The organism is Dyella kyungheensis, from assembly GCF_016905005.1.
Classification (GTDB): domain Bacteria; phylum Pseudomonadota; class Gammaproteobacteria; order Xanthomonadales; family Rhodanobacteraceae; genus Dyella; species Dyella kyungheensis.
In genome coordinates, this window is the sequence record NZ_JADIKC010000006.1 from 171061 (window position 1) to 228731 (window position 57671).

The following is a 57671-nucleotide window of genomic DNA, read 5'->3' on the forward strand; positions in this document are numbered from 1 at the left end:
GACGGCGAGGCACAATCGTGCTCGTTCTACTACGAGCTGCCGCCGCCGTCGAAGGACAAGTCGGCCAAGGCGCTTCAGCAGATCACGGCGACCTGCACGCGCAGCAACGCCGTCGCACAGGCAACAAGGAGTGGCTCATGAAGGTTGGCTCGGCTTTGCGCAAGCGCCATGCGCAGCTTTTCGGACTGCTGATGCTGCTGCTCATGGCGACCGGCTGGGCGCCAGCGGCACAGGCTGCGGCGAACTGCCAGGCCACTTCGGCCACGCTCAGCATGCCTGCCACCGTCGTCGTTCAGCCCGATGAGGGCTTAGGTCCGATTGACGGCGCGACGGGCACGGCCACGATCATCTTCAACTGCTCGGGGCTGCCCGCGTCCAAAGCCGCCAACGACTACACCGCGACCATCCAGGCCGGTCAGACCCTGGCCCCGCTGGACAACAGCAACAACACCAGCGGCCCCGGCATCACCTTCGCCACCAACTTGAACGGCTGGGCCGTACTGGTCACGGCGACGCCGGTCCAGGCCACCAGCAAGTCCTGTCTTGCCTGTGGCCCCACCAGCACGGCGGGCTATGTGCCTGGCGCGGTCACGGCGCCTTCGAGCGCGGCCGTGGGCTCGTTCTCCGGCACGGTCACTGCCAGTTACACCGCCCAGCTCATCAAGACGAAAACGACGGCCGGCACGGGCACCATCTCGCAGAACAACCTGATTCCCTACTGGTGGTACATCTCCGGCGGAAGCGTCAACTCGACCAGCCAGAGCCTCGGTGCGAACCTGGTCCTGCCCGCCATCATCATCACCAACCCGACGTGCACGGTGACGGGCGGCAACAACCAGACGGTAACCTTGCCGACGGTCGATACGTCGCAGCTGTCTGCGTCGGGCAAAACCGCAGGCGTGACGCCTTTCAACATCGAGATCACCGGTTGCCCCAACGGCTTCACCGTGGCGTCCAACATCTTCAGCGGCGGCACCGTCAGCAACACGACCGGCAATCTCACCAACACCACCACGGGCAATGGCGGCGCCAAGAACGTGCAGGTGCAGCTGCTCAACGGTCCAGGCAGCAGCCTCTCGGGCGCCCTCAATCTCAGCAAGACATCGTCGGCCGCAGCGCAGAATTCGGGTACGTTCAATGTCGTCAACAATGCCGTGACGTTGAACTATTATGCGCAGTACTACGCGACGGCAGCGGCCACGGCGGGCGTCGTCAACGCGACCATCAAATACACGATCACCTACCAGTAATCATTCACTCGTAGGTGCGCGTGACGATCTGCGTCTGCTCGCTGCTGGCGTATCCGGCGAAGTATGCGAGCAGGCGATCATGGTTCACGGCTTCGCTCTCAAGTGAAGCCACATCCTGTCGATAACTGGAAGTAGGCAGCGACGCTTGTCCCGCCGGCATGGCGCAATGCTGATAACCGCGTTGCGGGAAAACTCCGGCCACGTCGGCCGTGTTGCAGGTGGGTACCACGATCGCACCCACGAACGTGATGGTGCCGGTCCCTGCCGCATGTGCCAACGGCACACCCAATGACGCAGCGACAACGCAGCTCACCCAGGTCTTGCGAATCCAGCCCTTCATAAATGCCCCTTCCCGCACCCCCTTTTTGGGGATACCTGATGGGATCTATCGGCGTGGGCCCCTTGCGCTTGATATCGGAAACCCGCGCAGGTCTCCGCAACGTGAACTGCGTCACGTTTTTGACGGGTGTCGGGAAGCTGACCCGTGGAACAGGGGCTGGGAGCCGGCGCAGGGCAACGCCGGGCTGATCCCGTTAGCGGCCGGTCTCAGCCGAACTTGAGCGCCTTGGTGGGCAACGGTTTAGCCACCGTTGCGCGACTCAGCGTGAGGAAATGTATTTCTCGCGGCGGATGTGCATTACCGGCAGGCCGAAATCCTTCAGGGCGGCAAAAGCCGCATCGACCATGTTCGGATTGCCGCATAGGTAGGCGATGTCCCGCTCGGCGCTGGGCGCCAGCTCGGCCAGCACGTTCTGCACGTGGCCCGGGCGGTCGTCCGGACGCGGGACGTCACGCGGCTGGCGGCTCAGGCAACCGTGGAAGGTGAAGCCGGGGTTCGCCTGGGCAAAGGCCTCGAATTCCTCGCCGTACAGCAGCTCGGTTTCGTTGCGCGCGCCGTACAGCAGCACCACTTCGCGGCCCTGCTTCACCAGCTCGCCGATCTTGGGAAGCATGGCGCGATACGGGGTGACGCCCGTGCCGGTGGCCAGCAGCAGGTAGCGGCCGTTGCTGTCGCCCGGTTGCAGGCAGAAGCGGCCGTAGGGGCCGCTGGCGCTGATTTCGCCGCCGATCGGCAGCTCGCCCAGCAGCTTGGTGGCGGCGCCGCCTTCCACATAGCTCACGGCAATTTCGATGCGCTGCACCGGCGAGGAGCCGTCGCCCACCGTACCCACCGAATAGCTGCGCTTGGTGGCGGTGCCGTCGTCGTAATGGAAGTGGATCTGCAGGAACTGCCCCGGCGTGAAGGCCAGCGGCTGGCCGTCGGCCCGCTCGAAGGCCATGTGGCGGACAGTGGGCGCCAGCATGGTGCTGTCGACGAGTCGGAGCTGAAAATGATCGGCCATCGGTCTTCCGGGGGAACTTGAGAGATCGCCGCTCCCAGGGGAGTGGCGAGTGAGATCGTCGCTCCGTAGGGGAGCGCCGGGGCAAGCCACGTATAATAGAAGGCTGGCCCCTTCGGTGCAGCCCATGTCCCCCTCTTCAACACCCGCGCTGGTCGTCGAAAACCTGCGCAAGACCTATAACAATGGCGTCGAAGCCCTCAAAGGCATCAGTCTCACGGTCCAGCCCGGCGATTTCTTCGCCCTGCTCGGCCCCAACGGCGCCGGCAAATCCACCCTGATCGGCATTCTTTCCTCGTTGGTCAACGCCACCAGCGGCGACGCCCACGTGTTCGGCGTGTCGGTCAACAAGCAGCGCGGCAAGGCCATGCAGCTGATTGGCCTGGTGCCGCAGGAAATCAACTTCAACCAGTTCGAGAAGCCGTTCGACATCTGCGTGAACGAGGCCGGCTTCTACGGCATCCCGCGCAAGATCGCCGTCGAGCGCGCGGAGAAGTATTTGAAGGAGCTGCGCCTGTGGGACAAGGCGCACCATCAGGCGCGCATGCTCTCCGGCGGCATGAAGCGGCGCCTGATGATCGCCCGCGCGATGATGAACGAGCCCAAGCTGCTGATCCTCGACGAGCCCACCGCGGGCGTGGACATCGAGATCCGCCGCTCCATGTGGCAGTTCGTCAGCGGCATCAACGCGGCCGGCACCACGGTGATCCTCACCACGCACTATCTGGAAGAAGCGGAAACGCTTTGCCGCAACATCGCCATCATCGACCACGGCACCATCGTGGAAAACACCTCGATGAAGCGCCTGCTGGCCTCGCTCGATGTGGAAACCTTCGTGCTGGACGTGAACAACGTGCCGACCGACCTGCCGGTGATCCCCGGCATTTCGCTGCGCCGCCTGGACGAGCACACCATGGAAGCGGAGATGTCCCGCTCGCACGACCTCAACTCGCTGTTCGCGGGCCTGAGCGAACGCGGCATGACGGTGACCTCGATGCGCAACAAGACCAACCGACTGGAAGAACTGTTCGTGCGACTCGTCGAGAACGGCCGGAAAGACACCACGGAGAAGGCCGCATGAACGGCACGGGCAACCTCGTTGCACTCAATACCATCGTCCGTCGCGAAATCATGCGCATCATGCGCATCTGGACGCAGACGCTGATTCCGCCCGCCATCACGATGACGCTGTACTTCGTCATCTTCGGCAAGCTGATCGGCAGCCGCATCGGCCAGATGCACGGCTTCACCTATATGCAGTACATCGTGCCTGGCCTGGTCATGATGAGCATCATCACCAACAGCTACGGCAACATCTCCAGCTCGTTCTTCGGCGCCAAGTTCAGCCGCGCGGTGGAAGAAATGCTGGTGTCGCCGATGCCGAACTGGGTGATCCTGCTGGGTTACGTCACCGGCGCGGTGGCCCGCGGCCTGGTGGTCGGCGCGCTGGTGCTGCTGATCGCGCTGTTCTTCACCGACCTGCACGTGGCCCACCCGATCATCACCTTCCTCTCGGTGCTGCTGGGTGCCACGGTGTTTTCGCTGGCCGGCTTCGTCAACGCGGTGTTCGCCAAGAAGTTCGACGACATCGCGCTGGTGCCCACCTTCGTGCTCACCCCGCTCACCTATCTCGGCGGCGTGTTCTATTCGGTGGACCTGCTGGGCGAACCGTGGCGCAGCATCTCGATGGTCAACCCCATCCTGTACATGGTCAATGCGTTCCGCTTCGGCGTGCTCGGCGTCAGCGACGTGCAGATCGGCGTGGCGTTCGCGGTGATGCTGGTGTTCGTGGTGGGCCTGACGGCCGTCGCGCTGCACCTGCTCAAGCGCGGCATCGGCCTGCGTTCGTAAGAACGAAAACCCTGTAGGAGCGCACCCTGTGCGCGACCGCAGAACTGCGTTGCACTGCTTCGCCTGGTTGTCGCGCACAGGGTGCGCTCCTACAAAAGAACCAAAGATCCATCCATGCGCGTCAACAAATACATCAGCGAGGCCGGCATCTGCTCCCGCCGCGAGGCGGACGAGCTGCTGCTGGCCGGCCGCGTCACCATCAACGGTGAAGTCGTCAGCACCGGCGCCAAGGCGCTGGAGGGCGACGAGGTGCGCGTGGACGGCGAGATCGTCAAGGCCCGCGTGCTGGCGGCGACGCCCGCGGCCAAGCGCGCCGTGTACATCGCGTTGAACAAGCCGGTGGGCGTGACCTGCACCACCGATCAGACGGTGAAGGACAACATCGTCGGTTTCGTCGACCACCAGGAACGCATCTTCCCGATCGGCCGCCTGGACAAGGATTCGGAAGGCCTGATCCTGCTCACCAGCAACGGCGACATCGTCAACGAGATCCTGCGCGCGGAGAACAACCACGAGAAGGAATATCTCGTGGCGGTGAACAAGGCGGTGACGGACGATTTCCTCAAGGGCATGGCGCGCGGCGTGCGCATCCACGGCCAGATGACCAAGCCGTGCAAGGTACGCAAGATCGCCAAGTTCGGCTTCGCCATCATTCTTACGCAGGGGTTGAATCGACAGATTCGCCTGATGGCGGCGGAATTCGGTTATCGCGTGACGCAGCTGCGGCGGGTGCGCGTGATCAACGTGAAGCTGGGACACTTGAAGGTGGGGCAGTGGCGCAACCTGACCGAGGCGGAATTGAAGGGGTTGTTGCCGGGGCGCACGCAGTGGTGAGCGTTCCCGCTCGCTGAGCATTTAAAAGGCGGGACTCTCTTCGCGATGCACACCACTTTCCCCCTATGCCCGGAGGGGAGAGGGAGAAGTGCGGTGCATCGCCTTACACTCGACGCACTCACACATGCTGCGAAGCAGCAAAATAGCGGATGCATGTACCGCCGGATCGCAAAACACACCCACCGCACGCGCAACATCATCCAAAGCTCGACATTCATCCCCAACCTGATGCATACGTATTCACTTCAATAAACCGGCACCGCCAGCGCAGAATCGCCGGACTCTGGATTGGGGAGAGGCAATGAATCTGAATTCGACACCGGCGGCGAAGAGTGCCGTCGATGACCTTGGTCAGCACGCCACCGCGCGTGTCGTGCTGATCGCAGCCGCTGCGGCGCTTGGCGGCTTCCTGTTTGGCTTCGATACCGCCGTGATCAACGGCGCGGTCGACGCCGTGCGCGGCAACTTCGGGCTCGACGCCGCGCACATCGGTTTCGCCGTGTCTTGCGCGCTGCTCGGCTCCGCTGCCGGCGCCTGGTATGCCGGTCCGCTGGCTGATCGCGTTGGCCGTGTGCGCGCGATGCAGGTGGCCGCGGTACTGCTCGCGCTGAGTGCGCTGGGCTCGGGCCTGGTCACCGGCGTCGGCAGCCTGGTGTTCTGGCGCCTGGTGGGTGGCGTCGGCGTGGGCGTGGCCTCGGTGATCGCACCGACCTATATCGCGGAAATCTCGCCCGCCGCCGTGCGCGGCCGGCTCGGCTCGCTGCAGCAGCTGGCCATCGTGCTCGGCATCTTTGCCGCATTGCTCAGTGATGCGTGGCTGGCCAGCACCGCCGGCGGCGCTTCGCACAAGTTGTGGTTCAACCTGGACGCATGGCGCTGGATGTTCCTGGTCGCCGTGGTGCCCGCGCTGATCTACGGCTCGCTGGTGCTCGGCGTGCCCGAGTCGCCGCGTCACCTGGTGGCCAAGGGTCGCCTCGCCGAAGCGAAGGACGTGCTGCGCCAGGTGCTGGCGATGCACAACGACGCCGCGCTGGATGCCAAGGTGAAGGACATCCAGGAGAGCCTGCATTCGGAATACCGTCCCACCCTGAAGGACCTGCGCGGTCCGCGCCTGGGCCTGCTGCCGGTGGTGTGGATCGGCATCCTGCTGTCGGTGTTCCAGCAGTTCGTGGGCATCAACGTCATCTTCTATTACTCGTCCACGCTGTGGCATTCGGTGGGTTTCAGCGAAGCCGATTCGTTCTCCATCACGGTGGCCACTTCGGTGGTGAACGTGCTGGTGACACTGGTAGCGATCGCGCTGGTGGATCGCATCGGTCGCAAGCCGCTGCTGGTGATCGGCTCCGCCGGCATGGTCGTCACGCTGGGCGCGATGGCCTGGTGCTTCTCGCAGGCCACCGGCAGCGGCGCGAGCCTGAGTCTGCCAGCGCCGTGGAACATGGTGGCGCTGGTGGCCGCCAATGCCTACGTGGTGTTCTTCGGCCTCAGCTGGGGCCCGATGGTGTGGGTGCTGCTGGGCGAAATGTTCCCCAACCGGATCCGCGCGATCGCGCTGGCCGTGGCCGCCGCCGCGCAGTGGCTGGCCAACTTCGCCATCACCAGCACCTTCCCGGCGCTGGCCGAAATGGGCCTCGCCTTCGCCTACGGCCTGTACGCGGCTTTCGCCCTGATTTCGCTGATCTTCGTGCTGAAGGCCGTGCGCGAGACCAAGGGCATCGAGCTGGAAGACATGCAGGGCTGATCAGTCCCGGCGTCATTGAAAAGGGCGCGTTGACAGCGCCCTTTTCTTGTGTAGATAATTAACTAATACTTTAATTGCTTAAAAGCTAATGGCCGTCGATCAAGTATTTGAAGCCCTGGCATCGCGTCCGCGACGCGAAATCCTTGCCTACCTGTCGGCACAGGAGCTGACGGCTGGCGACATCGCCAGCCGCTTCGAGATGACCGCACCCGCCATCTCCCGGCATCTTTCCCTGTTGGAGGCTGCCGGACTGGTCAGCAGCGAACGGCGCGGGCAATACGTGTTCTATCGGCTCAATCAGGACAGCCTGGTAAACACGCTTACTGGTTTTGCGTTCGAGATTTGTCCAGCCGCCGGTCCCCTGAAGCGCGAGTCGCGCAAGCTGGCCACTCGCAAGGGCAAGGCGTAACAGCGCAGAGGGCGCCTGCTGGTAGACGGTTCTTACCGGAGTCACGCGATGCAGTCTCAAGCCCGTGCCGTAGCGACATTTCCCAGTGCGCGTCTTCCATCGCCGTCAGGAGGCGTGCCCATTGAGGTGACTCTCATCTCGCAGTTGGGGCATGGAGCGGGCGACCAGTTGGTGGCAAGTGCCACCGCACGTCAGCGGGCGCATCGGGATTTTATCGATGCGCTGGACGAACCATCGGCCAGGTTGGGCGGGCCCCATTTCGAGAACGGCGATCCTACCTCGCTGTACAGCTTCGTGGTGGGCGCGAAAGGGCATCCTTTCCATCGCCACGCAGGGCATCGCGTATTCACGGCGGTGTCCGGCAGCGGCGGCACCAGGCTTCGCTTCTCCGATGCCTCGTCCGATCAGCTAGCGAGCGATCCTGACAGCTTTCTTCGGGCGCTTCGTCATGTCGACATTCCGCCCGATTGCCTTTTCAGCGTTCGCTTCGGCGGCGCTACCTGGCACCAGTTCGTTTCCTTGCATCCGCGAGGCGGTCATCCCGCACTGTTCGCGCTCTCCTGCCATACCAACGAGCTTGGCGGCGATCTGGCGCCGGATGTGCGGGAACAGGTGCGAGCCAACGCCGCCACGATTCCATCGCTCACCGAGGTGCTGCCGACAATCGTGCAGCAACGGCTCGACGACGGAGCGCGCCGACTGGATGTGCCGACCATTGCCTTGTCGCTGGATGCACCTGCCGGCTCGCTGCACAGCTGGATGTGCCGCCTGGTACGCGGTGCCGCCGGCAAAGTGCGCCGTGCGTGGACCCACTATCGGCGCGCGGGAGGGTTTTCCAGCGAACGCGGCGGCCGTCACACGGTCGTGCGGCTGGCTGAGCCCAACGCCGATTCGCTGCTCCTCGAGCAGTTGCCATCAAGGCACCATCACCAGGACATGTTCGTGCTCACACTCGAGGATGCGCGGGTCAGTGGCACGGGTGCCACTGCACTGCTTGCCAAACTGCTGGAAGCTTTCGTTGCCCACCCGCCGGCTGGAGTGTCTTATTTGATGGCATTCCGCAATGTGCTGGTGAAGCCGTTGGGGCTGCGCACATCGCCGCTCAGCTGCCCGGTATCGTCGCTGCTTGGGTCGTCGGCTGCGCCAAGATTCGCCGGGCGCTTTCCAGTCATCGACCAGCGCATCGACAGCGACGACACCTTCGCACAGGTGATCCTGGGGGCCGACGATAAGCATCTGCGCTTCCGTTCCTGCGTTGCCGTCCGAAAGGTCGGCTCCGGCCGGATCGAGCTCAGCATGGGAACACGCGTGGCGTGTACGAACCTGTTCGGGCATGTCTACATGGCCGCAATCGAACGGTTTCATCGAGGTTACGTCAGCCCCTCCATTCTCCGCGGCGCCGCCGAACATGCCTTCGCTGCACGCTCGACTAAGCCTTTAGACGATTGATGCAGCGCCGTTTTTTGCACGAATCGTGCTTAAAAGATGCGATCATGGCGCATGACTGATTTCCGCACGCTCCCACTCAAGCCCGCGCTGCTCGCCAGCGTGGAAACCCTCGGTTTCACCGAGATGACACCGGTGCAGGCCCAGAGCCTGCCGCCGATCCTGCAAGGGCGCGACGTGATCGCGCAGGCCCGCACCGGCAGCGGCAAGACCGCGGCGTTCGGCCTTGGCCTGCTGCAGCAGATCGAGGTGGACACCATTCGCCTGCAGGCGCTGGTGCTCTGCCCCACGCGCGAGCTGGCCGATCAGGTCAGCAAGGCGATCCGCAAGCTGGCGGCCAATATTCCCAATGTGAAGCTGCTCACCCTGTGCGGCGGTATGCCGCTGGGTCCGCAGCTCGCCTCGCTCACGCACGATCCGCATATCGTGGTGGGCACGCCGGGGCGCATCCAGGAACACTTGAAGCGCGCCAGCCTGCACGGCGGCGGCATCAAGGTGCTAGTGCTGGACGAGGCCGATCGCATGCTCGACATGGGCTTCAGCGAGGCCATCGACGACATCGTCGGACGCATCGCCAAGCATCACCAGACCTTGCTGTTCTCGGCCACCTACGCTGAGGAAATCCGCCAGGTGAGCAAGCGCGTGCAGCGCGACCCGGTGGAAGTGACGATCGAAACGCCGCACGAGGAAACCACCATCGAGCAGCGTTTCCACGAAGTGGAGCCGGCGCAGAAGCTCGACGCGTTGGCGCAACTGCTCGGCAAGGAACATGCGCAACACGCGCTGGTGTTCTGCAACATGCGCAAGGACGTGGACGCCGTCGCCGACGAACTGGACAAGCGCGGCTTCTCGGCACTCGCACTGCACGGCGACATGGAGCAGCGCGACCGCGATGAAGTGCTGGTGCAGTTCGCCAATCGCAGCTGCTCGGTGCTGGTGGCCACCGACGTGGCCGCGCGCGGCCTCGACATCGCGGCACTGCCGCTGGTGGTGAGCTTCGACATCGCGCACGATCCGGACACGCACACGCATCGCGTGGGCCGCACGGGCCGCGCCGGCGAAGACGGCCTCGCCGTCACGCTGGTCACACCGCGCGAGCGTCCCAAGGCGATCAACATCGAAGAACAGCTGGGCCAGCCGCTGCCGTGGCATCCGCTGAAGGTGGCGCCGTCGCGCGGCAAGCAGCTCAACCTGGCGCCGATGAAGACGCTGGTGATCGATGCGGGGCGCCAGGACAAGTTGCGCCCCGGCGACATCCTTGGTGCGCTCACCGGCGATGCGGGCCTCGATGCCAAGGACATCGGCAAGATCGATGTGTTCGCCACCCGCGCCTATGTCGCCATTCGCCGGGATCTTGCGAACAAGGCGCAGGAGCGGCTGCGCGCCGGCAAGATCAAGGGACGCAATTTCCGGGTACGCTCGCTGCACTGACGGTTTGCGCTCTTCGCTAAGGATGTCGTTTCCATGATTCGCCGCTACTGCTTGGCGCTCGCCCTGGGTGCCCTCACCTGCTCCGCCGCCCAGGCGGCCACGCCGGTCTATGGCTATCGCGTCGTGCATGTCTATCCGCACGACACCTCGGCCTATACGGAAGGCCTGTTCTACAAGGACGGCTATCTTTACGAAGGCACCGGCGAAGCGGGCGAATCGACGGTGCGCAAGGTGGAGCTGCAAACCGGCAAGGTGGTGCAGCGCCACGATGTGCCGGACGCTTATTTCGGCGAAGGCATCATCGACTGGAAGCAGCAGCTGATCCAGCTCACCTGGAAAAACCAGATGGGTTTTGTATACGACCTGGCCAGCTTCAAGCAGCTGCGCACGTTCAATTATCCCGGCGAAGGCTGGGCGCTCACGCGCGACAGCAGGCACATCTACATGAGCGATGGTTCGCCGGTGCTGCGCGTGCTCGATCCGGACACGCTCGCCGCCACGGGCAGCATCATGGTGACCGACAATGGCGAACCGGTGGCCAATCTCAACGAGCTGGAATGGGTGAAGGGCGAGATCTACGCCAACGTGTGGATGACCAATCGCATCGCACGCATCGATCCGGCCACGGGCCATGTGACCGGCTGGATCGACCTCAGCGGCCTGCTCGATGTGAGCCGCCTGCCCGATCCGTACAACGACGTGCTCAACGGCATTGCCTATGACGAGCAGCACGATCGCCTGTTCGTCACCGGCAAGCGCTGGCCCAAGCTGTTCGAGATCACGCTGGTCAAGCCGGGCACGCCGTAATTCCCTGCAGGGTTCTGCGGAACGCCGCTGCCGATGTAGAGTGCGGGGCTGACCCCTGGGAGACCCTCATGCGCCTTGCCCCGTCGCTGCTGCCGCTTGCGTTGTGCCTTGCCCTCTCCACCGCCTATGCCGGCGATGCGCCGCCACAGCAGCGCGAGCAATCCTCGCTGCTGGCCCTGTCCACCGCGCCCAGCGAAGCGGCACTGCACGCCACCATCGCCAAGCTGGTGAGCTTCGGCACGCGCCACACGCTGTCCGACACCAAGTCGGACAAGCGCGGCATCGGCGCCGCGCGACGCTGGGTGAAGTCGCAGTTCGAGGACATCTCCAAAGCCTGCGGCGGTTGCATCGAAGTGGTGACACCGTCGCAGATGTTCACCGGCAAGCGCGTGCCGCAATCCACCGAAGTGATGGACGTGGTGGCGATCAAGCGCGGCAAGGGCGATCCCAAGCGGGTGATCGTGATGACCGGCCACCTCGATTCGCGCGTCACCGACGTGATGAATGCCACCTCCGATGCACCGGGTGCCAACGACGACGCCTCCGGCGTTGCCGCGCTGATGGAAGCGGCGCGCCTGCTGTCGAAGGAAGACAACGACGCCACCTTGGTGTTCGCCGCGCTGTCGGGCGAGGAGCAGGGCCTGTACGGCGGCAAGGTGCTGGCCGATTACGCGGTGGCGCAAGGCTGGAACGTGCAGGCCGACCTCAACAACGACATCGTCGGCAACAGCCACGGCCTGAACGGCGTGCTGGACAACACCACGGTGCGTATCTTCTCCGAGGGCACCAAGACCAATGAAACGCCGGAACAGGCGAAGTACCGCGCCTATCACGGCGGCGAAGTGGATTCGCCCTCGCGCAACGTCGCCCGCTACATGGAGCAGATCGCCTCCACGTATCTGCCCGACCTGCGCGTGCACATGGTCTATCGCACCGACCGCTACAGCCGCGGCGGCGACCAGGTGCCGTTCCTGGAAGCGGGCTATCCCGGCGTCCGCGTGACCGAAGGTCATGAGGATTACACGCGCCAGCACCAGGATCTGCGCACGGAGAAGGGCATCAAATACGGCGACACCATCGACGGTGTCGACTTCCGCTATCTCGCCCGCGTCACCGCCCTCAATACAGTGACCATGGCGGCGTTGAGCCGTGCCCCCGCACCGCCGTCCGGCGTGAGCATCGAAGGCGCGCTGGCCAGCGACACCACCGTGCACTGGAAGAAGGTGCCGGGCGCCGCGGGCTACATCGTGCATTGGCGCGACACCACCGCACCGCAGTGGCAGTACAGCCGCGCCGTGGGTGACAGCGACCAGGCGGTGATCAAGGACGTGGTGATCGACGACTGGTTCTTCGGTGTCTCGGCCGTCTCGGCCGATGGCTACGAGAGCCCGGTGGTGTTCCCGGGCGACGCCGGCAGCTTCGAACGGTCGCCTGCTCCGAAGTCGCCTTAAGCAGGGAACATTCCCAGAGCGCAAAAGCTTACGAGGCGATAAGATCGCAGCGCCGCGGGCTCAAGGGCCCGCGGCCGCATCGAGAGGGATGCGTATCAACGGACGATACCAGGGGAATTCCTATGCTTCGCAAGACGCTCCTGCCGGCGATGGCTTTGCTGGCCGCTTTTGTTCTTTCCGCACCGATCGCGGCGATGGCCGACGAGAGTGGCTCGCACACCTCCGCCGAAGCGTTCGTCGCTTCGCTTCACCCGGTCACCGGCGAGGTCTCCCTTCCCGGCGCGCAGGCCACGTTGAAGCTGGCCCATGGCTACAGTTTTCTTTCCGCGGCCGATGCGCAGCGCGTGCTTACCCAGGCCTGGGGCAATCCGCCCGACACCAGCGTGCTGGGCATGATCATTCCCAGCACCGATGCACATGCCGTGCTCGACGAGAAAACCTGGGCGGTGGTGGTCACCTTCGTCGATGAAGGCTATGTATCCGACAAGGATGCCGCGAAGATCGACTACGACGACATGCTCAAGGACCTGAAAAAGGGCACCGACGAGGGCAATGCCGAGCGCCTCAAGGAAGGCTATCCCGCCATCGAGCTGGTGGGCTGGGCCGAGCCGCCGCACTACGACGAAGCGACGCACAAGCTGTACTGGGCGCGCGACCTGAAGTTCAAGAAAGCCGACGGCAGCCCCGACGGGCAGTCGCTGAACTATGCGATCCGCGTGCTCGGCCGCAAGGGCTATCTCTCGCTCAATGCGGTGGCGCCGATCGACCAGCTGGCCCAGGTTCGCGCGGAAATGCCCGACGTGGTGGCCATGGCCGAGTTCAATCCGGGCGAGCGGTATGCCGACTACAACGCGAGTACCGACAAAGCCGCGGCTTACGGCATCGCCGCCCTGGTGGCCGGCGGTATCGCGGCCAAGGCCGGGCTGTTCGCCAAGCTGGGCATCATGCTGCTGGCGTTTAAGAAGGTCGTGGTGATCGGCATTGCCGCCATCGGCGGTCTGTTCGCCAAGCTCTTCAAGAAAAAACAGGCTTGATGCATTCGCGATGCGGCGCTGCCGATGGGTGGCGTGGCATCTGCCGCTCTTTTGCGGGAGCGCACTTGTGCGCGACGGCAGCGTTCCGCTTCGTCAGGTTGTCGCGCACAAGTGCGCTCCCACAGAGGGCACGACGGGACGATCAGCTACCGCTCTCCCACGGCACGCCGAGCGCGATCAAGCGGCGCAATCCGTCATCGCTGGGCTGCAGCGCACGGCTGGTGGCTCGGCGACGCAGCCAACCTGCGTCGAGCAAGGCATCGGTCAGCGATACACCGAGCGGGCCGCCCAGATGCAGGCGGCGTTCTGTCCAATCCAGGCAGCCGCGACCCGCCAGCGGCAACAACGTCTCCACGCGCGCGGCATCGAGACCGGCCTGCACCAACGCCTGTGCACCGTGCTCCTGCAGACGCATGCCCTCGCTCGCTGCAAGCACGTAGCCCTGCTGCAGCAGCGCATCGCACAAACCTACGCCGAGTCGGCCCGCCAGATGGCGGTAACACGTGCGCGCCGTGCGCAGCGGACGATCGCCGCCCGTGGGATCGGGTAGCACCGGCCGGCCGCGCGGCGCAGCCAGCGTTTCGATCATGCCCGCGACGTCGTCGTCGGCAAGACGGTAGTAACGATGGCGTCCCTGTTCGTGCACGGCCAGCAGGCCGCCTTCCAGCAGGCGCTTGAGGTGCGCGCTGGCGGTGGCCGCACCCACGCCCGCCGCACGCGCCAGCTCGCCGGCGGGCCGCGCCGTGCCGTCGATCAACGCCAGCAACATGGCGGCGCGTGCCGGCTCGGCGAGCAGCGCGCCGATCTCGGCCAGTTGGTAACGGCTTGGAGAGACCGCATCGTTCATGCGCCGAGTCTAACGCGGTCGATTCGCCGAACACTTCGTGCCTTGACGAAACGTACGGCGTGCCTCGATCCGGGATGGCGTTTTAAGCGGAAGTTTGATTCCGTCCGCGATGTTCCTGCCGCAAACACCGATGCTAGGATCACGGCTCATCGTCGTTCGGTTGGATCGCGGTCGAGCATGCGCATTCTTGTCACGGGCAGTTCGGGGCACCTGGGGGAAGCGCTGGCGCGCGCCTCGCTGGAGCTCGGTCACGAGGTGATCGGTGTGGACGTGGCCGAAGGGCGTTACACCAACCGCCTCGGCTCGATCTGCGATCGCGCTTTCGTGCGCCGCTGCATGGCTGGCGTGGGCACCGTGTACCACCCGGCCACGCTGCACAAGCCGCACCTCGCCACGCATAGCCGGCAGGACTTCCTCGACGTCAACCTCACCGGCACCTTGAGCCTGCTGGAGGAGGCCGTCGCCAGCGGCGTGGATTCGTTCGTGTACACCAGCACCACCAGCGTGTTCGGCGACGCACTGAGTCCGCCGGCGGGCGAACCGGCCGCATGGATCACCGAAGATGTGATGCCCGTGCCCAAGAACATCTACGGCGTCACCAAGGCCGCCGCCGAAGACCTGTGCCAGCTGTTCGCGCGTAACCAGGGGCTGGCCACCATGGTGCTGCGCACCTCGCGCTTCTTTCCCGAGGAAGACGACGACCGCTCGGTGCGCGGGCGTTACAGCGACGACAACCTCAAGACCAACGAGTACCTGCATCGCCGCGTCGACATCGAAGACGTGGTGGGCGCGCACCTGCTGGCGGCACGACGCGCGCCGATGCTTGGCTTCCGCCGCTACATCATCAGCGCGACCACGCCGTTCCTCCCCGAGGATCTGGACGGCCTGCGGGCGCATGCGCCCCTGGTGGTGGGACGGCGCGTGCCCGGTTACGACGCGATCTATGCGCAACACGGCTGGAAGATGGCCCAAGGCATCGACCGTGTGTATGTGAACCAGCGGGCCCGCAACGAACTGGGCTGGACGCCGCGCCACGATTTCGCCGCACTGATCGCACGCCTGGCGACCGGTGAAGACATCCGCAGTCCATTGGCCCGGTTGATCGGCTCCAAGGGTTACCACGCGGAAACCTTTCGCGACGGACCCTACCCGGTCGACGTCTGACGGCTGCCTAGCCGACCACCGCCAGCATCGCGGCGAGCCAGATCGCCAGCACGCCAAAGGCAAACATGCGGCGCGCGGGTCGAATGCGTTCGGCACTGTCTTCGGCCACCGGCGTGGTGATGATCCATGGCACGGAAGCCAGCAGGCCGAAACCGGCGAAGGCCAGCACGATCACCACCAGGTCGACCGCGCGCCAGGGCACCGGCTCGTGGACGCCCCAGTAGCCGAGGAATGCCATGCCCATCGCGCACAGCGTGGCCGATGCAGAACACAACCCGACGACGGAACCTGTTGGCGCGCGCATGGCGGCTGCCCCTCGGTAGAAGACGGTACCCGCAAAGCGTACCGCAGCCGGACGTAGCCAGTCCGTCCGGCTGTCGAAGCGCCATGTCGAAATCGGCCAGCCTGAATCGTCATGAAGATGAGCGCGCCAGAACGGCGCCCGCCATCCACCCCCAGGAGTCGACGATGCCCCTGCCCCACCGCACCCTCCACGCCCTAGCCGGCACCCTGCTGTGCCTGTCCGCCGCCAGCGCCGCCCATGCCGGTTCGGCCACCTACGTGATCGATCCGGCCCATACCTACCCGAGTTTCGAAGCCGACCATCTCGGCGGCCTTTCCACCTGGCGCGGCAAGTTCGACCGCACGTCGGGCAAGGTCACGCTGGACAAGGCCGCCGGCACCGGCAGCGTGGACGTCGCCGTCGAGATGGCCAGCGCCGACTTCGGCCTGCCCGCCATGAACGACGCCGCCCGCGGCAAGGAGCTGTTCGAGGTGAGCAAGTACCCCACCGCCATCTATCGCGGCCAGCTGGCCGGCTTCGTCAACGGCGCGCCGACCAAGGTCGAGGGTTCGCTCACCCTGCACGGCGTGACGCGTCCGCTCGAGCTTTCCATCAAGAGCTTCAAGTGCATGCCGCATCCGCTCAACAAGCGCGAACTGTGCGGCGCCGATGCCTATGCCGTGTTCAAGCGCGACGACTTCGGCATGGACGCCGGCAAGACCTACGGCTTCAACATGGACGTGACACTGCGCATCCAGGTCGAAGCGCTGATCGACGATGGCAGCGCCGGCAAGGTCGCGCTCGCCTCGCCTGCCCACTGAACTCGGGACACCCCCATGTCACTCACGCTCTACATGCATCCGTTGGCTGCGTATTGCCACAAGGCGCTGATCGCGCTGTACGAGAACGACACGCCGTTCCATCCGCACGTGGTGGACCTGATGGACGAAGCGTCGCGCACCGCGTTCTACAAGCTGTGGCCGATCGGCAAATTCCCGGTGCTCAACGACAACGCGCGCGGCTGCCTGGTGCCCGAATCGAGCATCATCATCGAGTACCTCGCGCAACATTACCCCGGCAAGACCGCGCTGATTCCCACCGATGCCGACGACGCGCGCGAAGTGCGCTTCCGCGATCGCTTCTACGACCACTACGTGAGCGAGCCGATGCAGAAGGTGATCACCGATCGCCTGCGCCCCAAGGCCGAGAGCGACACGCTGGGCGTCGCCCAGGCGCGCGACAAGCTGCGCACGGCGCTGGACCTGATCGAACGCGAGTTCGAACGCGACGCCGGCAACCGGCCTTGGGCCGCAGGTGCCCACTTCAGCATGGCCGATTGCGCTGCCGCGCCTGGGCTGTTCTTCATCAACCTGTCGATCTTGCCGCTGGACGATGCCCACCCGCACACGGCGGCCTATCTGCTGCGCCTGATGCAACGGCCGTCGTTCGCCCGGGTGTTGCGCGAAGCGCAGCCGTATATGCACATGGTTCCCCGCGAAACCGTCGACGCCTGATCGTCCGCATCCATCCCATCGAGGTCACCCGCATGCTTGTTGCGCTCATCGTTATCCTGCTGCTTGTCGCGGTCGTGCTGATCCTGGCCGCCATGCGGCCCGATCAATTTCGCATCGAGCGCTCGGCCACCATCCGCGCGCCCGCCGAGCGCATCTTTCCCTTCATCGACGATTTCCACCGCTGGCAGGCCTGGTCGCCCTACGAGAAGAAAGATCCGGCCATGCAACGCACGTTCGACGGGCCGCCGTCGGGTGTGGGCGCGATCTACGCCTGGAACGGCAACAAGGACATCGGCAGCGGCCGCATGGAGATCGGCCAGTCCACGCCGTCGTCGCGCGTGTTCCTGAAGCTGGAGTTCTTCACCCCGTTCAAGGCCAGCAACACCGCCGAATTCGTGTTGACGCCGGAGGGCGATGCCACCCGCGTGAGCTGGCCATGCAAGGGCGCTCGCCGTTCATGAGCAAGCTGATGGGCCTGGTGTTCAACTTCGACAAGATGGTGGGCAAGGACTTCGAGCAAGGCCTCGCCAATCTGCGCGCCCTGGCCGAGCAACCGGCCTGACGCCCCACCCCCGGATCTTCATCGCAGCGATAGGCAACGGCCCGGGTTCTCCCGGGCCGCTTTCGTTGTGCGGCAGCACACCGTGCTTTTTGGCAAACCCGCCGTCGTTTCGGCAAACCCGCGGGCCGCCCCCGCGCGAACCTATACCTGCCAGCTCAACGACGTATGGCTTGAACGATCCGCCGCTTCCGTCAACCGCCTCACGGTTCCCGCTCCCGGCAGGAGTCATCCATCCCGAAGAAGGCCGCGCTGTCGCCCACGCGACGCCCGCCCAACGATTTGAACCATGAGGACCCCATCATGAAGAACGTACGCTACAGCCTGATCGCCTTCGGCCTGGTGGCCGCCCTGGCCAGCGCCGCCGCCTCGGCCCAGGACGAGCCGATCTATATCCCGGGCCATGGCCGCATCAACCAGGTCGACCAGCGCCTGGCCAACCAGCAGAACCGCATCCAGGCCGGCATTGCCGACGGCCAGATCAACGCCCGGCAGGCCTTCCGCGACGAGCGCCAGGACGCCAACATCGCCGCCCGCGAAACCCGCGACATGGCCGAACACGGCGGTCACCTGACGGCGGCGGAGCAGCAGCACCTCAACCAGTCGCTGAACCACGACAGCAACCGCATCCACTATCAGCGCAACGGCTACTGATCCCTCCGGTCGGCGAGCAGCCAGCGGCCCGGCATGCCCGGGCTGCCGGCCATGGGCGAACCACAACTTCCAGCACTGGCCGGACCCCGCCAGCATGCGAGTATCCGCGTTCACACTCAGCGGGAGCATCGTATGGTCAGCAGGATCCTCGCAGCGGCATGCCTTTGCGCGCTCACCTTCGGCGCGGCCCACGCGGCTGACGCATCCACCGGCAAACCGCAGTACGGCAGCTGGGGCTTCGACGCCGCGGGCGCGGACACCTCGGTGAAGCCGGGCAACGACTTCTTCCGCTACGCCAACGGCACCTGGCTCGACCACACGCCGATTCCCGCCGACAAACCCGCCGTCAGCCTTCGACTGGCGATGACCGACCTCACCGAACAGCGCCTGCACGAGCTGATGGAGGCGGCCGCGCGCAACCCGGCCAGCGACACGGCGATTGCCGGCAAGGTCGGCGCGTTCTATCAGTCGTTCATGGATCAGGCCCACGTCGATGCGCTGGGCGCCAAACCCATCACGCCGCAACTCGACGCCGTGAAACAGGCGACCACGCGCGATGCGCAGGCCGCCTTGATGGGCCGCACAGGCATCGATTTCGAAGGCTCGCTGTTCAACCTCTACTTCGACGTGGACCTGAAGGACACCAACCGCTACGCCGTGTATGTCTCGCAGGCCGGCCTGGGCCTGCCCGATCGCGACTACTACCTCAAGCCCGAATTCGCCAAGCAGAAGGCCGCTTACCAAGCCTATGTGACCAAACTGCTCACCCTGGTCGGTTGGGCGCAGCCGGACGCCGCGGCGAAGGACGTGGTGGCCTTCGAGACGGCGATCGCGCAGGCCAGCATCAGCAAGGTCGAGCAACGCGATCCGGTCGCCATGTACAACCCGATGAGCGTGAGCGATCTCGAGAAGCTCGCGCCCGGCTTTGCATGGAACGATTTCCTGAAATCCGCGCAGCTGGGCCAGCTCAAGCATGTGGTGGCGATGGAGAAGACCGCGTTCCCGAGGCTGGCGGCGCTGTATGCCAAGACACCGGTCGGCACCATCCAGGCATGGCAGGCGGCACGCATCGCCGACAATGCCGCGTACTACCTCTCCACGCCGTTCCAGCAGGCGTACTTCGATCTGCACGAGAAGACGCTGGCGGGCCAGCAACAGATGGAAGCGTCGTGGAAGCGCGGCGTGCACGCGGTGTCCGGCGGCGACTGTGGCACCGGCGAGCGCCTGTACTGCTTCGGCAACCTCGGCTGGGCCGTGGGCCAGCTCTATACCGACAAGTATTTCCCCGCCTCGTCGAAGGCCAAGATCGAAGAGCTCGTCGCGAACCTGAAAGCGGCCTATCGCGTGCGCATCGAACACCTGGACTGGATGGGTCCGGAAACGCGCAAGGAAGCGCTGAAGAAACTCGACACCTACACCATCAAGGTGGGCTATCCCGATCATCCGCGCGACTATTCGAAGGTCACCATGCGCAACGACGATCTGGCCGGCAATGTGCTGCGCGCCGCGCAGGCCGACTGGTCGTTCAACGTCGACCGCCTGGACAAGCCGGTCGACCGCAGCGATTGGAGCATGACGCCGCAGACCAACGACGCGTATAACGGCTCGCTGCGCGACATCGTGTTTCCCGCCGCCATCCTGCAGCCGCCGATCTTCGATCCCAACGCCGATCCGGCCATCAACTACGGCGCCATCGGCGGCGTGATCGGCCACGAACTCACCCACGGCTTCGACGACCAGGGTCGCAAGATCGACGCCAGCGGCGCCCTGCGCGACTGGTGGACCGCCGCCGACGCGAAGGCCTTCGACGAACGCGCCAAGAAACTCGGCGCGCAATACGACGCCTTCGAGCCGCTGCCCGGCGTGCACATCAACGGCAACCTCACCATGGGCGAGAACATCGCCGACCTCGGCGGCCTCACCCTGGCGCTCGACGCTTATCACGCCTCGCTGCACGGCAAGCCCGCGCCGGTGATCGACGGTCTCAGCGGCGACCAGCGCGTCTTCATCGGCTGGGCCCAGGCGTGGCGCGGCAAGCTCACCGACGACGCCATCCGCCGCCAGGTCACCAGCGATCCGCACTCGCCGCGCAAGTTCCGCGTGAATGGGCCGGTGCACAACATCGATGGCTGGTATCAGGCGTTCGGGGTGAAACCGGGGGATGCGTTGTATCTGGATCCGAAGGATCGGGTGAGGATCTGGTGACAGCGGCCAGCGGGCCACTGGCCTGACCTCATCGCGGCCCATACACTCGCACCTTCTTCCGAGGGGGACATGCATGAATGTTCTGTCGCGCGCCAAAGCGGCGTGTATGTGTCTTTGCCTTGCGTCAATGCCGGTGTTCGCCGCAGGCAGGCAGCCCGTTTCCGAGGCCAGCATGTTGGTCAAGGGCAGCATTGTCATCGGCCCGGACGGCAAGGTGGTCAGCTACACGGTCGACCGACCCGAGCGCATTCCTCCCGCGGTGATCGATGTCGTCAAAACGAATGTTCCCCATTGGGTATTCGAGTTCGACGATCAGGTAGCCGAGCCGGTGAAAGAGACCATGAGTATTCGCGTGGTGGCCCGCGCCATCGATGAAACGCATGCCAGGCTGATCGTCGCCGGCGCTTCATTTGCCGACGGCAGCGGCGAATCCACTCGTTACATCCATCGCAAGGCGACGACACCCGTCCGCTACCCTCGCATCTCACTGGCGGATCGGGTGTCGGGCACGGTGTATTTGTTGCTCCAGATCGGAGAAGACGGTCACGTGCAACAGGCGTTTGCCGAACAGGTAAACCTTCGGCAGTACTTGGCACAGACCCGAAACGAAATCTATGCACACGACTTGGCCGAGGCGGCGATTGAGGGCACCAAGAATTGGACCTTCGAGCCACCGTCGACCGGTCCGAGTGCGAAGGACAATTCCTGGCTCATCCGAGTTCCGGTCGACTTCACCTTGCATGAAATGGGCACTCCCGACCCTGATGCCTACGGCAAATGGGACGAATACATGCCAGGCGTGGTTCAAAAAGCTCCCTGGATCGGTAACCGCAGGCTGGTATCCGGCCGACCGGACTCACTAGCTCAGAGCATGCTGGAGCAATTGGGTACGGGCCCTCACCTTGCGACGTCCCTCGACTCCAATTGAATCTTGCTGTCATGCGCCACCGTGCCCCGAGGGAAAGCTAGTAGCTGGCGCGCTTATCGCTTCATCGTGAGCACTGCGTTGCCGTGCTAACGACGAACCAAGCTAACCATCGGCGTCGTCATCATCGTGGTGACGATCGCCATCACCAGCAGAATGGTGAACATCGCGCTGTTGATGACGCCGGCATCGAGGCCCACCTTGATGACGATGAGCTCCATCATGCCGCGTGCATTCATCAGCGATCCGATGGTGAAGCTTTCGCGCCAGTTTTGACCGGAAAGGCGCGCGCCGGCGGTGCCGCCCAGCAACTTGCCGGCGACCGAAACGGCCAGCACCAGCAGCAGCGCGATGCCGGCGCCACCGGTCAGCAGCTTGGAACTGGTGCTCAATCCCGCCAGCACGAAGAACACCGGCAGCAACGCCGCGACGGTCACGCGCTCCACGCGGTCGATCAGGTTTTCCAGCAGCCGGTCGTCGCGTGGCAGGCAGGCGCCGAACAGGAACGCGCCGAACACCGCGTGCAGGTTGAGCCACTCGGTGATCGCCGCACAGCCGAATGCACCGGCCAACAGGAACGCAAGCACCGGGCCATCGGCGTTGCCGTCCGGCGCGTGACGCGCCAGCAGACGCGCGCATAGCGGGCGCAGCACGAACCAGGTCAGCGCCAGCAGCACGACCAGGCCGATCATGGTGCGCCAGAACGGCGCCCAATCGCCGTGTGCGCTGATCAGCGCCACTACGAAGGCGAGCATGATCCACGCCAGCACATCGGCCACCGCCGCCGCTGCGATGCCGAGTCGGCCGGGCAAGCTATCGGTGATGCCGCGTTCCTTCACGATGCGCGCCATCACCGGCAACGCCGTGATCGCGCAAGCCGTGGCGAAGAACAGCGTGAAGCCGAGCCGGGTGATGCCGGGCGGTGCGTAGTCGGCATACAGCCAGGGCGCGACACTGAGCGCCAACACCACCGGAATGACGATGGCGAGTCCGCCGATCCACGCGGCCGGACGCAGCAGGCCGCCTTGCGCATTCGCCGGCACGCGCAACTCCGCGCCCACCACCGTCATGAACAACACCAGGCCCAGCGTGCTCAGGCTCTGCAGATTGCCGAGGCTGTCCGCAGGAAACAGCTGCTGCTGCCACTCGGGCGCGATGGCACCGAAAGCGATGGGCCCCAGCGCGAGACCCGCCAGCATTTCGCCCACCACTGCGGGTTGGCCGATGCGACGCGCGAGCCAGGCGATCAATCGCGACACCACGATGATCACCAGCAATTGAACGAGCAGCAGCGGATGCCCCATGGATGTCCCGATGAATTTGGATGGCCGAATGGCCACGCCCGAGCTTGCCTTGTCTGTGTACCGGCCCGCAACATGGGCCGAACACGCGATCCGCCAGGATGCGCACACACCGAAGGACGCACGCCGTGGCCCACGTATTGGTTCCGCTTCCCCATCAGGACTTCGATCCCAGCGAAGTCGCGGTGCCGTGGCGCATTCTCACGCAGGCGGGACACCATGTGACGTTCGCCACGCCCGACGGCCGGGTCGCGCAGGCCGATCCGATCATGCTCAGCGGCGAAGGACTGGACCCATGGGGCTTCGTGCCCGGTTTGCGCAAGCTGCGCCTGGTCGGCTTGCTGTTGCGCGCCAACGCCGATGCACGGCGCGACTATGCGGCGCTTGAGAAGGCCGTGGCGTTCAACGCGCCGATCGCCTGGGATGCCATCGATCCGGACCGGTTTGACGGCCTGCTGTTGCCGGGCGGCCATTGCGCGCGCGGCGTACGCGACTATCTGGAAAGCGCGCAGCTGCAGCGCACGGTGAGCGCTTTCTTCGCGTCGGACAAGCCCGTGGCCGCGATCTGCCACGGCGTGGTGCTGGCCGCGCGCAGTCGTGGCTCGGACGGCCGCTCCGTGCTGCATGGCCGTCGCACGACGGCGCTCACCTGGGCGCTGGAAAAGTCCGCGTGGTCGCTGGCCCGCATCACGCGCTTCTGGGATCCGCACTACTACCGCACCTACCCGGACGGCGCGGGCCAGCCGGCAGGCCGTATGTCGGTACAGCAGGAAGTGACGCGTGCGCTCGCCAATCCGGACGATTTCCTCGACGTGCCCGACGAGGCCCCGCAGCGTCGCCGTCAGACCTCCGGCCTGGTGCGCGACAGTGACCACGATGACACGCCGGCTTTCGTCATCCGCGACCGCAATTACCTCTCCGCTCGCTGGCCGGGCGACGTGCACCGCTTCGCCCGCGAATTCGCAGCGATGCTTGAGACGACCACCGCTATTCGCCCGTGAGACGCCGATCGAGTGCGCGGCACTTGCATCTCGCGCGACCCGATACAACCCCCTCCCCCCGCGAAAATTTCCTAGCATTTCCTAACTCCGCCCCCATCTTGGAGTTTTCGGGCTTATCCACGGGCAATCCACAATCTATTGGGTTGACCGACCCGGTGCAGCCCGATATGTTGTGCCTCGTCGGTGCCACTCTCAGACCTACGGTCGGAATGGCTTAATAGGGAACTCCGGTGCAAATCCGGGACTGCCCCGCAGCGGTAAGTGGAAACGAAAGCCCCCATCGCACTGGCCCTCCGCGGCTGGGAAGCGGGGGCAACTAGGCCGGGCCTCACTGCCCATGTCCACGAGTCCGAAGACCTGCCGGCACATCAGGGCCCAACGCCCTGGTGCGTAGTGACGGCTTCCGCGGGGAAGCGCGTCGATGCGCGGGGCGGCTGCCCTGCTGCTCGACCGTCCGCGAAAACCTCATTTTTTTCAGCCCTGCGCGCGGGAGCAGGCGGTTGATGACCAAGCTTGGAGCGAAGTCGCGATGCAACCTATCGATACCACCGGGCGCGAACGTGCAGACGATCGTGCCGACACTGCTTTTTCCACCGACACCGCCGTGGCCGATGCGCCGCGCACGGACGCGCCGTTCGCGCTGACCCCGCCGCACAACCCCGGCCAGATGCGCGTGACCAAGCGCAGCGGCCGCCAGGAAGTGGTGGACGTGAACAAGATCGTCCGCGCCGTCACCCGCAGCAGCGAAGGCCTGCATGGGGTCGATCCCATGCGCGTGGCGCTCAAGACCATCGGTGGCCTGTATGACGGCGCCACCACGCAGGAGCTGGATCAGCTGTCGATCCGCACGGCCGCTGCGCTCACTGCCGAAGAACCGGAATACGGCCAGCTCGCCGCGCGCCTGCTGGGCGCCTTCATCGACAAGGAAGTGAGCGGCCAGGAAATCCAGAGCTTCTCGCAGTCCATCGCGCGCGGCGCGGAACTGGGCATCCTCAACGAGCGCCTGCGCGACTTCGTGCAGATCAATGCGCGCAAGCTCAACGACGCGATCGATCCGCTGGCCACGCGCCGCTTCGAATACTTCGGCCTACGCACGGTGTACGACCGCTACCTGCTGCGCCATCCGCAGCTGCGCAAGGTGATCGAGACGCCGCAGCACTTCTTCATGCGTATCGCCTGCGCGCTCGGTGGGAATGACATCGGCGAGACGCTGGAGCTGTATCGCCTGCTCTCCTCGCTCGAATACATCGCCAGCTCGCCGACGCTGTTCAATGCAGGTACGGCGCATGAGCAGCTCAGCTCGTGCTTCCTGCTCGACTCGCCGCTGGATTCGCTTGAATCCATCTACGAGAAGTACGGCGACGTGGCCAAGCTCAGCAAGTTTGCCGGCGGCATCGGCCTGGCCTACTCGCGCGTGCGTTCGCGCGGTTCGCTGATCAAGGGCACCAACGGCCATTCCAACGGCCTGGTGCCGTGGTTGAAGACGCTGGATGCTTCGGTTGCCGCGGTGAACCAGGGCGGCAAGCGCAAGGGCGCGGCCTGCGTATACCTGGAGCCGTGGCACGGCGATATCGAGGAATTCCTCGAGCTGCGCGACAACACCGGCGACGACGCGCGCCGCACGCACAACCTCAACCTGGCCAACTGGATTCCCGACGAATTCATGCGCCGCGTGGAGAGCGATGGCGACTGGTCGCTGTTCGATCCCAAGGTGGTGCCGCACTTCGTCGACAGCTGGGGCGAGACGTTCGAAAAGGCGTATCGCGAGGCCGAAGCCGCCGGCCTGGCCGTGAAAACGGTGAAGGCGCGCGAGCTGTATGCCCGCATGCTGCGCACGCTGGCGCAGACCGGCAACGGCTGGATGACCTTCAAGGATCGCAGCAACGCCACCAGCAACCAGACAGCGAAGGCGGAAAACGTCATCCACCTGTCGAACTTGTGCACCGAAATCCTGGAAGTGACCAACGCCGACGAAACGGCGGTGTGCAACCTGGGCTCGGTGAACCTGTCGCGCCACGTGGTCGACGGCCGCTTCGATTTCGACAAGCTCGCCGGCACGGTGCGTACCGCCGTGCGTCAGCTCGATCGCGTGATTGACCTGAACTTCTACCCGATCGCTACCGCCAAGGTCGCCAACAACAAGTGGCGTCCGGTGGGTCTGGGCGTGATGGGCTTGCAGGACGTGTTCTTCAAGCTGCGCCTGCCGTTCGATTCGGCCGAAGCGCTGGCGCTGTCAACGCGCATCGCGGAAGAGATCTACTTCAACGCGTTGTCGCAGTCGAACGAGCTGGCGATGGAGCACGGCGCTCACCCGGGCTTCGCGGAAACGCGTGCGGCCAATGGCGAGCTGCAGTTCGACTACTGGACCAACGCCCAGCCGAACGATGTGGCACGCTGGGATGCGTTGCGCGAGTCGATCAAGGCCAAGGGTCTGCGCAACTCGCTGCTGATCGCCATTGCGCCGACCGCGACCATCGCCTCGATCGCCGGTTGCTATGAGTGCATCGAGCCGCAGGTGAGCAACCTGTTCAAGCGCGAGACGCTGTCGGGCGACTTCCTGGTGGTGAACCGCTACCTGGTGGAAGAACTGAAGACGCTGGGCCTGTGGACCAGCGAGATCCGCGACGCCATCAAGCTGGCGGAAGGCTCAATCCAGGGCATCGCCGCCATTCCGGAGCGTCTGCGCCTGATCTACCGCACGGTGTGGGAGCTGCCGCAGAAGGCCTTGATCGACCTGGGTGCCGCTCGCGGTGCGTATATCGACCAGAGCCAGTCGCTGAACCTGTTCATGGAAAATCCGAACATCGGCCAGCTCAGCTCCATGTACATGTACGCATGGAAATCCGGCATCAAGACCACCTACTACCTGCGCTCGCGTCCGGCCACCAAGATCACCAAGACCACGGTCTCGGCCGCACCGGTGGCGAAGCCCGCACCGGTCGAGGAGCAGGAACAGGCGACGGCAGCAGTGTTCTGCTCGCTGGAGAATCCGGAGTACTGCGAGGCGTGTCAGTAAGACGGCGCCACGATGAAGCCCTACCGGAACCTCAGCGGCAAATCCGGGGTCGCCGGCTACGAAGCTGGCAAGGGCTTTATCCGAGTTCGTTTCGTGAAGGACGGACTCTACGAATACACCGACGCAACACCCGGGCGCCTGCATGTGAGGAACATGCAGGCGCTCGCCGAGGCAGGCATCGGCCTGTCCACCTATATCAGCCGCTTCGTGCGCGATCGCTATGCGCGCAAGCTGGATTGAGCAGCACGTTTACCGAGGAACACCATGTCGAACATTCTTGATCCAGGCTTTGAACTCACCCTGCGCCCGATGCGCTACCCCGAGTTCTACGAGATGTATCGCAACGCGATCAAGAACACGTGGACGGTGGAGGAAGTGGATTTCTCGCTGGACGTGACTGACCTCAAATCCAAGATGTCCGATGCGGATCGTCATCTGATCCATCGCCTGGTGGCGTTCTTCGCCACCGGCGACACCATCGTGTCGAACAACCTGGTGCTGAACCTGTACCAGCACATCAATGCGCCCGAAGCGCGCATGTATCTGTCGCGCCAGCTGTACGAAGAAGCGCTGCATGTGCAGTTCTACCTCACGCTGCTCGACACCTATATTCCCGACCCGACCGAGCGCAACAAGGCGTTCGACGCGATCGAGAACATTCCGTCGATCCGCCAGAAGGGCGAGTTCTGCTTCAAGTGGATCGACTCCATCCAGGGCCTGCAGCGCCTGGAGACGCGCGAACATCGCCGCCAGTTCCTGCTCAACCTGATTTGTTTCGCGGCTTGCATCGAAGGTCTGTTCTTCTACGCTGCGTTCGCCTACGTCTACTTCCTGCGCTCGCGTGGCCTGCTGCATGGCCTGGCCTCGGGCACCAACTGGGTGTTCCGCGACGAGTCGGGCCATATGGCGTTTGCATTCGACGTCGTTCGCACGGTTCGCTCCGAAGAGCCCGAGCTGTTCGACGAAGAGATGCGCGCGCAGGTCGAAGCCATGCTGGAAGAAGCCATCGCCTGCGAAACGCAGTTTGCCGAAGACGTGCTGTCCGGCGGCGTGGCCGGTCTTTCGCCGAAGGAGATGCGCCAGTACCTGGAGTACTGCGCCGACCAGCGCCTGGTGCAGTTGGATATGCCCAAGAAGTACGGCTCGAAGAACCCGTTCGACTTCATGGACCTGCAGGACGTGCAGGAAGTGACCAACTTCTTCGAACGCCGCGTGTCGGCGTATCAGGTGGGTGTGCAGGGTGATGTGGCGTTTGATATGGCGTTTTGACCGAGCGTGCCGCGCCCTTACTCCCTCTGCCCTGAGGGGTGAGGGTGGCTGCTCGCGGGAACGTTGAGCAGCAGCTACCGATCTACTGTAGGAGCGCACCCTGTGCGCGACCATCCTACGGCGCGGTACATCCCAGCGTAGCGGTCGCGCACAGGGTGCGCTCCTACAGAAAAGCGCAAACGTTCCCGCGAGCACCCTCCCCTCACCCCAGCCCTCTCCCCGGCGGGGAGAGGGCGCAAGCGCTTACTTGCCCGGCACACTTCCCAAACTCACGAACGGGAGCGCACTACTCCCGGTGTAAGTGGGCAGATGCCCGTCCCACTTCTCGATCGCCGACATCTGCACGATGTTGGGATTCTCGCGCAGCGCATTGCCTTTCAACTCAATCGCCTTGGCCTCCGCCGTGGCAATCGTGATCTGCGCCTGGGCACGTCCCTGTGCTTCGGCTTCCACCTTCTCCGCTTCGGCCCGTGCCTGCGCAACCTCGTTCTGGCGTTGCTCGGCCATCTGCGTCGCCTGGATCTTGGCGTTGATCGACTGCACCACGTTTTCGGGCAGGCGCAATTCGCCGATCCAGTAGATCTTCTCCACGTTGATGCCGACCGCGGCAACCTCTTCGCTCACGTCCTTCTGCACCGACTCGATCAGGTTGGCTTTGCCTTTGCCGTAGACCGACTCGATATCGAGGCTGGCCGATTCCTTGACCAGCGCGTCGCGGATCATGTTGCGCAGGTACACGTCCGTGATCTCGTCGATGCCCTTGCGGTACTTCTGGAAGATCAGCGTCACTTTCGACGGATCGATGTGATACGTGATGCCCACGTCCGCGTTCACGGTGAGGCCTTGCGCGGTCTGGAAGCTGATCGACTCGTCCACCGCACGGCCTTCCAGGGTGGAGCGCGTGAAGGTGTAGGTCTGCGTGAAGGTCGGGAACGTGTACATCTCGTAGCCCCAGCCCACCCAATAGCGGCCGGGCGGCAGTTCCTGCAGCGAACCCTTGTCATCGCCGTACATCTGGAACTTCACGCCGACATTGCCCGCCGGCACCTTCGAGCAGGCGGCCAGTAGCAGGGCGGAGAGCGACAACGACAACGTCAATACACGTTTCATGATGGTCATTCCTTGTGAGTGAAACCGCGGCGCAGCAGCAGATAGCCCCACGCCAACAGCACGGCCAGCAGGGCCAGCCCCACCAGTACGGCGAGCGTGCTGGCGGCGGAGATCAGCTCCGGCCCGATGACAGCGACGTACAACAGCAAGCAAAAGACGAACGGCCAAAGCCGATGCGCCAGCCAGTCGACAAGCGTTCTCATGATTTTCCCCGTGGATAATGTTTCGTCGGCGTATGCCGTATGGACGTCCATTCGCACGCGCCCGATCCGGCTGTCGCCGAGCGGGCATACGAGGGACGAAAGTTGTGGCTAACCCGTGGGTGCGATGACTCGCCGTGTGCGGCGGGATGGGTCGACCAAATGAAGCGTTTGGGCCTTCATATAAGCGCACTCCAGGCGCGCTGCAGGATGAGGACGGGGCGCACTCTACTCCGATTTTGGTGCGTTGCAACAAGTCAGCGCTGACGCATATCCCGCTCGATCGACCTATTGACTACAGCTGTAGTCACGGGGTAGCTTGACTACAGTTGTAGTCACCAGGACCGTGGACGTGGGCAAGCCAACCATTGGCGATCAGGAGCTGGCGCTCCTGCAGTATCTCGCCGAACACAACAACGCATCCGTGGGCGAGGTGGCCAGCGGCTTCGGCGAACCGCGCGGACTCGCGCGCTCAACCGTGCTGACCATGATGGATCGCCTGCGCGGCAAGGCTTACCTGCGCCGCAAGCAGGTGCAGGGCGTCTACCGCTACAGCACCGCCACCGGTCCCGGCGAAGTGATGCGCAGCGCGGTAGGCCAGTTCGTGGAGAAGACCCTCAGCGGTTCGGTATCGCCGTTCGTCGCGTGGATGTCCGAACGCGCGGAGGTGAGCGACAACGAATTGGCCGAGCTCGAAGCCCTCGTGCATCAACTGCAGTCGCGCCGCAAGGAGACCTGAGATGAGCGCCGTTGCCTCTTTCGCGCAGGAAGTGATCGCCCGCCTCGCCTGGACCTCGCTGCAGGCGGTGCTCCTGGTGGGCACCGTGTGGCTGCTCAACCGCTATCTGCCGCGGCTTTCCGCCGCCACGCGTTCGCTGCTGTGGTGGCTGCTCGGCGTGCAGTTGCTGCTGGGCGTGCTGCTGCCCACACCGGTAGGGCTGCCCTTGCTGTCGCCCTCCCACGCCACCGCAACCACGGTGGTCACCACCACGACGGTGACACCGAGCGAGCACCATATCGCCGGCTTCGGGCAGCGCTCGTACACACCGGAGTCGGACAAGGACACTTCGACGGTGATCGTGCAATCCAGCTCTTCTTCATCGGCGACACCGCATGCATGGACGTCGTGGCTGCCATCGGTGTTCGCGTTGTGGCTGGCCGGCGTGATCGTGCAGATGATCATGGCGCTGCGTCATTGGCGTGAAGCGCGCAAGGTGGTTCGCGCATCGCGGCCGCTCGACGATGCGGCGTTGCAGACGTTATGCGCCGAGCAAGCACAGGCGATGGGCCTGCGCCGTTGTCCGTCGCTGCGCGTTTCCGATGCAATCCGCTCGCCGCAGGTAAGCGGTCTATGGCGTCCGGTGGTGCTGCTGCCCGCGGACCAGAATCTGTCATCCGGCGAAAGCGCACTGGCGCTGGCCCACGAACTCACCCATCTGCGCCGCGGCGACCTGTGGATGGGCTGGATTCCCGCCATCGCCCAACGCTTGTTCTTCTTCCATCCGATGGTGTCGTGGGCGATGCGCGAGTACGCGCTGAACCGCGAAGCGGCGTGCGACGCGCAAGTGGTTCACCAGCACGACGCTGCGCCGCAGGACTACGGTCGCCTGCTGCTGCGCCTGGGCGTGGCGCATCCGCTGCATGCGGGTCTCGCTGGCGCCTCGCCGACGTTCCACAACTTGAAAAGGCGACTGACCATGCTTCAACTGAGCGATCAGGACACCACGTCGCGTGTACGCAGCTGGCTGCTGGTTTCGTTGGTCGCCGCCATCGGCGTGCTGCCGTATCGCGTGACCGAGGCCAAGGGCGATAACGCGGCCGCACCGGCCAGCACGTCGAGCGTCATGACGGTGCCCGCCACTCCTCCCACGCCGGCGACACCCGCCACGCCAGCGACGCCACCGACACCGGCGACGCCGCTGACACCCGCCACGCCGCACACGAAACCCTCGCCGCGCGGCAGCGTGACGCCACCGCCCGTTCCTCCCGTACCGCCGGCCCCGCCCGCGCCCAAGGCACCGGTGCCCCCACCGCCGCCGCCTCCCCCGCCGCCGCCGGCACCGGCACCGCCTGCGCCGCCAGAATCGTCTGCCTCCGGTTTCTCGGCGCACAACGTGGACATCGAAACGCACAACGACGCCAAGTACGGCTTCGCCCTGCTCGACCATGACTCGGTGATCGTCACCGGCGGTGAGCAGGATCTCGCCGCGGCCAAGCGCATGCGCAATGAGAAGGCGCCGCTGGTGCTGTTCCGCCGGGGCAACGAGTCGTATGTCATCCGCGACCAGGCTTACGTCACCCGCGCCAAGACCTTCTACGCGCCGCTCACCGATCTTGCGGAACAGCAAGGCAAGCTGTCTGGTCAGCAAGGCCAGCTCAGCGGCGAGCAAGGTGGCATCGGTGCTCGCCAGGGCGACCTGGGCGCACGCATGGCGCGCATCGCCTCGCGTGAGGCGGCGCTGGCACAACGCCAGGCGCAGCGTGGAACGCCCGATGCCGGCGAAGGGGAACGCGCCGGGTTCGAGGCGGAACGCAACGAGATAGAACGGGAGACCCGCGAGCTCGAGCATCAGCAGCAAGGGCTTGAGAAGCGTCAGGAAGCGCTCGCCAAGCAGGAGGAAGCACTCGCTCATCGCGAAGAACAGGTCTCTGCACAAGCGGAGCAGCAGATGAGTCGGCTGATTGACGAGGCGCTGGCCAAGGGCGCTGCGCAGCGGGTGAGCGACCGCTAAGCGATACGCGGTGGCTCGCCCAGGCGACGCCACCGCTCGGGGTTCATCGATTTCCAACACATACGCCCGGCTCGCGCTGGGCGGCGGGTAGTTGCGCGCCGCGCACACCCGCTTCACGCATGCAGAAGGAGGCGACATGCTCGGCTATTACGCGACAACCGCGATCAGCAGTCTTCGCCGAAGCAAGGCGCTGGCGGTGCTGATGGTGCTGGTCATCGGGCTGGGCATAGGCGCCAGCATGACGATGATCACCATCTTCCACGTGCTGTCGGGCGACCCGCTGCCGGGGCGCAGCGATCAACTGTACGCACCGGTGATCGATCCGCGTCCGCTGGCGCGCGATCACAGCGAACCGGCCGAGCCCGATGGCAACTTCACCTGGCCCGACGCCATGAACCTGTTGCACGCGCAGCGGGCCGATCGGCAAGCCGTGATGGCGGGCGGCGCGGTGCCCGTGCGACCCCAGCAGAGCGGCGAGTTGCCGTTCTATGAAACAGGCCGCTATGTCACCGCCGATTTCTTCGGCATGTTCAAGGTCCCGTTCGCGACCGGCAGTGCCTGGCGCAGCGAGGACGATGAAAGCCACGCGCGCATCGTGGTGCTCAACAGCGAGCTCAATCGCAAGTTGTTCGGCAACACGCCCAGCATCGGACGCACGGTACGGCTGAAGAACGCCGATTTCCGCGTGGTGGGCGTGCTCGACGACTGGCGCCCGCAGCCCCAGTTCTATGCGCAGCTCAACGGCCGTGTGTTCGGCAAGACCGATCAGTTCTTCCTGCCGCTGCAGACCGCGCAGGATCTGAACCTGGACTTCAACGGCCGCATGTCCTGCTGGGACAGCGGCGGTCGCACCAGCGAGCACTGCGCGTGGTTGCAGTTCTGGGTGCAACTGGACAGCACCGCCAAGGCCGAGGCATATCGGCAATTTCTGGGCAGTTATTGGCGCGAACAGCAGGCGCATGGACGCATGCCACGACCGGCTCATGCGCACCTGTTTGGCCTGATGGATTGGCTGACGAGGCAACACGCGATTCCCGATGACTTGCGTCTGCAGCTCTCGCTATCGCTGGGCTTCCTCGCCGTCTGCATGATCAACGTGGTGGGACTGCTGCTGGCCACCTTCCTGCGACGCGGCGGCGAGATCAGCGTGCGGCGCGCGCTGGGTGCGCGGCGCTGGGACATCTTCCTGCAGTTGGGCGTGGAGTCGTGCGTGATCGGCTTGGCAGGCGGCCTGCTTGGACTCGGCATCGCCTGCCTCGGCTTGTGGAGCGTCCGCCAGCGACCCGACGGCTACGCGCAACTCGCGCAGATGGACGCCAGCATGTTGTTCGGTACGTTCGTGCTCGCCCTCGTGGCCAGCGTCGTCGCCGGGCTGCTGCCCGCATGGCGCGCGTGCCGTATTCCTCCCGCCCTGCAATTGAAGACGCAGTGAGGCCAGTCATGTCGCATTCGCCGTTGATCGCCAGTCTCTCGCGCCACAAACTCACCGTCTGCCTGTTGGTGCTGCAGGTGGCGCTCACCTGCGCCATCGTGTGCAACGTGGCTTCCATCATCGGCCATCGCATGGCGCAGATGCGCTTGCCCAGCGGCGTTGCGGAGAACGAACTGGCCCTGATCGAAAGCATCAGCGTGGACGAAACCGCCAATCAGCTCGCCCGGCACGACGCCGACCTGGCCGCCCTGCGCGCGATGCCCGGCGTGAGCATGGTAGCCGCGGTGGATGCACTGCCCTTCAGCGGCAACAACTGGAGCAATGGCATCGCGCTCGTGCCCAACGGTCCCGCGCTCACCACCGCCACGGCCTACAACGGGACGCAGGACGCGATGCACGTGCTCGGCATGCATCTGGTGGCGGGCCGGTTGTTCCTGCCGGAGGAATACATTCCGTTGGATGCCGCGCACGACTGGTCGGGCATCAACCATGTGCCGTCCACCATCGTCACCCGCGCGCTGGCCGCCAAGCTGTTTCCGGGACAGGAACCGCTGGGCAAGGTGATCTATCCCGGCGACGGCCCGGTGCGCATTGTCGGCGTGGTGGATCACCTGTTGCGCCCCACGCTGGACGAGTCCGAGGGTAGCGACTACTCCACGCTGTTCCCCATGCTGCCCGACACGGCCGACGTGACGTATGTGATGCGCACGGCGCCGCAGGATCGCGAGCGGGTGCTGAAGCAGGCGCAGAAGGTGCTCGCCGGACTCGACAGCAATCGCGTGTTGCGGCGTCCGCAGAGTTTCACGCAGATGCGCGAGGACTATTTTCGCCGCGACCGGACGATGATCACGCTGCTGCTGTCGGCGGCGCTTTCGCTATTGCTGGTGACGGCGGCCGGCATCGCGGGACTGGCGAGTTTCTGGGTGCAGCAGCGGCGCCGCTCCATCGGCATACGTCGCGCGGTGGGGGCGACGCGGCGGGACATCCTGCGTTATTTCCAGACGGAGAATGGAGTGATCGTGGGCGCGGGCGTGGTCCTCGGGGTGGTACTGGCGTATGCGTTGAACATGCTGTTGATGCAGCATTACGCGTTGCAGCGGCTGCCCTGGTTGTATGTGCCGGTGGGCGGCCTGGCGCTTTGCCTGCTGGGGCAGTTGGCGGTGCTGGGGCCGGCAATGCGCGCGAGCGGGGTGCCGCCGGTGGTGGCGACGAGGGGATAGATCTCAGCCAGCTGCGCGCGATTGTCTGTGGGAGCGCACCCTGTGCGCGACGGCCACGCCGGGGTGTATCGCTCCGTCGGTTTGTCGCGCACAGGGTGCGCTCCCACAGTCGTCTTTCAGTGCTTGTCCAGGCAGGCCGCCCCTCACTCCTTCGGCGGCTTCATCTCATATTCCTTCGGCGGCGTATCGCCGGCGAGGTTGCGCACGAAGTAGTCCCAGCGTTTGCGCATCATGTAGTTGGCGGCAGCGCCGTAGGCGTGGTGGGCGTTGGGGATCAGCAGCAGGTCGAAGTCCTTGTTGGCCTTGATCAGCGCGTCGACGACCAGCAGTGTTTCGTACGGCGGGACGTTGTCGTCCATGGTGCCGTGGGCGAGCAGCAGGTGGCCCTTGAGGCCGGCGACGTGGTTCTGGTTCGCCTGGTCGTCGTAATTGCTCTTGCCGTTCTTGTCGGTCACCAGCAGGCCCTGCCACTTTTCGGCCCAGTCGTCTTCGTAGTTGCGATTGTCGTGGTTGCCGCTTTCGGCGATGCCGACCTTGAACAGATCCGCATAACGGAACATCGCCGTCGCGGTGGCGTTGCCGCCGCCGGAATGGCCCCAGATGCCGACGCGATCCATGTCGATCCACGCGTAGCGCCTGCCCAGTTCCTTCAGGCCGGCCACCTGGTCGGGCATGGTGTTGTCGCCGATATTGCCGAAATACGCATCGTGGAAGGCCTTGGAGCGCCACGGCGTGCCCATGCCGTCGATGGCGACCACGATGAAACCCAGCTCCGCCAGCGCCTGATGGTCGACGCGTGCGGGATTGAAACTGCGCGAACCCACCGAGCCGGTCTGGGGGCCGGGATAGACGTAGTCGACGACCGGATACTTCTTCGCCGGGTCGAAATGGGTGGGCTTGAACATCAGGCCGTACAACTCGGTCTTGCCGTCGCGAGCCTTGACCGTGAATGGCTCGGGCGCCTTCCAGCCGGAGGCCAGCAGGCGCGAGATGTCGGCCTTGGCAATGGCGTTCACCACATGGCCGTCCTGCGCGCTGCGCAACACGGTGACGGATGGCGTGGTCGGCGTCGAATAGGCGTCGGCAAACAGACGTCCATCCGGTGAGAGGGTGATCGTGTGGTCAGCGGGCTCGGGCGCCAGCAGCACCGGCGCGCCGCCATCCAGGCTCACCTTGTAGAACTGCTGGTAGTACGGATTGACGCCCTGCTCGCGGCCCACGCCGCGGAACCACAGCGTGCGCGAGGCGGCATCGAGCTTGAGCACCTCGGTGACGTTGCCTTCGCCGGTGGTGATGGCGTGCTTGAGCTTGCCGCTGTCAAGGTCGTACAGGTACAGGTTGCCCCAGTTGTTGCGCTCGCTGAACCACACCACTTCGTGGCTCGCCGGCAGGTACTGCCAGTTGACCTTGCCCGCGCCGCTTTCGTAATACGTCGGCACGCTTTCGTTGAACACCGTGCGCACGTCGCCGCTGTGGATGTCGGCCACGCGGAACCATGCCTGCTTGTGGTCGCGCGAGGACGAAACGAAGGCCAGCGAGCTGGCGTCCGGCGCCCACTGCACGTCGTCCCAGCCGCCGTCGCGGCCGCAGCTGATGTCGTCGCACAAGCTGGAGCGATGCTGGTCGGGCTCCATCTTCAGGCGCAGCACCTTGCGCGCGTCGACATCGACGATGACGCGCTCGATCATGGTCACGTCCTTGTCGCCGACCAGCGGGTACTTCCACTTCTCGACTTTCGGATGGCCCACGTTGGTGCCCACGATCACCATGTCGCCGGTCTTGCGCTGATCCTGCTGGAAGGTGGCGATGCGCCTGGAATCGGGCGACCACACCAGGATGGCCTTGTTGGTGTGCTTCCAGCCGGCGTTGTCGGTGGCGTAGCCGTAGTTCTCCACGCCGTCGAGGGTGAGCTGGGTTTCCTTGCCGGTGGCGACGTCGCGAATCCACAGATTCCAGTTGCGCACGAACGCTTCGCTGCGCTTGTCCGGCGAGAGCACGCCCGGCTCGTTGCCGATGCCATCGACGGCTTCGTCGCGCCCCGCCACGCACACGATGTTGCCCTTCATGTCGCACAGGTAGTGCTTGCCATGCAGATTCAGGTCGAGGCGACCGTCCGCTGCCGTGGCGAAGGTGGTGATGCCCAACTTGCCTGCGCTGGTGGTCTTGCCCGACGCCTTGCCCAGCGCCGTGGCGAGACGCGCATGATCGAACGCGGGTTCGGCCTTGCCCGTGCCGGCATCGAAGCGCATGAAACGATCGCCGGAGGCGTCGTGATCGCGATACCAGAAGTGTCCATCGTCAAGCCACGTCACCGTCTGAACCGCGTGGTCGACCAGCGGGGTGACGTTGTAACCCACGTAGCGCTCGGCACGCGCGTAGTCATCGCTGGTGAGCGTACGTCCCTCTGCGGCGACGCCGGTGGAAAGAACGATGAGTGCCGCCGCGCCCATCAGGCACGCGCTACGTGTGTTCACTGCCATGCTTGCTCCCCCGTCGATCACGAATGTGGCCGCAGCTGTTCGGGCGGCCTAAAAGTTCATTCTAGTGCGACTTGGGGGGAGGGACACTGCCATAGGTACAGTGCCGGATAGTTCTTACCGGCAACGCTCAAGCAGGTACGACCGAGGCAAGATTGGCCCCTCACCCCAACCCTCTCCCCGGCGGGGAGAGAGAGAAGTGGCGCACTCAACGCAGATGCAGCCAATGCAGATGGACCCCGTTCTCGCGGTCCTCCGCGCGAAACCCTTCGCGTCCTTCCACCACGATGCCCCACACCGTGCGCATCTTCTCGCCCTGCGGCTCATCCACCCGTACCTGTTCGCCCAGGGCGATCGCGTAGCGGGTCTCCAGCATCATGACCTGGTCGCGTTCCCACACCAGGATGGCCGGGCGTCCGGTATTGGCGCCCCAACCCAGGTGGATCTGCACGTCCTTGGGGGTGTAGGTGCCGCGGTTGTCGAGCTTCCAGTTCTCGGACCGACGCAGTAACGCCTGCAGGCGCGGGTCGCTCCAATCCACGCGATTTCCCTTCGCTTGCGGCTTATGTGCATTCATGCGGCTGACACATCCCATCGAACGATATGACTGCGCCGCGGCGCTGGTCGCCACGACGGGACACCGCGCCATCGCCCTGGACGGTTGACGCGTATAGCCGGTTATCGGCGGTGCCGCGATGAACTTAAGGACGCGTTTTCAGCGGATGATCGAGGCCGCCGGCCGTGCGCATCATCAGGTTGCGCGCGAACGAAAGATGGCCGATCACCGGCACCACCTCGTCGCGGATCCAGCGCAGCCACAGCGGTCGACCGTGCACCATGCGCGTGATAGCGCCGATGCGGCGTACCACCGACTTGTGCACGGCGTGGCGCAAGCTGGCGTAGTCGTTCATGCGGCCCATGTCGCCGGCCAGCGCATCGGCGGCACAGGCGGCATAGACGTAGGCATCTTCGATCCCCAGGTTCATGCCGCGCGCGCCGATCGGCGAATGGATATGCGCCGCATCGCCTGCCAGGGCCACGCGCCCCATGCCGGTGCGCGCGGCGACGCGGTGGCCGATGTGGAACTGCGATTCCCACGACACCGCACCCAGCGTGCCGTAGCGGCGCAAGGTCGCCAGCGGATCGCGGGTATTGCCGATCACCCGCCAGCAGTCACCGGCAAGACGCAGCACGAAGATGAAACCGTCGGGTTCGAACAGGATGTGCGCGCGATAGGCATCCAGCGAGCAGGCCATGGCGATGTCCCACAGTTGCCAGGGTTCCGGCAGGCTGCTGCCCTCGAAGTCCAATGCCAGGGCAGCGCGCGTGGCGCTGCGTGCACCGTCGGCGCCCAGCAGCAGGCGGCTGGTGACCTGTTCGCTGCGGCCGTCGGCATGCGCCAGCGTTGCCTTCACTTCGGCAAGGTCCTGCGCCAGCGACTGGAACGTCACGCCGCGCTCCACCGTGACGCCCCGCGCGGCCAACGCCTTGGTGAGCAGCGCTTCGGTGCGTGCCTGTGGCAGCACGGTCATGGCGGGATGTGCACCCGTCGCGGGCGGCAGGTCGAACGCCAGCACGTCGTGGCCGCCCTCGTGCAAGGTGGCGCCATGCACGGGCCAGCCTTCGGCCACGATCTGTTCGGCGACGCCGGTGCCCTGCAAGACCTCCAGCGTGCGGCTGTTCACCGCCAGCGCTTTCGATGTGGTGGACGGCGCCTCGGCCGTATCGATGATGCGTACCGCGACGCGCCGATGCGCGAGCATCAAGGCGGCGGCCAGTCCGGTAGGGCCGGCGCCCACTACGAGTACGTCGGGTTGCATCGATGCCACGGCGGCCCTCCCCAGGCTAATTCCCTGAGTTTGCCGCCAGGCAGCGTGGTGTCCGCGTCAAGAGCCTGCGCGCCCGTCCATCCGGCATTCGCTCAGCACTATGGCGCGGCGTGCGCGGCACGTCATACTGCGCCGCGAATCCTTCGGAGGAGCAAGCCATGGCCCACTTGCTGATCTTCCTGCTGATTTTCGCCGGCGTGTTCGGTTGTGCGCTGCTGGGCATGTATGCGCGCACGCGCCTGCCCGATCATCATCTGGATGATGACTCCTCTTCCTCCATCAAACTGGCCGCCGGCCTGATCGCCACCATCGCTGCGCTGGTGCTCGGCTTGCTGATCTCCTCGGCCAAGACCGCTTACGACTCGGTGAACGGCGATCTGCAACGCAACGCCGTGAATATCCTGCGTCTCGACCGTGCGCTGGGGCAGTACGGACCCGAGGCGAAACCATTGCGCGACGTGCTCAAGCGCAGTTACAGCAACTGGGTGGATCGGCTGGCCTCCGGCGACCGCAAATGGATTGCCCAGCTCGACAGTCCGCAGATCCTCAGCCATCTCAGCGAGTTCCAGCGCCGCATCGCAGCACTGACGCCCACTACGCCGGCACAAAAACAGTTGCAGGAGCGTGCGCTCGATATTTCCGACGACGTCTTCACCGCCCGCTGGCTGGCGCTGATGCAGAAGAACGGCAGCATCCCGATGACGCTGTTGCTGGTGCTGGCGGCATGGCTGTGCGTCATCTTCGGCACCTTCGGCTTGTTCGCGCCGCGCAATCACACGGTGCTGTTCTTTTTCCTGGTGTGCGCATTGTCCGCTTCGGGCGCGATCTTCGTGATCCTTGAAATGGATACGCCGCTCACCGGCGTGTTGCGCGTGTCGGTGGAGCCGATGCGCGAGGCGATCAGCCAGATGGGCCAGTAGCGCTCAGCGCACGCCATCCATCAGCTCGACGATCCAGTCGATGAACACGCGCAGTCGCAGCGGCAGTTGTCGCTGCGACTGGTACACCACGCTGATCGGAAACGCCGGCGGCGGCGTGGCGGGAAGCAATTCGACCAGGCTGCCGCGCGCCAGTTGTTCCTGCACCCGATAGCGCGGGAACTGCGCAATGCCCAGCCCGGCCTCGCAACAGGCCATATACGCCTCGGTGCCGCTCACCGACACCGGCGCCGGCAGCGGCACTTCGCGCATGCGCTTGCCCACCATGAACTCCAGCGGCGAGGCGCGGCGCGTGGTGGGCGAGGTCCAGTTGACGGCGACGTGTCCGTCCTTCAGGTCGGCCAGGGTCTGCGGCAGGCCATGGCGCTGCACATAGGCGAGGCTGGCCACGGTGGCCTGCGACAGCGTGGCCACGCGCCGTCCCACCATCATGGAGTCGGGCAGGTCGCCGCCGCGCAGCACGCAGTCCACGCCTTCCTGCACCAGGTCGATGAAGCGGTCACTGGTACCGATGTCCAGTTCGATCTGCGGATAGCGCGCAAGGAAGGCCGGGAGTGCCGGAATCACCACCTTGCGTGCCAGCGACGAGGCCAGGTCGATGCGCAGGCGCCCCTTGGGCACCACGGCGGCTTCGCGGAAATCCGCCTCCACCGCGTCGAGGTCCGCCAGCAGGCGCACGCAATGGTTGTAATACACCTCGCCGTCGCGGGTGGGACGCACGCGGCGCGTGGTGCGCTGGAGCAGGTGCGCGCCCACCCGTTCCTCCAGCCGCTTGATGGTGTGGGTGAGCGTGGCGCGCGGCAGGCTGAGGTCGTCGGCAGCCCGCGTGAAGCTGCCCAGTTCAACGATGCGCGTGAACACCCGCATGGCTTGGAGGCGATCCATGATTGTTGGCCATTTCGACAACAGACATGGCGATTATTGTGCATTTATCGCAAGCCCGTCATGGCCAAGAATGCCTGGTCAGCTTTCCCACCCTCCCCTGACCCAAGGAACGCCCATGCACATGCGACAGCTCGGCAAGAATGGCCCCTCCGTCTCCGCCCTCGGCCTCGGCTGCATGGGCATGAGCGAGTTCTACGGCACCCACGGGAACGATGCCGAATCCATCGCCACCATCCACCACGCGCTGGAGCGCGGCTTCAATTTCCTCGACACCGCCGACGTCTACGGCCCGCACACCAATGAAGTGCTGGTCGGCAAGGCCCTCCGCGATCGCCGCGAGCAGGCCTTCCTGGCCACCAAGTTCGGCATCGTGCGCGATCCGAACGACCCGGCCAAGCGCGGCATCAGCGGCAGCCCCGAGTACGTGCGCGCCGCCTGCGATGCCAGCCTCAAGCGGCTGGGCGTCGAGTACATCGACCTGTACTACCAGCATCGCGTGGACACCAACGTGCCGATCGAGGAAACCGTAGGCGCCATGGCCGAGCTGGTGAAGGCGGGCAAGGTGCGCTACCTGGGTCTTTCCGAAGCGTCCGGCGCCACCCTGGAGCGCGCTGCCAAGGTGCATCCGATCGCGGCGCTGCAGGTGGAGTTCTCGCTGTGGACGCGCGATCCGCAGGAGAACGGCATGGTGACGTCCTGCGCCAGGACGGGTACCAGCATCGTGGCGTATTCGCCGCTGGGTCGTGGCTTCCTCACCGGCGCCTTCCGCAGCCCGGAAGATTTCGACGCCGACGATTACCGTCGCCAGAGCCCGCGCTTCCAGGGCGAGAATTTCTTCCGCAACCTGGAACTGGTGGACAAGGTCAACGCGATCGCCGCCGAGAAGGGCTGCACGCCCGCACAGCTGGCGCTGGCCTGGGTGCTGGCGCAGGGCAAGGACGTGTTCGCCATCCCCGGCACCACCAAGCGCACGCGCCTGGACGAGAACCTTGGCGCCCTCGACATCTCGCTCAGCGCGGAAGAACTGAAAGCCATCGATGCGGTGTTCCCGCCCGATGTCGCCGCCGGCGAGCGTTACGCGGGGCCGATGATGCAGATGGTGAATCGCTGAGCCAGGCCCTGGATCCGGTACCTGACAGTTGGCGATCCACATCCTGACTGAATGTGTAGGAGTTGGCCTACTTCAGTTTTCGGAGGCCTGAGGCAATCTAGCCATGTCGGAGTTTCCACGAACTACGACGACCCCGGACCAGTCGCCCCCCTAGAACTGGTCCAGGAGGCCCCCGAAAGGGGGCCTTTTTTTTGCGCCCGCCGTGGCCCGCCGCGCTCAGTTCGACGCCGACTGCCAGGCCAGGCGTTCGTCGGCATCCAATGCCAGCGACACCGCCCGTCCGTCGGCCGCCGAAGCGATGGCTGCCTCGATCACCGCCATCACCGTGATCGCCTGTTGCGGCGTGACGGGATTGGCGCCTCGTCCCAGCACGGCGTCGCGAAAGGCCGCGTAGTAACGGCTCTGGTCGCCGCGGGGCGCAGTGAGCTGGGTGACCTGGCCGTTGCCGTCGTACAGCAGCAGCTCATCGGGATCGACGCCCCAGTCGGCATCGCCGGGACGCGTGCCGGCAATCAGCTGCGCTTCCTGCTGATCGATGTGCCGCTTGACCAGGCTGGCCTGCGTGCCGTGCACGGTGAAGCGCGCGCTGCCGCCGGCCACCAGCATACCGGCATGCAGGATCACGCGGCGCGCGCCATATTCGAGCACCACATGCGCCCAGTCGGTGGCCTCGCCTCCTTCGCGCTGCGTGGCCAGGCTGGCCCATACGCGCTCGGGCAGACCGAACAGGCACAAGGCCTGGTCCACCAGGTGCGGACCCAGGTCGTACCACAGGCCGCTGCCCGCGCCCGCCTGCTCGCGCCAGCGCGCGCGTACCTGCGGACGGAAGCGGTCGATATGCGACTCGAAGTGGGTCACCTGGCCCAGTGAGCCCAGCGACATGAGCTGCCGGACGCCGAGGAAATCGCTGTCCCAACGGCGGTTCTGGAACACCGACAGCACGCGCTGCTGCCGTGCGGCGACCGCGGCCAGTTCGCGCGCTTGCGCAAGATCGAGTGCAAACGGCTTGTCCACCACCACGTGCTTGCCTGCTTCCAGCGCGGCGCGCGCCAGCGGGGCATGCGTATCGTTCGGCGAAGCGATCACCACCACATCCAAGCGGGGATCGGCAAAGACCTCCTCGGCCCGGCCCCGCACATCCACGTCGGGCAGATCGGCATGCACCTTGCCGGCGTCCCGCGACACCACCGTGCCCAACGCAAGACCCGGCACGCTGCGGATCAACGGCGCGTGGAACGTCTTGCCGGCGAAACCGTAGCCAATCAGCGCCACGCGCAACGGAGCGGAAACATCAGTCATGGGCAACTCGGGTGGATAACAGGTCTCCATGATAGGCCACGCCCGTCGACGGCCCGTCGGAAACGGCTTCGCATGGCGATAACGTTTTCGCGCGCACCATGCGGTGCCTTTCCGCCAGCGCCGAGGATGCCGACATGTCACTCCGTCCCGTGTTGATCGCCGCCCTGCTTGCGGCGGCTGGTGCGAGCAGCCCCATCGCCGCACAGGATGCACCCGCCGCCAATGCACCGCAGGCCAAGCGCACCATCCTCGACCAGCACGAACAAAGCGGCGTGCCGGGCACGGAGATCGTGCTCGGTACCGCCGACGTTCCCGCGGGTGGCGCGGTGGGTTGGCACGTGCACAACGGCGACGAATCGGGTTATGTGCTGAAGGGCAATCTCGTGCTCAAGACGCGCGGCAAACCCGACCAGGTGTTGAAGGCGGGCGATCACTTCTTCAATCCGCGCGGCGCGGTGCACAGCCTCGCTGCGGCGCCGGGCAGCGACGGTGGCGTGGCGCTGTCGACATGGATCGTCGACAAGGGCAAGCCGCTCGGCGAGCCGGTGAAGTAGCCGGTTGCGTGCGAGCAAGAGCGATATCGTGAACTGAGCACTTGGACCACACGCCACTCGTTTGCGCACTGCAGATCACCCGCGAATGCAGCGAATGATCTTGCGCGACTTCACGAACAAGTCACCGGCGCAGTGCTACTGAAGGTCCCCGTCTAGTCTGGCACCCCAGGACGGGGACATGAGCAAACGCACGCAGCGAGCACCGGCTCCATCGGCAAACTCCAGCCTTTACGGCGCGCCTCGACACCTTCTTCCGCTTCCTTCCCCTCGATTGCTTTTCGCCTGTGTGATGACTGCGCTGTCATCACCGGTCTTCGCCAATTGCGTATTGCAATCCGATGGCCTGACCGTGTTGTGCGATGGCAGCGCGCCCAACCCCTTCACCCGCAGCATCAACGCGATCACGGTGGGAACCGGAACGTTGGTCATTCCATCCAGCGGAGCCAAGGTGATCGTGAACGCCGGTGCCGGCGTCTCCACCACGGGTGCCGCCATCCAGGTCGGCAACAACAGCAGCGTGAGCAATGCGGGCGCCATCAGCACGACCTTCATCAACGCCTACGGCATATGGGCGGGCGACCCGAACAACGCATCGAGCACCACGGTGGGTTACGGCAATACGCTGGAGAACGACGGCAGCATCCGGACCACCGGCAGCAATTCGGTGGGTATGTTCGCGCGCACGGCCAACCGCACGGCGGGCAACACGCTGATCAATCGCGGACGCATCGATACCTTCGGCTCGATCTCCGGTGCCAGCACGCGTTCGTCCTCGGCAGGCATACGTTCGGAGAGCGTGGTGGCCAGCACCATCCTCAACTACGGCATCGTCGCCGCACATGGTGCCTACGCCACCATCGGCACCGGCCCAAGCATCGCCATCGCCGGCAATGGCGTGGAAATGGCCGGGCCCGGCAGCTTCACCAACGCGGCGGGCGCGAGCGTTTCCAGCGACAACGCCTATGGCTTCTACGCGAACGGACCCAACGCCAACGGCATCACGGTGACCAATGCCGGCAGCCTGAGCGGCAGCCGCGGCGCGATCCTGTTCGGCGCGGGACAGTCCAACAACACCGTCATACTGCAGGCCGGCTCCAGCACCGGCGGATCGATCGATGGCGGTACCGGCGGCAGCAACAACACACTGGCCTTCGACGGCTTCACCTCGACGGCGTTCGCCAATGCGATACCGAACTGGCAATTCGTGGCTCTGCGCAACGCCGCCAACGTGACGTTCTCCGCAGCGAACTACGCGCTCACCAATCTCTCGCTGGATGCAGGCACCACCGCGACCTTCGCCACGCCCGCGCTGAGCATCGCCGGCCAGATCACCGACAACGGCGCGCTGGTGTTCGACAGCCCCAACAACCTCGCCATCGCTGCGCCGATCCTGGGCAGTGGCACGCTGACGCAGGCAGGCGACGGCACGCTGCTGCTGAACGGTGCGAGCACCTATACGGGCGCCACCACGGTCGCCAGCGGCACGCTGCAGGCGGGCGGCGCCAACATGTTGGCACCCGCTAGCGCTTTCAGCGTGAACAGCGGCGCCACGCTCGACCTGGGCAACGCCGACCAGACCATTGGCAGTCTCGCCGGTGCGGGCAGCGTGACATTGGGCGCGGGAACGCTCACCACCGGTGGACTGGGCAGCTCCACGTCGTTTGGCGGTGTGATCGCCGGAAGCGGTGCGCTGGTGAAGACGGGCGCCGGCAGCATGGCGCTCACGGGCGCCAACACCTATACCGGCGGCACCACGATTGCGGCCGGAACACTGCAACTGGGCGATGGCGGCAGCGGCGGAAGCATTGCGGGCGATGTAACCGACAATGGATCGCTGGTGTTCGATCGCAGCGACACTTCGACGTTTGCCGGCACGATCTCGGGCACCGGATCGGTGACCCAGCAAGGCACGGGCGTCACCGTTCTCACCGGCAACAGCAACTACAGCGGCGGCACCACCATCAGCGCCGGAACGCTGCAGCTGGGCAATGGCGGGAGCAGTGGCAGCATCGTCGGCGACGTGACCGACAACGCAGCGCTGGTGTTCAACCGCAGCGATGCGTCGACGTTCGACGGCACGATCTCCGGCACCGGCAGCGTGGCGCAGCAAGGCACGGGCACCACCATCCTCACGGCCGACAACCTCTACAGCGGCGGCACCACGATCCAGGCCGGTGCGTTGCAGCTCGGCAATGGCGGCACCAGCGGAAGCATCCTGGGTGACGTGACGGACAACGGACGCCTGATTTTCGATCGCTCGGACACGGTCACCATCCCTGGCGTGATTTCCGGCAGCGGCAGCGTGAAGCAGCTCGGCAGCGGCACCACGATCTTCACCGGCAACCACAGCTATACCGGCGGCACGGTGATCGCCAACGGCGCACTGCAACTGGGTAACGGCGGCACCAGCGGCAGCATCGTGGGCGACGTGCAGGACGGCGGCACGCTGATCTTCAACCGCTCGGACACGGTTACCTTCAACGGCGTGATCAGCGACTGGACCACCACCACGCCCGATCCGATCGGCGCCGTGCAGCAGAACGGCACCGGCGCCACCGTACTCACCGCGCTCAACACCTACAGCGGCACGACCATGGTCAATGCCGGCACGCTGGCGGTGGGCAATGTGCCGATCAGCACCGCGGCGATTGGCGGCGGCGGTGCGGTGAACGTGGCCAACGGCGCCACCCTGGGCGGCTACGGCATGATCGGCAACTACGACGGCTCGGGTGGCCCCGTGAACAACGACGGCACCATCGCCGTTGCCGATGCCGTGCCGTTGTTCCAGGGCGGCAGCAAGGGCGACTTCGCCATCAACGGCACGCTGACCAACAACAACCTGATCCAGCTGGCGGGCGCAGGCGTGGGCAATAGTTTGTTCGTCGGCAATCTGGTCGGTCATGGCAATTCGCGTATTGCCATGAACACCGTGCTGGGCGATGACGCATCCAACTCGGATCTGCTGGTGGTCAGCAAGGGTGTTACCAGCGGACATACGGTGATCAACGTCAGCAATGTCGGCGGCCAGGGCGCCGCAACGCCCGGCAATGGCATCCTGGTGGTGGCCGCCTCCGGCCAGGCCGCCACCACGCCGGATGCGTTCGAACTCAGCACGCCGCTCGAGGCGGGCCCGTATCAGTACGCGCTGTTCAAGGGATCGCGTGACACCTCCTCGCCGGAATCCTGGTACCTGCGCTCGGAAGACCCGACGCCTCCCACCGATGTGCTCGATGCCCTGGGCATCACCATCCCCGCGCCCGGTACGCCGGCAGCGACGCGACCCTATGTGGCCTACTACCGGCCGGAAGTCTCGTTGTATACCGCGCTGCCCTCGATGGCGCTCAACTACGGCAAGGCGTTGATCGGCACCCTGCACGAACGCGTGGGCGAGGAAGCGCAGCTGCGCGATATGTCGGGCGACGGCTTCGGCGCCAGCGGCGTGTGGGCGCGCGTGATCGGCCAGGATGGCCAATGGGATGCGAAGAGCGGCGGCATCTATCGCGACGGCCCCTCGTTCGACGACAACATGGTCGCGGTGCAAGCCGGCCTGGATCTCTATCGCGATGAACGCGACGGCGGTGCCCGCGACTTTGCCGGCGTGCTTGCCTCGGTGGGTCATGGTCATGGCGGCGTGACCAACTACGACGACACTTCGGCGGGCAACGACCGTTTTGATGCGACCTCGGTCGGCGTCTACTGGACGCGCTTTGGCGCGAAGGACTGGTATCTCGACGGTGTGGTTCAAGGCACCTGGTACGACGCCAAGTCCACCTCGAACGAACAGCGGAGTCTTTCCACGCAGGGATTTGCCACGACGTTGTCGCTGGAGGGCGGCTACCCGTTCGCCTTTGCCAACGGCTGGTCGCTGGAGCCGCAGAGCCAGCTGATCTATCAGTCGCTGCAGCTCGACAACGCCACCGATAGCTCGGCGCGTGTGCAGTTCCGCGACAGCGATTCGCTTGCCGCGCGCGTGGGCGGCCGGGCATCGCATACCTGGGCGTGGGATCAGGCGGGCAAGCCCCGGCTGCTGTCGGGCTGGTTCTTCGCCAACATCTGGCATGAGTTCAAGGCGGATGCGGTGACCGCGTTTTCCTCGCAGACCGGCGATGTTCCATTCCACTCTGATCTGGGCGGCAGCTGGTGGGAATTGGGGACGGGTCTGAGCACGCAATTGAGCAAGAGCGCGTCGCTGTACGCCACGATCAGCTACGACAAAGGTTTCAACGAAGGCGTGAAGGCTGTCAACGGAAACCTGGGTATGCGCATTAACTGGTAGGTACTCGCGCCCGTCGCGTTGGCGAGGCCTTCCTGGGCCTGTCTAAGTCCGCGCTAAGCAAACCGCCGCTGCGCATCACCCCTGTGCAACAGAACTGTCAAACGGCGAACCCACGCTAGTGCCCTGAATCCAGCCACTACTCGGGCCGCCATGTCTTCCTCTTTCCGTCGGCGCTGCGACGCGCCGCAGCTTGTCCTGCGTCCTATTTCCGGTGCGATCGCGCTGGCCTTGCTGGTCAGCCTGTCGCTGAGCCAGCCCGCGCATGCCACCGATGCCGATACGGCGGCCAGCACCCCAGCCGATGCGTCGTCCAAGCCCGGCGCCAGCGCACTGAAGGCGCCGAAGGAACTGGAAGAAGTCGAAGTGCAGGGCTCGGCTGCCACCTCGGCCATCACCCAGGCGCCCGCGCAGGCCGACCTCAACATCACCCAGCCGCAGTCGGTGATCGGGCTGGACTGGATCAGCAACCATGTGGCGCCCACCGCCGATTACGCGGCGATTGCCGCCATTGCGCCGGGCGTGACCAATGTCAGCACGGCTGGCCCGGGTCTGGGCGAATCCAAGCAGATGACGTTGCGCGGCTTCAACGACAACTCCTACAACGTCACCTACGACGGCATTCCGTTTGGCGACACCAACGATTTCAGCCATCACACCAGCAGTTACTTCCCGGCCAAGATGATCGGCCAGGTGGTGGTGGACCGCGGCCCCGGCAGCGCCAGCACGATCGGCGAGGCGACGTTCGGCGGCACCGTGGCGCTGAGTTCGAAGGACCCGACCGATTCGTTCTCGTTCATCCCGACGCAGAGTTTCGGCAGCTACGACACCTCGCTGACCCACCTGGAACTCAACACGGGCAAGCTCGACGACCTCGACGGCGGCAAGCTGATCGCCAGCGCGCAGTACATCAGCACCGATACGGCCAAGACCGACGGCGACACCTCGCGCAAGACGGGCTATATCAAGTACGTGCAGCCGGTGGGCTCCAACACCGAGATCACCTTCCTCAGCAACTACAACTACATCCGCTTCAACAACCCGAACCTCAGCTCGTTGACGCTGCAGCAGATCGACCAGCTGGGCCGCAACTTCGGCCTCAACAACGATCCCACCAGTACCAACTGCGCCTGCTACAACTTCCAGACCAAGCAGACCGACCTGGAATACCTCGGCGTCCACAGCCTGCTGTCGGACACCTGGTCGCTGGACAACAAGGTCTATACCTACGCCTACGACAACACCAGCCATGAGAGCCCTTACGTGGGCACCAAGGCATCGCCCACCAACATGGGCGGCTACGTGAAGATCAACAACTACCGCGCCTGGGGCGATGTGTTCCAGCTGGTGCATGCGGACGACCATGGCCAGTTCCGCACCGGCGGCTGGTACGAGTACACCAACAACGAGCGCAGCAGCATCGCCATCGACTACGGCCGCGACGGCGCCATCGACGTGAAGCCGGGCGCGTCGACGTTCGGCACGTTCAACAGCAAGGGCGTGTACAGCGGGCCGTACAAGTACACGATGAAGGACCAGCTGCATACCGGCCAGCTCTACGCCGAGTATGAGTGGTACGCGTCCGACGGCCTGAGCATCACGCCGGGCGTGAAGTACTTCAACGTCAGCCGCGACATCGAGGCGCCGATCAACCAGACCACCAAGACGCCGCTGTATTACAGCCAGACTTGGGACAAGACGCTGGGCTACCTCACCGCGAACTATCTGCTGCGCGATGACTGGAGCATCTACGCCACCGCGGCGCAGGGCATGCTCACGCCGAACCTCAACGAGTTCTACGTGCCCAATCCGGCGCTCGACAACACCAAACCCGAGCAGACCATGAACTACCAGTTCGGCACGGTCTACAAGACCGAGCGCTTCAATGCCGATGCCGACGTGTACTTCATCAACTTCAAGAACTACCAGTTCTCCACCACCGTGCCCGGCACCACCGATGCGGTGTACTACCTGGCCAAGGGTGCGTACATCAAGGGTATCGAAGGCGAGCTCACCTACTACGTGGGTTCGGGCACCAGCGTGTTCGCCAACGGCTCGCTGCAGGATGCGACGTTCAAGGGCTCCAAGCTCGACATCCCCAACGTGCCGGACCGCACCGCCGCGCTGGGCGTGATGTATGAGAACGACGGCTTCTTCGCCTCGCTCTACGACAAGTACTCGGGCAGCCAGAAGGCGTACAACTCCAGCTTCAATCCGGACGTCGCCTCGTCGGTGACCTCGACCATCGGCACCGGCGGTTACTGGCAGGCGGCGATGAGCGTGGGCTACGGCCAGAACCTCACCGGCTCGGTGATCAAGAGCTACAAGTTGCGCCTGCAGGTGGACAACCTATTCGATGCGCACAACCTGGTGATCAACTCGGTGAGCGGCAACGTGGGCTCGTACTACGTGCTGCCGGGCCGCAGCTGGTTCGCTTCCGTGTCGCTGGCCCTGTGACGGAGGAGATCAGCATGATGTTCAAGCGCACCCTCCTTGCACTGCTGTTGATCGCGCCGTCCCTGGCTGCTGCCAAGGACTCGCATGCGAATGCGTACCTCAGCGACGCGCAGGTCGATGCCGTGATGTCTGCCCTGCCCCCACCGAGCCCACCGGGCACCGCGGAAGACCAGGCCGACCGCGCCACCACCGATCGCGCGTTCGCCGCGCGCTCTTCGGCCGATTTCGCCCAGGCGAAACAGGAGGAGAAGTTCAATGCGTTCGACTTTGCCCCGGTAATCGGCACGGACTTCCGTGCGGACAAGCTTCCCCACGTGGCCGCGCTGTTCAAGGAAGCCGAGCACGAGACGAAGGAAGCGGTGGATCTGTCCAAGAACCACTGGAAGCGCGTGCGCCCCTGCCCGCCGGCATCGGACTGCGCGATGCATCCCGAGGCGTTGGCGAAGAAGAGCTTCGGCTACCCCAGCGGTCATTCCAGCCGCGCCACGGTCGACGCCATCCTGCTCGCGCAACTGTTTCCGCAGGACGCCGATGCGCTGATGCAGCACGCACGCGATATCGGCTGGCGCCGCGTAGTGAAGGGCGTGCACACGCTGCAGGACATCTATGCGGGCCGTCAGTTCGGCCAGGCACTGGCGACCGACATGCTCGCTTCGCCGGCCCTGCAGCACGATCTCGCGGCCGCCCGCGAGGAATTGCGTGCCGCCGGCCTGGTGTCCAGCCCTTCCAAGGCCCCCTAGTACCTGTCCGCGGGCTCCGCATGGCCCGCAGGCAAGTGCGATTGCCCAGGGATGGGCAGCTTTACCCAGGACGGTAACAAAACGGTAAGACAATCGGACGCTGACCCGGCGGGCCCCTCGGCCCGCCGTTCTCGTAGCGAGAGGACGTGATGCACATCATCCTGGTGGAAGACGATCTGGAACTGGGCGCGGCCATCCAGCGCGTGCTCGACCGCTTGTCGTACACGGTGACGTGGATCACCGACGGCACCGAGGCCGTTGCCGCGATGCAGGAACAGACGGCCGATCTCGTGCTGCTCGACCTTGGCCTGCCGGGCAAGGACGGCCTGGACATACTGACCGAGGCACGCCGCAACGGCATTCGCACACCCGTACTGATCCTCACCGCGCGCGATGCGGTGCAAGCGCGCGTGCATGGTCTCGATGCCGGTGCCGACGACTACCTCACCAAGCCGTTCCATCTCGATGAACTGGGCGCGCGCATCCGTTCGCTCACCCGCCGCATGCAGGGCCTGGCTGCCAACCGCATCGAGGCCGGTGCGCTGTGCCTGGACCTGGGCACGCTGGAAGTCACCTTTCGCGGCGACAGGGTGGATCTGACCCGCCGCGAGATGTCGCTGTTGCAGACCTTGATGGAACGCAGCGGCCGGGTCGTGCGCCGCGACACGCTGGAGAGTTCGCTCTACGGCAGCGAGCGCCAGGTGACCGACGGCGCGCTCGATGTGCTGGTGCATTCGCTGCGCCGCAAACTGAGCTTCGAGACCATCCAGAACGTGCGCGCGTTCGGCTACATGATTCCGCGGGACCCGCGGTGAAACCCACCAGCCTGCGCGGCCGTTTGCGCTGGATGATCATCGCGCTGTTGCTGCTGTTCCTGCTGCCGCTGGCGTTCTACAGCTTTCGCCGCACCAGCTCCGAGATGGCGGTGCTGTCCGATGCGCGACTGGCCGAAGCGGCGCACACCATCGCCACGCTGATCCAGCAGGCCGGTATCCAGACCTTTGCCGGCCACGAGGGCCTGCTGGTTCCCGTGCAGAAGAAAGGCGTGCTGGCCGCGCAGGGCCAGGTGGCCACGCACGAATCGGAAGTGGGCTTCCAGGTGTTCGACCGCCAGGGCAAGCTGGTGCTGGGCACGATCAACCTGATGACCCTGCCGGCGACGCCGGACGATCGCTCTGCCTATCACGATCTGAAGAAGCAACATCACGTGTGGCGCGTGTTCAACTACGTCGATCCGAACAGCGCTTACGTGATCCGCGTCGCCGACCGTTACGACAGTCGCGAGGACATCGTGCACACGCTGTGGCTGGATCACGGCCTGCCGTTCCTGTTCGGCCTGCCCGTGCTGGCGTTGCTGGTCGGCTGGGCCGTGGGTCGTGGGCTGCGCCCCCTGGCCAGCTTGACCACGGCGCTGTCCGCGCGCGAGCCCGGCAGCCGCGCACGCATCGTGCTGTCGGATGCGCCCAGCGAGCTTCGCCCGGTGCTCAATGCACTCAACGAACAGCTCGACCGCCAGGAAGATGCTTTGGAACGCGAGCGCCGCTTCAGCGCCGACGTGGCGCACGAACTGCGCACGCCGCTGGCGTCGATCCTGCTCAACCTGGAGAGCGCCATGGAGACCGTCGATCCCGACGAGATCCAGGACAGTCTCGCCGGTGCGCACGGCAGCGTCGCCACGCTCGGCCGTCGCATCGAACAATTGCTCGCGCTGGCCAAGCTCGAGGCAGGTGCGGCGTCCAGCCCGTTCGAAGCGGTGGACCTGATCGATCTGGCCGGCGGCGTGGTCAAGGAGCTGGCGCCCAGTCTCCAGCGCCGCGGCGTGGAATTGGGTTTCGTGCTGCAGGACAGCCGCGTGGTGGTGCAGGGCTACGCACCGGCACTGGTGGCCTTGCTGCGCAACCTGTTGGAGAACTCGCTGCGCCAGGTATCCGCCGGTGGACGCATCCAGCTCGCCGTGGCGAGAAATCAGCAGGAAGCCACGCTCGAAGTGATCGACAACGGGCCCGGCATCCCGCTCGAACGGCGCCATGCGGTATTCGCCCGCTTCCATCGCGAAGCCGGCAGCCGCGGCGAAGGCTACGGCCTGGGCCTTTCGATCGTGGCCCGCGCCGCCAGCCTGCACCGCGCCACCATCGAATTGCTCGACTCGCCGTTCGGGCGGGGATTGCGCGTGCGCGTCTCCATTCCGTTGCTGTGCCCTTGAGGGCTTCTTTCGTCGCTGCGTAACGATTTCCTAGCGATAAGCACAACGGCAGGCAACCGAATGTTGACTGCCGGACGGATCGCAGGAAATTTCAGTACTCATTAAGCCCCGCGACCCGAGCATCGACTCCAGTTCAACGGAGTACGCCATGAAGAAGTTCGCCCTTGCTCAACGTGTCGTGTTTGGCCTGGCGGTCGCCGCGACCGTTGCTGCACCGATGGCTGCGTCCGCACGCGATGGCTGGGGCCATGGCAACGGCGATCGCCGGGGTTACGACCGCGGTCATGACCGCGGCTATGGCAATCGCGGCTACGGCTACCGCGATCATGGCAACTGGCATCGGGACGACCGTTACCGCGGCGGACACAACAATGCCGGCAACTGGATTGCCGGGGCCATCGCGGTGGCTGCGGTGGCGAGCATCGTGCAACAGGCCGTGGCGCCGCCGCCGACCTACTATCAACCGGCCCCGGTCTATTACCCGCAGGCACAGGCGCCGAGCGTGGTCTATCGCCAACCCGGGACGGTGGTCTATCAGCAACAGCAGCCGGTCGACGGGCAAGTCATCTATGAGCAGCCCAACGATGGCTACCAGGGTGACTATCAGGACGGCTACTGAGTCGACATGGCACTCCGTGTTTGAGAAAAGCCCGGCAGCTGCCGGGCTTTTCGTCATGGCGCCTGCCCTTCGCCAGACGACGAAGCAGCAATCTGCGGAACGTCAGTGCGGTGGGCTCTTCTCGAGCAAGTCGGCGAGAACGTCGGCCAGCTCGACCTGGCGAAACGGTTTGGACAGGCGCGGCAAGTCGACCACGGTGTGATCGTTGAGCGACGCGAAGCCGGTAATCACCAGCACCGGCAGTGCCGGGCGCAATTGGGCCGCTTCGCTCGCGAGTTGTGCGCCGGTCATGCCCGGCATGGCGTAGTCGGTGATCAGGATGGCCACGTCCAGGCCGTCACGCAGCAAGGCGAGCGCCTGATGGCCGGACGATGCCTGGCGCACGACGTAGCCGGCATCGATCAGCATCTCCGCCGTGCCGGAGCGCACGAGTTCCTCGTCGTCCACCAGCAGCACCGCCGCGCCTTGCCCGCGTCGCAGCGGCGCCTTGCCGACCGCCTGCGTCGCGCCGTCATCCAGGCTTTCGGTCGACGCCGGTAGCCACAGCGTGGCGGTGGTTCCGCGGCCGTGCACGCTGGACAGCGCGAAGTCGCCACCCGACTGCGCGGCCAGGCCATGCACCATCGACAGGCCCAGGCCAGTACCCTGCCCCTTGGCCTTGGTGGTGAAGAACGGTTCGACCGCACGCTTGATGGTGACCTCGTCCATCCCCGATCCCGTATCGGACACGGACAAACGGATATAGCGTCCTTCGGGCAGGCGCGCATGGTGCGTCATGCTTTCCTGGCCTACGGCGATGGTCAGCGTGCCACCGCCGGGCATCGCGTCGCGCGCGTTCACCGCGAGATTCAACAACGCCAGTTCGAACTGGTTCGGGTCCATCATCGCAGGCGGCAAGCTCGCCTCGCCTTCGATCTTCAAGACGACCTGCGGGCCGAGCGAGCGCGTCAGCAGGTCTTCCATGCCGTTCACGAGCTGCCTCACGTTGACCGGCCGCGCCTGCAGATGCTGGCGCCGCGCAAAGGCCAGCAGCCGTTGCACCAGCGTGCGCGCGCGCTCGGCCGCCTGCAGGCCGGCGCCGGTCAGCTTGCGTGTCCGCTCGTCGTCTTCGTGCAGGCGGGCGACCATGTCGAGCGCACCGACAATCGGCGTGAGCAGGTTGTTGAAGTCGTGCGCCACGCCACCGGTGAGCTGGCCGATGGTTTCCAGCTTCTGCATCTCATGCACGCGCGCCAGCGCTGCTTCGCGCTGCGCCACCACCTGCGCCACGCGCTCGCCGAGTTCGCGATTGAGCAGGTGCAGTTCGTCCTCGGCACGCGCGCGCTCGGACGCGGACCAGGTGCGCTCGGCTACCGAGCGTGCGAACTGGCGGTCTTCGTCGTCCCAGCGCCGGGTCGCCGGATATTGCACGACGAACGCGCCCACCTGCTGGTTGTTACGCGAGACGGGAATGGCCAGCACGCAGGCATCGGCCGCCGACGGGGCATCGTCGTCAACCGCCAGCGTCTCGCCCGGCGACGGCTGGTCGGCATAGCGCACGGTGTCGGCACCCAGCTCCTGGCGCAACAGATCGACCGCGAACTGCCTTGCCGCCGGTGCATCCGTGATACTGCGCAACGAGTCTTCCAGCTGCAGCAACGATGCCTGCCTGCGCGCACTCACCACGCGACGCGTGGTCTCGGAGACGATGCAAAGCACGCCGCCCACGGAACCGTCCGCCTCCGGCACGGCGGAATAGGAGACGTCGAAGTAGGCGGTCTCGCCGTAGCCGTGGCGTTCGATATAGAACGGGCGATCGGATGCGGCAAAGGTGCGTCCGGTTTCGCGCACGCCTTTGAGCAACGGCTCCAGGTCGTCCCATAGTTCGGCCCAGTTCTCACAGGCGGGCCGACCCAGGGCGCGAGGGTGTTTGTCGCCGATGGTCGGAGCGTACGCGTCGTTGTAGAGCGCGACGAAATGCACGCCCCAGAACAACACGACCTGTGCCCGCGCAGCCAGCAACATCCCCACCGTGGTGCGCAGGCTGGATGACCAGGTGTCGGGCAAGCCGAGCGGCGATTGCGACCAATCCAGATCGCGCATCAAGGTATCCAAGCCGCCGCCTGACGAGGGGTCCAGCTGCATGTTGTCGGCGGCGACGATTTCAGCCATGCGTCATGTCACTCCAGAATCTATACCAAGGCTGCCATACGACCTGGGACGGAATGCGCGGTGAAGTCCGCCATGGCCGTCACTGCATCCATCGTCCGGCGGTTTCTGGATATCGCGTCCCATGTGTAGAGCCTGACAAAGTTTTCATCCGCTGATCGTGCCTGTTCAGGGCAAGGTGATGATCGCCTGCAGGCCGCCGCCTTCGCGATGGGCCAGGCGCAGCTCGCCGCCGATGGAAACGATCAGCTGCGAGGCAATCGCCAACCCGAGCCCCGCGCCGCCGGTGTCGCGGTTGCGTGACGATTCCCGCCGATAGAACGGCTGCAGCACCTGCTCCCACTCATCCTCGGGAATGCCGGGACCACGGTCGGATACGGTCACGCTGAGCGTGTCGGACATCGTGCGCAGCACCTCGACTTCGGCCCCGCCGCCGTACTTGATGGCGTTGTCGATCAGGTTGGCCAGCACGCGGCGCAGTGCCTGTGCGCGAACGGTCGTGGTCGCCGTCACGCTGGCGGTGAGGGTGACCGGCCGGCCCATGTCCTGGTAGTCGAACACCAGGCTTTCCACGAAGGCGCCCAGGTCGAGCCGCACCGGCGCTTCCGATCCGCCATGCGCGCTGCGCGCGTAGGCCACGCCTTCGCGCACCAGGTGTTCGAGTTCGTGCAGGTCGTCGATGATGCGCTGCTGTTCCGGCGATGCATCCAGTGCTTCCACGCGCAGGCGCATGCGTGTGATCGGTGTCTGCAGATCGTGCGAGATGGCCGCCAGGATGTGCAGGCGCTCCTTCAGATGGCGCGCGATGCGATCCTGCATGGTGTTGAACGCCTTCGCTGCACGCGCCACCTCGGTGGGTCCTTCCTGCGATACGCGCGGACCATCGGCCGTGGGAGTCATTGCGTCGGCCGCCGCGGCCAGCGTGCTCAACGGACTCGTGGCCAGGCGCACCGCCAGCCAGGTGCAGATCAACAGCAGGATCACCTGCAGCATGAACACGAACGGCAGCCACGAGGCCAGCGGCTTCATGTGCGGCGTGACCTGCAAGGTGAGCGGCGAGCCGTCGTGCAGGGTGAAATGCACCTGGTACCGCTCCGGCGACATCGAAATGG

Annotated in this window: 50 protein-coding genes and 1 riboswitch (2 of these 51 only partly in view); of the genes, 36 read left to right on the top strand and 14 right to left on the bottom strand. The window is 65.1% G+C overall.

Going from position 1 to position 57671, the window contains the following annotated elements; translation table 11 throughout:
* A protein-coding gene (locus ISP20_RS14310; protein ID WP_204636788.1) for a fimbria/pilus outer membrane usher protein crosses the window boundary here: on the top strand, nucleotides 1–141 show its 3' portion. Its footprint begins 2667 nt before the window's first position; the window shows 141 of its 2808 coding nt (coding positions 2668–2808); the start codon falls outside the window, past its left edge; its stop codon occupies nucleotides 139–141.
* Nucleotides 138–1250, top strand: coding sequence for a fimbrial protein (locus ISP20_RS14315; RefSeq protein ID WP_204636789.1), 1113 nt, complete (start codon nucleotides 138–140; stop codon nucleotides 1248–1250). The genes ISP20_RS14310 and ISP20_RS14315 overlap by 4 nt, the downstream gene beginning before the upstream one ends.
* Nucleotides 1251–1254: 4 nt before the next feature.
* Here the strand turns inward: ISP20_RS14315 and ISP20_RS14320 are convergent, their stop codons facing one another.
* Both ISP20_RS14320 and ISP20_RS14325 read right to left on the bottom strand, forming a co-directional pair.
* Nucleotides 1255–1590: a hypothetical protein gene (locus tag ISP20_RS14320; protein WP_204636790.1), complete on the bottom strand. Its 336-nt coding sequence runs from the start codon at nucleotides 1588–1590 to the stop codon at nucleotides 1255–1257.
* A 259-nt stretch (nucleotides 1591–1849) separates the two neighbouring features.
* Nucleotides 1850–2593 carry an FAD-binding oxidoreductase gene (locus ISP20_RS14325; RefSeq protein ID WP_204636791.1) on the bottom strand — a complete coding sequence of 248 codons (744 nt, stop codon included), beginning with the start codon at nucleotides 2591–2593 and terminating at the stop codon, nucleotides 1850–1852.
* A gap of 124 nt (nucleotides 2594–2717) precedes the next feature.
* On the opposite strand from ISP20_RS14325, the gene ISP20_RS14330 reads away from it, so the two are divergent.
* The 10 genes from ISP20_RS14330 to ISP20_RS14375 all read left to right on the top strand — a co-directional run bounded on the left by ISP20_RS14330 (nucleotide 2718) and on the right by ISP20_RS14375 (nucleotide 13594).
* Nucleotides 2718–3671: an ABC transporter ATP-binding protein gene (locus tag ISP20_RS14330; RefSeq protein WP_204636792.1), complete on the top strand. Its 954-nt coding sequence runs from the start codon at nucleotides 2718–2720 to the stop codon at nucleotides 3669–3671.
* Complete coding sequence (locus ISP20_RS14335; RefSeq protein WP_204636793.1) at nucleotides 3668–4441, top strand: ABC transporter permease; 774 nt, start codon at nucleotides 3668–3670, stop codon at nucleotides 4439–4441. The genes ISP20_RS14330 and ISP20_RS14335 overlap by 4 nt, the downstream gene beginning before the upstream one ends.
* A 114-nt stretch (nucleotides 4442–4555) precedes the next feature.
* Nucleotides 4556–5275, top strand: a complete 720-nt coding sequence (rluF, locus tag ISP20_RS14340) for a 23S rRNA pseudouridine(2604) synthase RluF (RefSeq protein ID WP_204636794.1) — start codon at nucleotides 4556–4558, stop codon at nucleotides 5273–5275.
* 301 nt (nucleotides 5276–5576) lie between these two features.
* Entirely contained in the window at nucleotides 5577–7016 is a 1440-nt protein-coding gene (locus tag ISP20_RS14345) for a sugar porter family MFS transporter (RefSeq protein ID WP_204636795.1), read from the top strand.
* An 88-nt stretch (nucleotides 7017–7104) separates the two neighbouring features.
* Complete coding sequence (locus ISP20_RS14350) at nucleotides 7105–7425, top strand: metalloregulator ArsR/SmtB family transcription factor (RefSeq protein WP_204636796.1); 321 nt, start codon at nucleotides 7105–7107, stop codon at nucleotides 7423–7425.
* A 114-nt stretch (nucleotides 7426–7539) separates the two neighbouring features.
* Entirely contained in the window at nucleotides 7540–8874 is a 1335-nt protein-coding gene (locus tag ISP20_RS14355; RefSeq protein WP_338031013.1) for a DUF2867 domain-containing protein, read from the top strand.
* Nucleotides 8875–8925: 51 nt separating this feature from the next.
* Nucleotides 8926–10302 carry an ATP-dependent RNA helicase DbpA gene (dbpA, locus tag ISP20_RS14360; protein ID WP_204636798.1) on the top strand — a complete coding sequence of 459 codons (1377 nt, stop codon included), beginning with the start codon at nucleotides 8926–8928 and terminating at the stop codon, nucleotides 10300–10302.
* A gap of 33 nt (nucleotides 10303–10335) precedes the next feature.
* Entirely contained in the window at nucleotides 10336–11109 is a 774-nt protein-coding gene (locus ISP20_RS14365; protein ID WP_204636799.1) for a glutaminyl-peptide cyclotransferase, read from the top strand.
* Between the two features lie 68 nt (nucleotides 11110–11177).
* Nucleotides 11178–12560, top strand: a complete 1383-nt coding sequence (locus ISP20_RS14370) for a M28 family metallopeptidase (protein WP_204636800.1) — start codon at nucleotides 11178–11180, stop codon at nucleotides 12558–12560.
* A 122-nt stretch (nucleotides 12561–12682) separates the two neighbouring features.
* Complete coding sequence (locus ISP20_RS14375) at nucleotides 12683–13594, top strand: DUF2167 domain-containing protein (RefSeq protein ID WP_204636801.1); 912 nt, start codon at nucleotides 12683–12685, stop codon at nucleotides 13592–13594.
* Between the two features lie 142 nt (nucleotides 13595–13736).
* Here the strand turns inward: ISP20_RS14375 and ISP20_RS14380 are convergent, their stop codons facing one another.
* A complete protein-coding gene (locus ISP20_RS14380) occupies nucleotides 13737–14441 on the bottom strand; it encodes an ArsR/SmtB family transcription factor (RefSeq protein WP_204636802.1) in 705 nt (234 codons plus the stop codon).
* 177 nt (nucleotides 14442–14618) lie between these two features.
* On the opposite strand from ISP20_RS14380, the gene ISP20_RS14385 reads away from it, so the two are divergent.
* Nucleotides 14619–15605 carry an NAD-dependent epimerase/dehydratase family protein gene (locus ISP20_RS14385; protein ID WP_204636803.1) on the top strand — a complete coding sequence of 329 codons (987 nt, stop codon included), beginning with the start codon at nucleotides 14619–14621 and terminating at the stop codon, nucleotides 15603–15605.
* A gap of 7 nt (nucleotides 15606–15612) precedes the next feature.
* On the opposite strand, the gene ISP20_RS14390 is transcribed toward ISP20_RS14385, so the two are convergent.
* Nucleotides 15613–15909 carry a hypothetical protein gene (locus ISP20_RS14390; RefSeq protein WP_239535895.1) on the bottom strand — a complete coding sequence of 99 codons (297 nt, stop codon included), beginning with the start codon at nucleotides 15907–15909 and terminating at the stop codon, nucleotides 15613–15615.
* Between the two features lie 164 nt (nucleotides 15910–16073).
* Between ISP20_RS14390 and ISP20_RS14395 the strand changes: the two genes are divergently transcribed.
* The 6 genes from ISP20_RS14395 (at nucleotide 16074) to ISP20_RS14420 (ending at nucleotide 21748) form a co-directional block, all read left to right on the top strand.
* Complete coding sequence (locus ISP20_RS14395; protein WP_204636804.1) at nucleotides 16074–16709, top strand: YceI family protein; 636 nt, start codon at nucleotides 16074–16076, stop codon at nucleotides 16707–16709.
* A gap of 15 nt (nucleotides 16710–16724) precedes the next feature.
* Nucleotides 16725–17402 (top strand): glutathione S-transferase family protein, encoded by a 678-nt coding sequence (locus ISP20_RS14400; RefSeq protein ID WP_204636805.1) that lies wholly within the window; start codon nucleotides 16725–16727, stop codon nucleotides 17400–17402.
* A gap of 32 nt (nucleotides 17403–17434) precedes the next feature.
* A complete protein-coding gene (locus ISP20_RS14405) occupies nucleotides 17435–17863 on the top strand; it encodes an SRPBCC family protein (protein WP_204636806.1) in 429 nt (142 codons plus the stop codon).
* 401 nt (nucleotides 17864–18264) lie between these two features.
* Nucleotides 18265–18615 carry a hypothetical protein gene (locus ISP20_RS14410; protein WP_204636807.1) on the top strand — a complete coding sequence of 117 codons (351 nt, stop codon included), beginning with the start codon at nucleotides 18265–18267 and terminating at the stop codon, nucleotides 18613–18615.
* Nucleotides 18616–18747: 132 nt separating this feature from the next.
* Nucleotides 18748–20820 (top strand): M13 family metallopeptidase, encoded by a 2073-nt coding sequence (locus tag ISP20_RS14415; RefSeq protein WP_204636808.1) that lies wholly within the window; start codon nucleotides 18748–18750, stop codon nucleotides 20818–20820.
* A 73-nt stretch (nucleotides 20821–20893) separates the two neighbouring features.
* Nucleotides 20894–21748, top strand: a complete 855-nt coding sequence (locus ISP20_RS14420; RefSeq protein WP_204636809.1) for an energy transducer TonB — start codon at nucleotides 20894–20896, stop codon at nucleotides 21746–21748.
* An 86-nt stretch (nucleotides 21749–21834) separates the two neighbouring features.
* Here ISP20_RS14420 and ISP20_RS14425 read toward each other — a convergent pair whose 3' ends face one another.
* Nucleotides 21835–23049 carry a cation:proton antiporter gene (locus ISP20_RS14425; RefSeq protein ID WP_204636810.1) on the bottom strand — a complete coding sequence of 405 codons (1215 nt, stop codon included), beginning with the start codon at nucleotides 23047–23049 and terminating at the stop codon, nucleotides 21835–21837.
* 125 nt (nucleotides 23050–23174) lie between these two features.
* Between ISP20_RS14425 and ISP20_RS14430 the strand changes: the two genes are divergently transcribed.
* The 4 genes from ISP20_RS14430 to ISP20_RS14445 all read left to right on the top strand — a co-directional run bounded on the left by ISP20_RS14430 (nucleotide 23175) and on the right by ISP20_RS14445 (nucleotide 28332).
* Nucleotides 23175–24047, top strand: coding sequence for a type 1 glutamine amidotransferase domain-containing protein (locus ISP20_RS14430; RefSeq protein WP_204636811.1), 873 nt, complete (start codon nucleotides 23175–23177; stop codon nucleotides 24045–24047).
* A 164-nt stretch (nucleotides 24048–24211) separates the two neighbouring features.
* A riboswitch (cobalamin riboswitch) is annotated at nucleotides 24212–24426 on the top strand.
* A 150-nt stretch (nucleotides 24427–24576) separates the two neighbouring features.
* The gene (locus tag ISP20_RS14435; RefSeq protein ID WP_204636812.1) at nucleotides 24577–27063 is read left to right on the top strand and encodes a ribonucleoside-diphosphate reductase subunit alpha; all 2487 of its coding nucleotides are present in this window, start codon (nucleotides 24577–24579) and stop codon (nucleotides 27061–27063) included.
* 12 nt (nucleotides 27064–27075) lie between these two features.
* A complete protein-coding gene (locus ISP20_RS14440) occupies nucleotides 27076–27303 on the top strand; it encodes a hypothetical protein (protein ID WP_204636813.1) in 228 nt (75 codons plus the stop codon).
* Between the two features lie 24 nt (nucleotides 27304–27327).
* Nucleotides 27328–28332, top strand: a complete 1005-nt coding sequence (locus ISP20_RS14445) for a ribonucleotide-diphosphate reductase subunit beta (protein WP_046972461.1) — start codon at nucleotides 27328–27330, stop codon at nucleotides 28330–28332.
* A 243-nt stretch (nucleotides 28333–28575) separates the two neighbouring features.
* Here ISP20_RS14445 and ISP20_RS14450 read toward each other — a convergent pair whose 3' ends face one another.
* Complete coding sequence (locus tag ISP20_RS14450) at nucleotides 28576–29442, bottom strand: SPFH domain-containing protein (protein ID WP_204636814.1); 867 nt, start codon at nucleotides 29440–29442, stop codon at nucleotides 28576–28578.
* A 5-nt stretch (nucleotides 29443–29447) separates the two neighbouring features.
* Nucleotides 29448–29645 (bottom strand): hypothetical protein, encoded by a 198-nt coding sequence (locus tag ISP20_RS14455; protein WP_204636815.1) that lies wholly within the window; start codon nucleotides 29643–29645, stop codon nucleotides 29448–29450.
* Between the two features lie 349 nt (nucleotides 29646–29994).
* Between ISP20_RS14455 and ISP20_RS14460 the strand changes: the two genes are divergently transcribed.
* The 4 genes from ISP20_RS14460 to ISP20_RS14475 all read left to right on the top strand — a co-directional run bounded on the left by ISP20_RS14460 (nucleotide 29995) and on the right by ISP20_RS14475 (nucleotide 35026).
* Nucleotides 29995–30381 carry a BlaI/MecI/CopY family transcriptional regulator gene (locus tag ISP20_RS14460; protein ID WP_204636816.1) on the top strand — a complete coding sequence of 129 codons (387 nt, stop codon included), beginning with the start codon at nucleotides 29995–29997 and terminating at the stop codon, nucleotides 30379–30381.
* A 1-nt stretch (nucleotide 30382) separates the two neighbouring features.
* The gene (locus tag ISP20_RS14465; RefSeq protein WP_204636817.1) at nucleotides 30383–32374 is read left to right on the top strand and encodes a M56 family metallopeptidase; all 1992 of its coding nucleotides are present in this window, start codon (nucleotides 30383–30385) and stop codon (nucleotides 32372–32374) included.
* A 136-nt stretch (nucleotides 32375–32510) separates the two neighbouring features.
* Complete coding sequence (locus ISP20_RS14470) at nucleotides 32511–33806, top strand: ABC transporter permease (RefSeq protein ID WP_204636818.1); 1296 nt, start codon at nucleotides 32511–32513, stop codon at nucleotides 33804–33806.
* Between the two features lie 8 nt (nucleotides 33807–33814).
* Entirely contained in the window at nucleotides 33815–35026 is a 1212-nt protein-coding gene (locus ISP20_RS14475; RefSeq protein WP_204636819.1) for an ABC transporter permease, read from the top strand.
* 143 nt (nucleotides 35027–35169) lie between these two features.
* On the opposite strand, the gene ISP20_RS14480 is transcribed toward ISP20_RS14475, so the two are convergent.
* The 3 genes from ISP20_RS14480 to ISP20_RS14490 form a co-directional block, all read right to left on the bottom strand.
* Nucleotides 35170–37506, bottom strand: coding sequence for a S9 family peptidase (locus tag ISP20_RS14480; protein ID WP_204636820.1), 2337 nt, complete (start codon nucleotides 37504–37506; stop codon nucleotides 35170–35172).
* 205 nt (nucleotides 37507–37711) lie between these two features.
* Nucleotides 37712–38080: a hypothetical protein gene (locus ISP20_RS14485; protein WP_204636821.1), complete on the bottom strand. Its 369-nt coding sequence runs from the start codon at nucleotides 38078–38080 to the stop codon at nucleotides 37712–37714.
* 124 nt (nucleotides 38081–38204) lie between these two features.
* Nucleotides 38205–39323, bottom strand: coding sequence for an FAD-dependent oxidoreductase (locus ISP20_RS14490; protein WP_239535922.1), 1119 nt, complete (start codon nucleotides 39321–39323; stop codon nucleotides 38205–38207).
* A gap of 167 nt (nucleotides 39324–39490) precedes the next feature.
* Here ISP20_RS14490 and ISP20_RS14495 point away from each other — a divergent pair, with 167 nt between their 5' ends.
* A complete protein-coding gene (locus tag ISP20_RS14495; protein ID WP_204636823.1) occupies nucleotides 39491–40252 on the top strand; it encodes a bestrophin-like domain in 762 nt (253 codons plus the stop codon).
* Between the two features lie 3 nt (nucleotides 40253–40255).
* Here the strand turns inward: ISP20_RS14495 and ISP20_RS14500 are convergent, their stop codons facing one another.
* Nucleotides 40256–41155, bottom strand: a complete 900-nt coding sequence (locus tag ISP20_RS14500) for a LysR family transcriptional regulator (protein ID WP_204636824.1) — start codon at nucleotides 41153–41155, stop codon at nucleotides 40256–40258.
* Nucleotides 41156–41270: 115 nt separating this feature from the next.
* On the opposite strand from ISP20_RS14500, the gene ISP20_RS14505 reads away from it, so the two are divergent.
* Nucleotides 41271–42266, top strand: coding sequence for an aldo/keto reductase (locus ISP20_RS14505; RefSeq protein ID WP_204636825.1), 996 nt, complete (start codon nucleotides 41271–41273; stop codon nucleotides 42264–42266).
* Between the two features lie 216 nt (nucleotides 42267–42482).
* Here the strand turns inward: ISP20_RS14505 and ISP20_RS14510 are convergent, their stop codons facing one another.
* Complete coding sequence (locus ISP20_RS14510; RefSeq protein ID WP_204636826.1) at nucleotides 42483–43565, bottom strand: oxidoreductase; 1083 nt, start codon at nucleotides 43563–43565, stop codon at nucleotides 42483–42485.
* Nucleotides 43566–43699: 134 nt separating this feature from the next.
* Here ISP20_RS14510 and ISP20_RS14515 point away from each other — a divergent pair, with 134 nt between their 5' ends.
* From ISP20_RS14515 to ISP20_RS14545, 7 genes are all read left to right on the top strand, one after another.
* On the top strand, nucleotides 43700–44119 hold the full coding sequence (locus ISP20_RS14515) for a cupin domain-containing protein (RefSeq protein WP_204636827.1): 420 nt from the start codon (nucleotides 43700–43702) through the stop codon (nucleotides 44117–44119).
* Between the two features lie 289 nt (nucleotides 44120–44408).
* A complete protein-coding gene (locus ISP20_RS14520; RefSeq protein ID WP_204636828.1) occupies nucleotides 44409–48395 on the top strand; it encodes an autotransporter outer membrane beta-barrel domain-containing protein in 3987 nt (1328 codons plus the stop codon).
* 150 nt (nucleotides 48396–48545) lie between these two features.
* Complete coding sequence (locus ISP20_RS14525) at nucleotides 48546–50849, top strand: TonB-dependent receptor (RefSeq protein WP_204636829.1); 2304 nt, start codon at nucleotides 48546–48548, stop codon at nucleotides 50847–50849.
* Between the two features lie 14 nt (nucleotides 50850–50863).
* Nucleotides 50864–51589, top strand: a complete 726-nt coding sequence (locus ISP20_RS14530) for a phosphatase PAP2 family protein (protein ID WP_204636830.1) — start codon at nucleotides 50864–50866, stop codon at nucleotides 51587–51589.
* 149 nt (nucleotides 51590–51738) lie between these two features.
* A complete protein-coding gene (locus ISP20_RS14535; protein WP_204636877.1) occupies nucleotides 51739–52404 on the top strand; it encodes a response regulator in 666 nt (221 codons plus the stop codon).
* Nucleotides 52401–53792 carry an ATP-binding protein gene (locus ISP20_RS14540; RefSeq protein ID WP_204636831.1) on the top strand — a complete coding sequence of 464 codons (1392 nt, stop codon included), beginning with the start codon at nucleotides 52401–52403 and terminating at the stop codon, nucleotides 53790–53792. Before ISP20_RS14535 ends, ISP20_RS14540 begins: the two co-directional genes overlap by 4 nt.
* 148 nt (nucleotides 53793–53940) lie before the next feature.
* Complete coding sequence (locus tag ISP20_RS14545) at nucleotides 53941–54411, top strand: hypothetical protein (protein WP_204636832.1); 471 nt, start codon at nucleotides 53941–53943, stop codon at nucleotides 54409–54411.
* 102 nt (nucleotides 54412–54513) lie between these two features.
* Here ISP20_RS14545 and ISP20_RS14550 read toward each other — a convergent pair whose 3' ends face one another.
* Together ISP20_RS14550 and ISP20_RS14555 are read right to left on the bottom strand one after the other, a co-directional pair.
* Nucleotides 54514–56562, bottom strand: a complete 2049-nt coding sequence (locus ISP20_RS14550) for an ATP-binding protein (protein WP_204636833.1) — start codon at nucleotides 56560–56562, stop codon at nucleotides 54514–54516.
* A gap of 165 nt (nucleotides 56563–56727) precedes the next feature.
* On the bottom strand, nucleotides 56728–57671 hold the 3' portion of the coding sequence (locus ISP20_RS14555; protein ID WP_204636834.1) for a sensor histidine kinase. Its footprint extends 376 nt past the window's final position; 944 of the gene's 1320 nt are visible here — the last part of the coding sequence; its start codon lies off the right edge, out of view; it ends in the stop codon at nucleotides 56728–56730.

Coding starts and splice junctions, on each gene's coding strand:
- ISP20_RS14370 (WP_204636800.1), top strand. CDS start 11,178: ATGCGCCTTGCCCCGTCGCTGCTGCCGCTTGCGTTGTGCCTTGCCCTC.
- ISP20_RS14550 (WP_204636833.1), bottom strand. CDS start 56,562: ATGGCTGAAATCGTCGCCGCCGACAACATGCAGCTGGACCCCTCGTCA.
- ISP20_RS14475 (WP_204636819.1), top strand. CDS start 33,815: ATGTCGCATTCGCCGTTGATCGCCAGTCTCTCGCGCCACAAACTCACC.
- ISP20_RS14425 (WP_204636810.1), bottom strand. CDS start 23,049: ATGGGGCATCCGCTGCTGCTCGTTCAATTGCTGGTGATCATCGTGGTG.
- rluF (WP_204636794.1), top strand. CDS start 4,556: ATGCGCGTCAACAAATACATCAGCGAGGCCGGCATCTGCTCCCGCCGC.
- ISP20_RS14525 (WP_204636829.1), top strand. CDS start 48,546: ATGTCTTCCTCTTTCCGTCGGCGCTGCGACGCGCCGCAGCTTGTCCTG.
- ISP20_RS14445 (WP_046972461.1), top strand. CDS start 27,328: ATGTCGAACATTCTTGATCCAGGCTTTGAACTCACCCTGCGCCCGATG.
- ISP20_RS14405 (WP_204636806.1), top strand. CDS start 17,435: ATGCTTGTTGCGCTCATCGTTATCCTGCTGCTTGTCGCGGTCGTGCTG.
- ISP20_RS14435 (WP_204636812.1), top strand. CDS start 24,577: ATGCAACCTATCGATACCACCGGGCGCGAACGTGCAGACGATCGTGCC.
- ISP20_RS14440 (WP_204636813.1), top strand. CDS start 27,076: ATGAAGCCCTACCGGAACCTCAGCGGCAAATCCGGGGTCGCCGGCTAC.
- ISP20_RS14315 (WP_204636789.1), top strand. CDS start 138: ATGAAGGTTGGCTCGGCTTTGCGCAAGCGCCATGCGCAGCTTTTCGGA.
- ISP20_RS14420 (WP_204636809.1), top strand. CDS start 20,894: ATGAATGTTCTGTCGCGCGCCAAAGCGGCGTGTATGTGTCTTTGCCTT.
- ISP20_RS14545 (WP_204636832.1), top strand. CDS start 53,941: ATGAAGAAGTTCGCCCTTGCTCAACGTGTCGTGTTTGGCCTGGCGGTC.
- ISP20_RS14490 (WP_239535922.1), bottom strand. CDS start 39,323: ATGCAACCCGACGTACTCGTAGTGGGCGCCGGCCCTACCGGACTGGCC.
- dbpA (WP_204636798.1), top strand. CDS start 8,926: ATGACTGATTTCCGCACGCTCCCACTCAAGCCCGCGCTGCTCGCCAGC.
- ISP20_RS14350 (WP_204636796.1), top strand. CDS start 7,105: ATGGCCGTCGATCAAGTATTTGAAGCCCTGGCATCGCGTCCGCGACGC.
- ISP20_RS14335 (WP_204636793.1), top strand. CDS start 3,668: ATGAACGGCACGGGCAACCTCGTTGCACTCAATACCATCGTCCGTCGC.
- ISP20_RS14470 (WP_204636818.1), top strand. CDS start 32,511: ATGCTCGGCTATTACGCGACAACCGCGATCAGCAGTCTTCGCCGAAGC.
- ISP20_RS14450 (WP_204636814.1), bottom strand. CDS start 29,442: ATGAAACGTGTATTGACGTTGTCGTTGTCGCTCTCCGCCCTGCTACTG.
- ISP20_RS14395 (WP_204636804.1), top strand. CDS start 16,074: ATGCCCCTGCCCCACCGCACCCTCCACGCCCTAGCCGGCACCCTGCTG.
- ISP20_RS14480 (WP_204636820.1), bottom strand. CDS start 37,506: ATGGCAGTGAACACACGTAGCGCGTGCCTGATGGGCGCGGCGGCACTC.
- ISP20_RS14515 (WP_204636827.1), top strand. CDS start 43,700: ATGTCACTCCGTCCCGTGTTGATCGCCGCCCTGCTTGCGGCGGCTGGT.
- ISP20_RS14530 (WP_204636830.1), top strand. CDS start 50,864: ATGATGTTCAAGCGCACCCTCCTTGCACTGCTGTTGATCGCGCCGTCC.
- ISP20_RS14320 (WP_204636790.1), bottom strand. CDS start 1,590: ATGAAGGGCTGGATTCGCAAGACCTGGGTGAGCTGCGTTGTCGCTGCG.
- ISP20_RS14375 (WP_204636801.1), top strand. CDS start 12,683: ATGCTTCGCAAGACGCTCCTGCCGGCGATGGCTTTGCTGGCCGCTTTT.
- ISP20_RS14390 (WP_239535895.1), bottom strand. CDS start 15,909: ATGCGCGCGCCAACAGGTTCCGTCGTCGGGTTGTGTTCTGCATCGGCC.
- ISP20_RS14330 (WP_204636792.1), top strand. CDS start 2,718: ATGTCCCCCTCTTCAACACCCGCGCTGGTCGTCGAAAACCTGCGCAAG.
- ISP20_RS14415 (WP_204636808.1), top strand. CDS start 18,748: ATGGTCAGCAGGATCCTCGCAGCGGCATGCCTTTGCGCGCTCACCTTC.
- ISP20_RS14325 (WP_204636791.1), bottom strand. CDS start 2,593: ATGGCCGATCATTTTCAGCTCCGACTCGTCGACAGCACCATGCTGGCG.
- ISP20_RS14495 (WP_204636823.1), top strand. CDS start 39,491: ATGGCCCACTTGCTGATCTTCCTGCTGATTTTCGCCGGCGTGTTCGGT.
- ISP20_RS14385 (WP_204636803.1), top strand. CDS start 14,619: ATGCGCATTCTTGTCACGGGCAGTTCGGGGCACCTGGGGGAAGCGCTG.
- ISP20_RS14505 (WP_204636825.1), top strand. CDS start 41,271: ATGCACATGCGACAGCTCGGCAAGAATGGCCCCTCCGTCTCCGCCCTC.
- ISP20_RS14410 (WP_204636807.1), top strand. CDS start 18,265: ATGAAGAACGTACGCTACAGCCTGATCGCCTTCGGCCTGGTGGCCGCC.
- ISP20_RS14500 (WP_204636824.1), bottom strand. CDS start 41,155: ATGGATCGCCTCCAAGCCATGCGGGTGTTCACGCGCATCGTTGAACTG.
- ISP20_RS14535 (WP_204636877.1), top strand. CDS start 51,739: ATGCACATCATCCTGGTGGAAGACGATCTGGAACTGGGCGCGGCCATC.
- ISP20_RS14465 (WP_204636817.1), top strand. CDS start 30,383: ATGAGCGCCGTTGCCTCTTTCGCGCAGGAAGTGATCGCCCGCCTCGCC.
- ISP20_RS14510 (WP_204636826.1), bottom strand. CDS start 43,565: ATGACTGATGTTTCCGCTCCGTTGCGCGTGGCGCTGATTGGCTACGGT.
- ISP20_RS14485 (WP_204636821.1), bottom strand. CDS start 38,080: ATGAATGCACATAAGCCGCAAGCGAAGGGAAATCGCGTGGATTGGAGC.
- ISP20_RS14365 (WP_204636799.1), top strand. CDS start 10,336: ATGATTCGCCGCTACTGCTTGGCGCTCGCCCTGGGTGCCCTCACCTGC.
- ISP20_RS14380 (WP_204636802.1), bottom strand. CDS start 14,441: ATGAACGATGCGGTCTCTCCAAGCCGTTACCAACTGGCCGAGATCGGC.
- ISP20_RS14400 (WP_204636805.1), top strand. CDS start 16,725: ATGTCACTCACGCTCTACATGCATCCGTTGGCTGCGTATTGCCACAAG.
- ISP20_RS14345 (WP_204636795.1), top strand. CDS start 5,577: ATGAATCTGAATTCGACACCGGCGGCGAAGAGTGCCGTCGATGACCTT.
- ISP20_RS14455 (WP_204636815.1), bottom strand. CDS start 29,645: ATGAGAACGCTTGTCGACTGGCTGGCGCATCGGCTTTGGCCGTTCGTC.
- ISP20_RS14520 (WP_204636828.1), top strand. CDS start 44,409: ATGACTGCGCTGTCATCACCGGTCTTCGCCAATTGCGTATTGCAATCC.